General features: G+C 38.1%; 67 protein-coding genes and 1 riboswitch (1 of these 68 running past the window's edge). Of the genes, 39 read left to right on the top strand and 28 right to left on the bottom strand.

Going from position 1 to position 55,124, the window contains the following annotated elements; genetic code table 11:
* Both ACWATA_RS27635 and ACWATA_RS27630 read left to right on the top strand, forming a co-directional pair.
* Positions 1-133, top strand: the 3' portion of a protein-coding gene (locus ACWATA_RS27635) for a sodium-dependent transporter (RefSeq protein ID WP_028412627.1). The gene continues 1,382 nt to the left of window position 1, outside the view; only the last 133 of its 1,515 coding nucleotides appear in the window; the start codon falls outside the window, past its left edge; the stop codon is at positions 131-133.
* The gene (locus ACWATA_RS27630; protein ID WP_141483520.1) at positions 133-249 is read left to right on the top strand and encodes a methionine/alanine import family NSS transporter small subunit; all 117 of its coding nucleotides are present in this window, start codon (positions 133-135) and stop codon (positions 247-249) included. The genes ACWATA_RS27635 and ACWATA_RS27630 overlap by 1 nt, the downstream gene beginning before the upstream one ends.
* A gap of 30 nt (positions 250-279) precedes the next feature.
* Here the strand turns inward: ACWATA_RS27630 and ACWATA_RS27625 are convergent, their stop codons facing one another.
* Positions 280-1,281, bottom strand: a complete 1,002-nt coding sequence (locus ACWATA_RS27625) for a M23 family metallopeptidase (protein WP_028412626.1) — start codon at positions 1,279-1,281, stop codon at positions 280-282.
* 316 nt (positions 1,282-1,597) lie between these two features.
* Here ACWATA_RS27625 and lipA point away from each other — a divergent pair, with 316 nt between their 5' ends.
* Positions 1,598-2,497, top strand: a complete 900-nt coding sequence (gene lipA, locus ACWATA_RS27620; protein ID WP_013059637.1) for a lipoyl synthase — start codon at positions 1,598-1,600, stop codon at positions 2,495-2,497.
* Between the two features lie 288 nt (positions 2,498-2,785).
* Here the strand turns inward: lipA and ACWATA_RS27615 are convergent, their stop codons facing one another.
* Positions 2,786-3,427: a YhcN/YlaJ family sporulation lipoprotein gene (locus ACWATA_RS27615; protein ID WP_033580449.1), complete on the bottom strand. Its 642-nt coding sequence runs from the start codon at positions 3,425-3,427 to the stop codon at positions 2,786-2,788.
* A 196-nt stretch (positions 3,428-3,623) separates the two neighbouring features.
* Here ACWATA_RS27615 and ACWATA_RS27610 point away from each other — a divergent pair, with 196 nt between their 5' ends.
* On the top strand, positions 3,624-3,899 hold the full coding sequence (locus ACWATA_RS27610) for a YutD family protein (protein ID WP_013059635.1): 276 nt from the start codon (positions 3,624-3,626) through the stop codon (positions 3,897-3,899).
* A 48-nt stretch (positions 3,900-3,947) separates the two neighbouring features.
* Here the strand turns inward: ACWATA_RS27610 and ACWATA_RS27605 are convergent, their stop codons facing one another.
* Positions 3,948-4,214, bottom strand: a complete 267-nt coding sequence (locus ACWATA_RS27605; protein ID WP_033580450.1) for a DUF3055 domain-containing protein — start codon at positions 4,212-4,214, stop codon at positions 3,948-3,950.
* A gap of 162 nt (positions 4,215-4,376) precedes the next feature.
* Between ACWATA_RS27605 and ACWATA_RS27600 the strand changes: the two genes are divergently transcribed.
* Both ACWATA_RS27600 and ACWATA_RS27595 read left to right on the top strand, forming a co-directional pair.
* Positions 4,377-4,814, top strand: a complete 438-nt coding sequence (locus ACWATA_RS27600) for a DUF86 domain-containing protein (RefSeq protein ID WP_013085332.1) — start codon at positions 4,377-4,379, stop codon at positions 4,812-4,814.
* 74 nt (positions 4,815-4,888) lie between these two features.
* Positions 4,889-5,659, top strand: a complete 771-nt coding sequence (locus ACWATA_RS27595; RefSeq protein WP_367077591.1) for a TIGR01457 family HAD-type hydrolase — start codon at positions 4,889-4,891, stop codon at positions 5,657-5,659.
* Between the two features lie 37 nt (positions 5,660-5,696).
* On the opposite strand, the gene ACWATA_RS27590 is transcribed toward ACWATA_RS27595, so the two are convergent.
* The gene (locus ACWATA_RS27590) at positions 5,697-6,197 is read right to left on the bottom strand and encodes a phosphatidylglycerophosphatase A family protein (protein ID WP_013059631.1); all 501 of its coding nucleotides are present in this window, start codon (positions 6,195-6,197) and stop codon (positions 5,697-5,699) included.
* Between the two features lie 176 nt (positions 6,198-6,373).
* Between ACWATA_RS27590 and yutH the strand changes: the two genes are divergently transcribed.
* From yutH to thrB, 5 genes are all read left to right on the top strand, one after another.
* The gene (yutH, locus tag ACWATA_RS27585) at positions 6,374-7,375 is read left to right on the top strand and encodes a spore coat putative kinase YutH (RefSeq protein ID WP_028412623.1); all 1,002 of its coding nucleotides are present in this window, start codon (positions 6,374-6,376) and stop codon (positions 7,373-7,375) included.
* 117 nt (positions 7,376-7,492) lie between these two features.
* Complete coding sequence (locus ACWATA_RS27580; RefSeq protein ID WP_165635035.1) at positions 7,493-8,482, top strand: 2-hydroxyacid dehydrogenase; 990 nt, start codon at positions 7,493-7,495, stop codon at positions 8,480-8,482.
* Positions 8,483-8,723: 241 nt separating this feature from the next.
* The gene (locus tag ACWATA_RS27575) at positions 8,724-10,025 is read left to right on the top strand and encodes a homoserine dehydrogenase (protein WP_014457900.1); all 1,302 of its coding nucleotides are present in this window, start codon (positions 8,724-8,726) and stop codon (positions 10,023-10,025) included.
* Positions 10,025-11,086: a threonine synthase gene (gene thrC, locus ACWATA_RS27570; protein WP_025752680.1), complete on the top strand. Its 1,062-nt coding sequence runs from the start codon at positions 10,025-10,027 to the stop codon at positions 11,084-11,086. Before ACWATA_RS27575 ends, thrC begins: the two co-directional genes overlap by 1 nt.
* A complete protein-coding gene (gene thrB / locus ACWATA_RS27565; protein ID WP_033580452.1) occupies positions 11,080-11,994 on the top strand; it encodes a homoserine kinase in 915 nt (304 codons plus the stop codon). The genes thrC and thrB overlap by 7 nt, the downstream gene beginning before the upstream one ends.
* 89 nt (positions 11,995-12,083) lie before the next feature.
* Here the strand turns inward: thrB and ACWATA_RS27560 are convergent, their stop codons facing one another.
* Positions 12,084-12,314: a NifU family protein gene (locus tag ACWATA_RS27560; RefSeq protein ID WP_013059625.1), complete on the bottom strand. Its 231-nt coding sequence runs from the start codon at positions 12,312-12,314 to the stop codon at positions 12,084-12,086.
* A 193-nt stretch (positions 12,315-12,507) separates the two neighbouring features.
* Here ACWATA_RS27560 and ACWATA_RS27555 point away from each other — a divergent pair, with 193 nt between their 5' ends.
* Entirely contained in the window at positions 12,508-12,834 is a 327-nt protein-coding gene (locus ACWATA_RS27555) for a YuzD family protein (RefSeq protein WP_028412620.1), read from the top strand.
* Between the two features lie 43 nt (positions 12,835-12,877).
* On the opposite strand, the gene ACWATA_RS27550 is transcribed toward ACWATA_RS27555, so the two are convergent.
* Positions 12,878-13,942, bottom strand: a complete 1,065-nt coding sequence (locus ACWATA_RS27550; protein WP_028412619.1) for an NAD(P)/FAD-dependent oxidoreductase — start codon at positions 13,940-13,942, stop codon at positions 12,878-12,880.
* Positions 13,943-14,323: 381 nt separating this feature from the next.
* Here ACWATA_RS27550 and ACWATA_RS27545 point away from each other — a divergent pair, with 381 nt between their 5' ends.
* From ACWATA_RS27545 to ACWATA_RS27530, 4 genes are all read left to right on the top strand, one after another.
* Positions 14,324-14,563 carry a YuzB family protein gene (locus tag ACWATA_RS27545; RefSeq protein ID WP_033580454.1) on the top strand — a complete coding sequence of 80 codons (240 nt, stop codon included), beginning with the start codon at positions 14,324-14,326 and terminating at the stop codon, positions 14,561-14,563.
* 302 nt (positions 14,564-14,865) lie between these two features.
* Positions 14,866-15,720, top strand: a complete 855-nt coding sequence (gene dapF, locus ACWATA_RS27540; RefSeq protein WP_098627080.1) for a diaminopimelate epimerase — start codon at positions 14,866-14,868, stop codon at positions 15,718-15,720.
* Positions 15,721-15,794: 74 nt separating this feature from the next.
* Positions 15,795-16,160: a HesB/IscA family protein gene (locus ACWATA_RS27535; protein WP_025752687.1), complete on the top strand. Its 366-nt coding sequence runs from the start codon at positions 15,795-15,797 to the stop codon at positions 16,158-16,160.
* Between the two features lie 149 nt (positions 16,161-16,309).
* Positions 16,310-16,828 carry a hypothetical protein gene (locus ACWATA_RS27530; protein WP_033580455.1) on the top strand — a complete coding sequence of 173 codons (519 nt, stop codon included), beginning with the start codon at positions 16,310-16,312 and terminating at the stop codon, positions 16,826-16,828.
* Positions 16,829-16,855: 27 nt separating this feature from the next.
* Here ACWATA_RS27530 and ACWATA_RS27525 read toward each other — a convergent pair whose 3' ends face one another.
* Entirely contained in the window at positions 16,856-17,848 is a 993-nt protein-coding gene (locus ACWATA_RS27525; RefSeq protein WP_013059618.1) for an NAD(P)/FAD-dependent oxidoreductase, read from the bottom strand.
* A gap of 493 nt (positions 17,849-18,341) precedes the next feature.
* Here ACWATA_RS27525 and ACWATA_RS27520 point away from each other — a divergent pair, with 493 nt between their 5' ends.
* The 3 genes from ACWATA_RS27520 (at position 18,342) to spsC (ending at position 20,732) form a co-directional block, all read left to right on the top strand.
* Complete coding sequence (locus ACWATA_RS27520; RefSeq protein WP_033580456.1) at positions 18,342-19,556, top strand: NAD(P)/FAD-dependent oxidoreductase; 1,215 nt, start codon at positions 18,342-18,344, stop codon at positions 19,554-19,556.
* Between the two features lie 123 nt (positions 19,557-19,679).
* The gene (locus tag ACWATA_RS27515) at positions 19,680-20,003 is read left to right on the top strand and encodes a YuiB family protein (protein ID WP_033580457.1); all 324 of its coding nucleotides are present in this window, start codon (positions 19,680-19,682) and stop codon (positions 20,001-20,003) included.
* 81 nt (positions 20,004-20,084) lie between these two features.
* Entirely contained in the window at positions 20,085-20,732 is a 648-nt protein-coding gene (spsC, locus tag ACWATA_RS27510; protein ID WP_033580458.1) for a stationary phase survival protein SpsC, read from the top strand.
* Positions 20,733-20,774: 42 nt separating this feature from the next.
* On the opposite strand, the gene ACWATA_RS27505 is transcribed toward spsC, so the two are convergent.
* Positions 20,775-21,251, bottom strand: a complete 477-nt coding sequence (locus ACWATA_RS27505; RefSeq protein ID WP_013085319.1) for a divergent PAP2 family protein — start codon at positions 21,249-21,251, stop codon at positions 20,775-20,777.
* Between the two features lie 245 nt (positions 21,252-21,496).
* Here ACWATA_RS27505 and ACWATA_RS27500 point away from each other — a divergent pair, with 245 nt between their 5' ends.
* Positions 21,497-22,990, top strand: coding sequence for a leucyl aminopeptidase (locus ACWATA_RS27500; RefSeq protein WP_165635034.1), 1,494 nt, complete (start codon positions 21,497-21,499; stop codon positions 22,988-22,990).
* A gap of 268 nt (positions 22,991-23,258) precedes the next feature.
* Positions 23,259-24,578, top strand: a complete 1,320-nt coding sequence (locus ACWATA_RS27495; protein WP_033580460.1) for a Na+/H+ antiporter family protein — start codon at positions 23,259-23,261, stop codon at positions 24,576-24,578.
* 54 nt (positions 24,579-24,632) lie between these two features.
* Here the strand turns inward: ACWATA_RS27495 and ACWATA_RS27490 are convergent, their stop codons facing one another.
* The 3 genes from ACWATA_RS27490 to ACWATA_RS27480 form a co-directional block, all read right to left on the bottom strand.
* Entirely contained in the window at positions 24,633-24,824 is a 192-nt protein-coding gene (locus ACWATA_RS27490; RefSeq protein ID WP_033580461.1) for a hypothetical protein, read from the bottom strand.
* A 116-nt stretch (positions 24,825-24,940) separates the two neighbouring features.
* On the bottom strand, positions 24,941-25,477 hold the full coding sequence (locus tag ACWATA_RS27485) for an HD domain-containing protein (protein ID WP_013059610.1): 537 nt from the start codon (positions 25,475-25,477) through the stop codon (positions 24,941-24,943).
* Positions 25,478-25,653: 176 nt separating this feature from the next.
* The gene (locus tag ACWATA_RS27480; RefSeq protein WP_098627019.1) at positions 25,654-26,022 is read right to left on the bottom strand and encodes a YuzC family spore coat inner layer protein; all 369 of its coding nucleotides are present in this window, start codon (positions 26,020-26,022) and stop codon (positions 25,654-25,656) included.
* Positions 26,023-26,128: 106 nt separating this feature from the next.
* On the opposite strand from ACWATA_RS27480, the gene ACWATA_RS27475 reads away from it, so the two are divergent.
* Positions 26,129-26,512, top strand: coding sequence for a hotdog fold thioesterase (locus ACWATA_RS27475; RefSeq protein WP_033580463.1), 384 nt, complete (start codon positions 26,129-26,131; stop codon positions 26,510-26,512).
* Between the two features lie 345 nt (positions 26,513-26,857).
* A complete protein-coding gene (gene kapD / locus ACWATA_RS27470) occupies positions 26,858-27,472 on the top strand; it encodes a 3'-5' exonuclease KapD (protein WP_013085312.1) in 615 nt (204 codons plus the stop codon).
* A 36-nt stretch (positions 27,473-27,508) separates the two neighbouring features.
* On the opposite strand, the gene kapB is transcribed toward kapD, so the two are convergent.
* Complete coding sequence (gene kapB / locus ACWATA_RS27465) at positions 27,509-27,889, bottom strand: kinase-associated lipoprotein KapB (protein ID WP_033580464.1); 381 nt, start codon at positions 27,887-27,889, stop codon at positions 27,509-27,511.
* 85 nt (positions 27,890-27,974) lie between these two features.
* On the opposite strand from kapB, the gene ACWATA_RS27460 reads away from it, so the two are divergent.
* Positions 27,975-28,172: a hypothetical protein gene (locus ACWATA_RS27460; protein WP_033580465.1), complete on the top strand. Its 198-nt coding sequence runs from the start codon at positions 27,975-27,977 to the stop codon at positions 28,170-28,172.
* Positions 28,173-28,275: 103 nt separating this feature from the next.
* On the top strand, positions 28,276-28,800 hold the full coding sequence (locus ACWATA_RS27455) for a superoxide dismutase family protein (protein ID WP_033580466.1): 525 nt from the start codon (positions 28,276-28,278) through the stop codon (positions 28,798-28,800).
* A 35-nt stretch (positions 28,801-28,835) separates the two neighbouring features.
* On the opposite strand, the gene ACWATA_RS27450 is transcribed toward ACWATA_RS27455, so the two are convergent.
* The gene (locus tag ACWATA_RS27450; protein WP_165635032.1) at positions 28,836-30,008 is read right to left on the bottom strand and encodes a MalY/PatB family protein; all 1,173 of its coding nucleotides are present in this window, start codon (positions 30,006-30,008) and stop codon (positions 28,836-28,838) included.
* Positions 30,009-30,177: 169 nt separating this feature from the next.
* Entirely contained in the window at positions 30,178-31,026 is an 849-nt protein-coding gene (locus ACWATA_RS27445; RefSeq protein WP_165635031.1) for an alpha/beta fold hydrolase, read from the bottom strand.
* A gap of 158 nt (positions 31,027-31,184) precedes the next feature.
* On the opposite strand from ACWATA_RS27445, the gene ACWATA_RS27440 reads away from it, so the two are divergent.
* The 3 genes from ACWATA_RS27440 to yugI all read left to right on the top strand — a co-directional run bounded on the left by ACWATA_RS27440 (position 31,185) and on the right by yugI (position 33,454).
* Positions 31,185-31,685, top strand: a complete 501-nt coding sequence (locus ACWATA_RS27440) for an Lrp/AsnC family transcriptional regulator (RefSeq protein WP_013059601.1) — start codon at positions 31,185-31,187, stop codon at positions 31,683-31,685.
* On the top strand, positions 31,685-32,845 hold the full coding sequence (locus tag ACWATA_RS27435) for an aminotransferase (RefSeq protein ID WP_013059600.1): 1,161 nt from the start codon (positions 31,685-31,687) through the stop codon (positions 32,843-32,845). The genes ACWATA_RS27440 and ACWATA_RS27435 overlap by 1 nt, the downstream gene beginning before the upstream one ends.
* Positions 32,846-33,052: 207 nt before the next feature.
* Positions 33,053-33,454, top strand: a complete 402-nt coding sequence (gene yugI / locus ACWATA_RS27430) for a S1 domain-containing post-transcriptional regulator GSP13 (protein WP_013059599.1) — start codon at positions 33,053-33,055, stop codon at positions 33,452-33,454.
* Between the two features lie 42 nt (positions 33,455-33,496).
* On the opposite strand, the gene ACWATA_RS27425 is transcribed toward yugI, so the two are convergent.
* Positions 33,497-33,727, bottom strand: coding sequence for a DUF378 domain-containing protein (locus ACWATA_RS27425; RefSeq protein ID WP_013059598.1), 231 nt, complete (start codon positions 33,725-33,727; stop codon positions 33,497-33,499).
* Positions 33,728-33,947: 220 nt separating this feature from the next.
* Here ACWATA_RS27425 and ACWATA_RS27420 point away from each other — a divergent pair, with 220 nt between their 5' ends.
* Positions 33,948-35,111: an iron-containing alcohol dehydrogenase gene (locus ACWATA_RS27420; protein WP_013085305.1), complete on the top strand. Its 1,164-nt coding sequence runs from the start codon at positions 33,948-33,950 to the stop codon at positions 35,109-35,111.
* Positions 35,112-35,155: 44 nt separating this feature from the next.
* On the opposite strand, the gene mnhG is transcribed toward ACWATA_RS27420, so the two are convergent.
* The 7 genes from mnhG to ACWATA_RS27385 are packed head-to-tail and all read right to left on the bottom strand — an operon-like array spanning position 35,156 to position 40,909.
* Positions 35,156-35,518 carry a monovalent cation/H(+) antiporter subunit G gene (mnhG, locus tag ACWATA_RS27415; protein WP_013085304.1) on the bottom strand — a complete coding sequence of 121 codons (363 nt, stop codon included), beginning with the start codon at positions 35,516-35,518 and terminating at the stop codon, positions 35,156-35,158.
* Entirely contained in the window at positions 35,502-35,786 is a 285-nt protein-coding gene (locus tag ACWATA_RS27410; protein WP_013059595.1) for a Na(+)/H(+) antiporter subunit F1, read from the bottom strand. Before ACWATA_RS27410 ends, mnhG begins: the two co-directional genes overlap by 17 nt.
* Positions 35,787-36,263: a Na+/H+ antiporter subunit E gene (locus ACWATA_RS27405; RefSeq protein WP_013059594.1), complete on the bottom strand. Its 477-nt coding sequence runs from the start codon at positions 36,261-36,263 to the stop codon at positions 35,787-35,789.
* A gap of 6 nt (positions 36,264-36,269) precedes the next feature.
* Positions 36,270-37,754, bottom strand: a complete 1,485-nt coding sequence (locus tag ACWATA_RS27400; protein WP_098112216.1) for a Na+/H+ antiporter subunit D — start codon at positions 37,752-37,754, stop codon at positions 36,270-36,272.
* Entirely contained in the window at positions 37,744-38,085 is a 342-nt protein-coding gene (locus ACWATA_RS27395) for a Na(+)/H(+) antiporter subunit C (protein ID WP_013059592.1), read from the bottom strand. Before ACWATA_RS27395 ends, ACWATA_RS27400 begins: the two co-directional genes overlap by 11 nt.
* Positions 38,085-38,507 (bottom strand): Na(+)/H(+) antiporter subunit B, encoded by a 423-nt coding sequence (locus ACWATA_RS27390; RefSeq protein WP_013085301.1) that lies wholly within the window; start codon positions 38,505-38,507, stop codon positions 38,085-38,087. Before ACWATA_RS27390 ends, ACWATA_RS27395 begins: the two co-directional genes overlap by 1 nt.
* The gene (locus ACWATA_RS27385) at positions 38,504-40,909 is read right to left on the bottom strand and encodes a Na+/H+ antiporter subunit A (protein ID WP_473050476.1); all 2,406 of its coding nucleotides are present in this window, start codon (positions 40,907-40,909) and stop codon (positions 38,504-38,506) included. The genes ACWATA_RS27390 and ACWATA_RS27385 overlap by 4 nt, the downstream gene beginning before the upstream one ends.
* Before the next feature lie 214 nt (positions 40,910-41,123).
* On the opposite strand from ACWATA_RS27385, the gene ACWATA_RS27380 reads away from it, so the two are divergent.
* From ACWATA_RS27380 to ACWATA_RS27370, 3 genes are all read left to right on the top strand, one after another.
* The gene (locus tag ACWATA_RS27380) at positions 41,124-41,357 is read left to right on the top strand and encodes a hypothetical protein (protein WP_321201864.1); all 234 of its coding nucleotides are present in this window, start codon (positions 41,124-41,126) and stop codon (positions 41,355-41,357) included.
* 260 nt (positions 41,358-41,617) lie between these two features.
* Entirely contained in the window at positions 41,618-42,967 is a 1,350-nt protein-coding gene (locus ACWATA_RS27375) for a glucose-6-phosphate isomerase (RefSeq protein ID WP_013059589.1), read from the top strand.
* A 100-nt stretch (positions 42,968-43,067) separates the two neighbouring features.
* Positions 43,068-43,472, top strand: a complete 405-nt coding sequence (locus ACWATA_RS27370; RefSeq protein WP_014457925.1) for a YugN-like family protein — start codon at positions 43,068-43,070, stop codon at positions 43,470-43,472.
* Between the two features lie 9 nt (positions 43,473-43,481).
* On the opposite strand, the gene ACWATA_RS27365 is transcribed toward ACWATA_RS27370, so the two are convergent.
* From ACWATA_RS27365 to cdaS, 3 genes are all read right to left on the bottom strand, one after another.
* The gene (locus ACWATA_RS27365) at positions 43,482-44,270 is read right to left on the bottom strand and encodes a potassium channel family protein (protein ID WP_473050475.1); all 789 of its coding nucleotides are present in this window, start codon (positions 44,268-44,270) and stop codon (positions 43,482-43,484) included.
* A gap of 67 nt (positions 44,271-44,337) precedes the next feature.
* Positions 44,338-44,721: a VOC family protein gene (locus tag ACWATA_RS27360; RefSeq protein WP_033580475.1), complete on the bottom strand. Its 384-nt coding sequence runs from the start codon at positions 44,719-44,721 to the stop codon at positions 44,338-44,340.
* 97 nt (positions 44,722-44,818) lie between these two features.
* Complete coding sequence (gene cdaS, locus ACWATA_RS27355; protein ID WP_473050474.1) at positions 44,819-45,445, bottom strand: sporulation-specific diadenylate cyclase CdaS; 627 nt, start codon at positions 45,443-45,445, stop codon at positions 44,819-44,821.
* Positions 45,446-45,757: 312 nt separating this feature from the next.
* Positions 45,758-45,860, top strand: a riboswitch (SAM riboswitch).
* A 253-nt stretch (positions 45,861-46,113) separates the two neighbouring features.
* Between cdaS and ACWATA_RS27350 the strand changes: the two genes are divergently transcribed.
* From ACWATA_RS27350 to ACWATA_RS27320, 7 genes are all read left to right on the top strand, one after another.
* Positions 46,114-46,827 carry a phosphoadenylyl-sulfate reductase gene (locus ACWATA_RS27350; protein WP_028412604.1) on the top strand — a complete coding sequence of 238 codons (714 nt, stop codon included), beginning with the start codon at positions 46,114-46,116 and terminating at the stop codon, positions 46,825-46,827.
* Positions 46,828-46,846: 19 nt separating this feature from the next.
* Positions 46,847-47,926, top strand: a complete 1,080-nt coding sequence (gene cysP / locus ACWATA_RS27345; protein ID WP_080754495.1) for a sulfate permease — start codon at positions 46,847-46,849, stop codon at positions 47,924-47,926.
* Between the two features lie 52 nt (positions 47,927-47,978).
* Entirely contained in the window at positions 47,979-49,130 is a 1,152-nt protein-coding gene (gene sat / locus ACWATA_RS27340) for a sulfate adenylyltransferase (protein ID WP_367078733.1), read from the top strand.
* A gap of 12 nt (positions 49,131-49,142) precedes the next feature.
* On the top strand, positions 49,143-49,742 hold the full coding sequence (cysC, locus tag ACWATA_RS27335; protein ID WP_028412601.1) for an adenylyl-sulfate kinase: 600 nt from the start codon (positions 49,143-49,145) through the stop codon (positions 49,740-49,742).
* A gap of 91 nt (positions 49,743-49,833) precedes the next feature.
* Positions 49,834-50,613, top strand: a complete 780-nt coding sequence (gene cobA, locus ACWATA_RS27330) for a uroporphyrinogen-III C-methyltransferase (RefSeq protein WP_033580477.1) — start codon at positions 49,834-49,836, stop codon at positions 50,611-50,613.
* Positions 50,614-50,626: 13 nt separating this feature from the next.
* Positions 50,627-51,394 carry a sirohydrochlorin chelatase gene (locus tag ACWATA_RS27325; RefSeq protein WP_033580478.1) on the top strand — a complete coding sequence of 256 codons (768 nt, stop codon included), beginning with the start codon at positions 50,627-50,629 and terminating at the stop codon, positions 51,392-51,394.
* Positions 51,375-51,983 (top strand): NAD(P)-binding protein, encoded by a 609-nt coding sequence (locus ACWATA_RS27320; RefSeq protein WP_323873919.1) that lies wholly within the window; start codon positions 51,375-51,377, stop codon positions 51,981-51,983. The genes ACWATA_RS27325 and ACWATA_RS27320 overlap by 20 nt, the downstream gene beginning before the upstream one ends.
* Positions 51,984-52,010: 27 nt before the next feature.
* Here ACWATA_RS27320 and ACWATA_RS27315 read toward each other — a convergent pair whose 3' ends face one another.
* The 3 genes from ACWATA_RS27315 to ACWATA_RS27305 form a co-directional block, all read right to left on the bottom strand.
* Complete coding sequence (locus ACWATA_RS27315) at positions 52,011-52,688, bottom strand: MgtC/SapB family protein (protein WP_013059577.1); 678 nt, start codon at positions 52,686-52,688, stop codon at positions 52,011-52,013.
* Between the two features lie 119 nt (positions 52,689-52,807).
* On the bottom strand, positions 52,808-54,394 hold the full coding sequence (locus ACWATA_RS27310; RefSeq protein WP_033580479.1) for an AMP-binding protein: 1,587 nt from the start codon (positions 54,392-54,394) through the stop codon (positions 52,808-52,810).
* Between the two features lie 243 nt (positions 54,395-54,637).
* Complete coding sequence (locus tag ACWATA_RS27305; protein ID WP_033580480.1) at positions 54,638-54,832, bottom strand: hypothetical protein; 195 nt, start codon at positions 54,830-54,832, stop codon at positions 54,638-54,640.
* Positions 54,833-55,124 lie beyond the last annotated feature (292 nt).

The raw sequence follows: 55,124 nt of genomic DNA, 5'->3' as shown, positions 1-55,124 counted from the left end.
AACGACTTTTGTAGGTCCTTTTGGTTGGGGCGTGGCAGCTCTGGCTGTTATTTTAGGAATTGCTTTTTCTTTTGCACGATGGAAAGATGGGGCGACTCGTTTGTCAGTTAAAGAGAAGGGGGTTTCTAAATAATGGATGGAAGTTCAATTACAATGATGGTTGTAGGGATGGTCATCATATGGGGCGGCTTGGCCGCGAGTATTGCTCATGCTGTGAAAAAAGCAAAAGAAAGTAAACCATCAGGATAAAAAAACAGGAAGCATTAGCTTCCTGTTTTTTTATTTTTTCTTTAGTTCTAAACGATCATTTCTTTCCCACGTTCTTAACTGAGGATATGGGTCAAACGACCACTCATTTTTGCCGTTATCTTTATACATTCCGTAATGCAAGTGAGGAGGGAATTTCCCAGAAGTTCCAGGAGGTCCATAACCTGAACTTCCTACTCCGCCAATAAGTGTTCCTGGTTCTACAATTTGTCCTACTTTTAAATTTTTTGCAAATCCGCTTAAATGAGCTAAATAGTGATAGTTATTATGAAGGTCACGAATACCGATTCGCCAGCCTCCATATTTATTCCATCCTTTAAGCTCAATAATGCCATAGCAAGGGGATTTTACTGGAACTCCATAATCTGCAAAAATGTCTGTTCCTTCATGGATTCGTTTTCCACCCCAGCCGCGCGCATCTCCCCATGTACTGCGATAACTGTAGTTCGCACGGAGAGGGACAGGAAATGAAGAACCTTTTAAATCAATACGACCGTAATGGCGAAAAATTTTAGCATTCCCTAAAATAATATCAACCGCTTTAGCCCGGTGATAATAGTTCCAAAGCGCAATTTTAATATAGTCTTCGGACACCCCGAACGTCCGAATATAATCTGCCATGGTAAAAAGCATATCTTCATCATTAAATTGGTCTGCTTTTTTGTCTCCGTTCCCATCTTTACCCATTCCCCCGAGAAGAGAAATAGTAAGTGGGTTTGTATCTTCCAAATTTGGATTTAAAGAACCTGACCATTTTTCTGGAGGATAATAAATGGCGATCGCACCTTTTTCTCTTGGAATATCTTTATGAGAGCGTCGAATATTTCGTTCATACTGGTCAATCCCAGCAAAGTAATACCAAGGAATTGTAGTAGCGGCTTCCATTTGGTTATACAGCTCTAATCTCTTTTGAATAAGCATTTTTTCTTGATCTGCTGAAGATTCAGCTGTTACGTGGTGCCATCCTGTGAATATAGACATGAACATAAAAAGTAAGATAATCGTTTTGCGCATCGTGTTTCCCCCTTTCTAAAAATAGTGTGTAACACTAGTTTGCAGCGAGAAAAAAGATTTCATAAATATTAATTAATGGAAATCGCTTCAAAACTTTTTAAAAGAATTTTATTCAGAAGATAAATGGAAATTATATGGAGGATGAAAACGCACACATTTGGATGGAAAATAGAAGAAAACTGAGGAAAATAAAGAGCAGACAACTTGTCGAATCTCACTTTTTTATGATAAAGTGACATATAGTTATGTTTTTAATATGTAGTTAAAATTAAGCATATAGGTTATAGACATTTTCTAGATTGGTGGAGTTGATAATATGGCAACAAAAGAAGAGCATGTCCGCAAACCCGAGTGGCTGAAGATTAAGCTAAACACAAACGAAAATTACACAGGCTTAAAGAAAATGATGCGTGAGAAAAACCTTCATACAGTTTGTGAAGAAGCAAGATGTCCGAATATTCATGAGTGTTGGGCTGTTCGTCGTACGGCAACTTTTATGATTTTAGGAGAAGTATGTACACGTGCCTGTCGTTTTTGCGCGGTTAAGACAGGTTTACCAACAGAATTAGATTTAGAAGAGCCAGAACGCGTAGCAGATTCTGTTCAGCTAATGAACTTAAAACATGCGGTTATCACAGTAGTAGCTCGCGATGATTTAAAAGACGGAGGAGCAAGCGTATTAGCTGAAACAATTCGTGCGATTCGTCGTAAAAATCCATTCACAACAATTGAAGTATTGCCTTCTGATATGGGCGGTGTGGAAGAGAACTTACGTATTGTAATGGACGCACGTCCTGATATTTTAAACCATAATATTGAAACAGTACGCAGCCTTACGCCTCGTGTTCGTGCTCGTGCTAAATATGAGCGTTCTCTTGAGTTCCTTCGCCGTGCAAAAGAAATGCAGCCGGATATCCCTACAAAATCAAGTATCATGCTTGGTCTAGGAGAAACAAAAGAAGAAATTATTGAAACGATGGATGATTTGCGTGCGAACAATGTAGATATTATGACGCTAGGCCAATATCTACAGCCAACTAAAAAGCACATAAAAGTTCAGAAATATTACCATCCAAATGAGTTTGAAGAGCTAAAAGAAATTGCATTATCAAAAGGATTCAGCCATGTCGAAGCAGGTCCTCTTGTACGTTCTTCTTACCATGCAGATGAGCAAGTTAACGCTGCTGCCAAAAATAAAGCACAAGAAAGCAAATAAGGTAAAAAGAGGCTGGGACGAAAGTAGTTTAGCCGAAGTGAAAAACGAACCATTAATCAAATTGTTTGATTAGTGGTTCGTTTTTTTGTTACGGTTAACGTAAAATTTATCAGTTTTGTTCCTTCTAGCAGTTGATTGGAGCGCAAGCGACGAGGAGGCTCAGCGGCCGCCCGCGGAAAGCGAAGCCTTGCACGGAAATCAACTGCGGTGTCACAAGCGGTTCAGCTCATGTGTCTCATTTCTTCGTCTTTCGATTACATTCTTTTAGTTACGTCTCAACTTTTTTGTCTATTCCACCATATCTTTGTCCGTCATCGGTTCATTCAATTCGTTTTTCTCTCTTCCATTTGCATCTTCTCCGCCGTTCATTTTACGCCCTTGGGGAGATTTTAGCATTTGTTGAATAACAGCATCGATTCGTTTTCTAGCATCATTTGTTTGTGTATTCATTTCACTGATATTTTCGATTTGGTCCATCTGTTTCGGATTATCTGAGACGTATACATGATAATAACGAGGGACTACAGACATAGCTGTACGTTTTACCTGATCGGCTGCGTTATTCCTGTTTTTAGCATCTGTTTTATAAGCAACAAGCACATCTTTATCCGTTACTAGCGTAGCGGCTTGTTTAATATTTGGGATAGCGGTGCTCAGTTTACTAATATTGTCGGCTGCTTCCTCTCGGTTAAATGTTCCTACTTGGTTCATATTGGAACTTTGTTCATTTGTGTTTTTAGTGTATCGGACATATCCATAATTTGTGCCGCTATTATTATTTGGATTATAATAATGATTAGGCTCGTTTACATTAATGGCATCTGGGTTGTTTGGTGATAAATTTTCATTTTCAGCTGTGTTTTTATTTTGACAGCCAATGGTTAAAATACTTGTTATTAAAGCGATTCCAAGAATAGATTTCTTCACCATTTCCACCTCCTGTAGTTAAATATCGTACGCCAGGTAAACCGGCGAACCTTCATGTGGAGCATAAAAGATCAGTAGGTATACCGATAAAACTCCTACAGGATTAGAGTGCTGCTTATACGTGAAAAATTTCATGTTAATTGATGGTTTCATCATCATAATTATGGTATGGTAAATTTTAAGAGAAGAGGTGTGAGCAATGGTCTGTATCAATAATATTTGTTATGAAGTATTAAAAGATGAGCGCGAGGCATTTAATGAAGAGGCGTTTAGAGGTCGCTTTATCGACGTGCTGAGCCGCTATGACTATATTGTGGGAGATTGGGGATACAATCAGCTTCGACTGCGAGGCTTTTTTGATGATCGTAACCAGAAGGCAACGTATGATACGAAGATTAGTACGCTTCAAGATTATTTACATGAATATTGTAATTTTGGCTGTGCGTATTTTGTCTTAAAAAAAGTCCATAAGTAAAAAAAGGCAAGCCGAAGACACTAATTGTCCTTCACGCTGCCTTTTTTTTTAGATGATTTCATATAAAAATTCGCGAAGTTCCTGACCATCTTCGCTGTTTAGTTTAAATACTTCTTCAAGATAGTGGGGTTCTTCAAGGTCATCTTGTCCAATAATGGCAAAGCGTCCTCCTTGAATATCAAGAACAACTTGTTTGCCATAATAACGGTCGGTTTGGATAATAGCTAAATCAAATCGTTGATTTTCGCCCATAAAGCTGACAAACCGGGTCTTTGTAGAGACGACATCGTCATATAGATAAAAGCGTTCGCTCATAGGTATACTCCTTTCATAGGTTGTATTTGTATCATATCAAATAAGGTCAAAAACAAAAATGAATTTATCAAATGGATAATGGGTCATGATAAAATAGAACAGGAACCCCGTTTGTTTATGAAAGAAGATTTATACAGAGCTGACAACTAGGGAGGAAATAATATGTACTTTGTAGATCGTGAAAAAATAGAAGCCACGCTTGTTTTTTTTGATGAACACGTTCGTTTGTTTGCTGAGCATTCGAGCTGGAACACAGAAATAGAGAAAAAGGCATTAGAGAGAATTGTACATCTTTTAATTGAAAACGTTTTAGATGTAGGAAATGCAATGATTGATGGTTTTATTATGAGAGACCCAGGCAGTTACGATGATATCATTGACATTTTAGTTGATGAGAAAGTGGTTAAAAAAGAGGAAGAAACACCATTAAAAGAGATTGTTCAATTGCGTAAAAGCCTTGTTCAAGAATATGTGGATGTTAATCATCAGGATATTTATCAAAAAGTGATGCAGCATAAAGACGTACTGGCGGCATTTTCAGAGCGCGTAAGGACATATCTAGAGACAGAGTTAGGACCTGTGTCTGCTTTTCGTAACTAAAGGCAAGCAATTTGTAGTTGTATAAAAAATAAGCTATGATTTCAAGTATGAGACTTGAAAGGAGATCACACAACATGAAGGAATATAAAGGATATTTGATTGATTTAGATGGAACCATGTACAAAGGAACAGAGCTAATTGCCGAGGCGCGTGATTTTGTTATTAAATTAAAGGAAAAAGGAATTCCTTATTTATTTGTAACAAACAACTCAACAAAAACGCCCGATAAAGTAGCTGAAAAGCTAGAGGCATTTGGCATTCCTGTAACAGAAGAGCAAGTTTTTACAACAAGCCAGGCAACAGCTAATTATTTGCATGAACGCAAAGCAAACGCTTCAGCTTATGTAATTGGTGGAGAAGGAATCCGACATGCGTTGCTTGAAAAAGGATTTACCATTGAAGAGGAAGATACGGATTTCGTAGTTGTTGGTTTGGATCAGGAAATTACATATGAAAAATTAGCAAAAGCATGTTTAAACGTTCGAAACGGCGCCTTTTTTGTTTCGACGAACGGAGATATTGCGATTCCTACTGAAAGAGGCTTACTGCCTGGTAATGGATCTATCACGTCCGTTATTACGGTTTCTACTCAAACAAATCCAGTATTTATTGGTAAACCAGAAAGTATTATTATGGAGCAAGCCCTTGAAGTCATCGGTACGCCAAAAGAAGAAACAATCATGATTGGTGATTACTATGATACAGATATTTTAGCAGGGATGAATGCAGGCTTAGATACATTATTAGTCCATACAGGGGTAACAACAAGAGAGTTACTAGAAGGATATGAGAAAAAGCCAACTTATACGGTAGATTCACTAAAAGAGTGGATGGAGCGAATTTAAAAAGCTGTCAATTGACAGCTTTTTTTGTTTTTAAAACCTATTCTTGACTGGCAGCCCGATGCGCTAACCGGCTAGAAGCAGCGGCAGCAATTGCGCCTACTAAATCATCTAAGAAAGTGTGGCACTCTCCAGTAGATTTATCGTTTAATCTTTCTAAAATACCCGGCTTTTGTTTATCAATATACCCGTAATTGGTAAAGCCGATTGATCCGTACACATTTACAATCGATAATGCTAAAATTTCGTCGATACCGTATAAACCTTCATCTTTCTCAAGAATATCCAACAGAGGCGGCTCAATCACTTTTTTTTCCGTGAGGACATCTAGTTGAATACCCGTTAAAATAGCATTTTGAACTTCTCGTTTAGAAATGACGCGCTCAACGTTATATAAACAGTCTTCGATTGTTAAGTTTGGGTGATACTTTTTTTGCAAGTAATAGACCAGTTCAGCAATGTCTGTAAGAGCCACGCCGCGTTCTATTAACCATTCTCTTGCTTTTTTTTCTAATTCACTTTGTGTATGTTTTTTCTCCAAGTATCATCACCTGTTTTCTATATATTTTTAAGTCTAAAGTTGTTTCATACTACTAACCCGGAGTAAATAACTATAAATGGTGTATTTCTAATCTATTCATTCCTCCGTAAATATTATGACAAGTAATGTTGTTTTCCATCATATAATTTCTTGAATGAATGAAGAGAGGGATTAAAATGATACAAACCATTTATGAGCATTACGGATTACGTCCAAATGAATTTATGCCCGTTGGTAAATTTGAAGGTTTTCAGTATCGAGATATTTTATATACAATCATTAATGTAAAGCAAATGGAACAAGACGAGTTAAATGAACTATATCAAATGAGTCAATTTCTGATGGGCCAAGGTGATCGCCATGTGGCAACATTTATGCCTAATTTAAATGGAGAAATGATTACAGAAACTGAAACTGAAAAATTTATCATTTGCCGCTGTCTTGCGGAAGAGAAAAACCCCAATTTTTCACCTGGGCACGAGCTAGCTGTTTTTCATCAAAAAGGGAGGCTGTTTCCTTATGAAGTGGAAAAAGCAAACCGGCTAGGGCAATGGAAGTCCATGTGGGAGAAGCGTCTCGACCAGATGGAGCAATTTTGGTATGGAAGATTACGTGCTTTACCTAATCAAGAGATGGAAAAACGTTTTTTAGAAACTTTTCCTTATTACCTAGGATTAACGGAAAATGCTATTCAATACCTAGTAGACACGGAAATTGACGATTTGCCCCGGTCAGTTGACGCTGCGACGATTTGTCATCATCGGTTCGGCCAAAAAACATGGGGGGAAGACCACGTTTACAAGCTCCCGGCAGACTGGGTTTTCGATCACCCTAGCAGAGATATAGCTGAATATATAAGGGAACAATATTTATTAACATACGCTGTCGATGAAAGGCACATGCATCAGTTTTTAAGTGAATACGAAAAGGTAAATCCACTTTCTTCTTTTTCATGGAGACTGTTATATGCTAGACTTCTTTTTCCCGTTCATTATTTTGAGGTCATTGAAGGATACTACAGTGTACAAGATGAGCGGGAAAAACAAAAGTATTATGAGAAGCTTGAAGGAGTATTAGCTCATTCTTCTCACTACGAAGCTTTTCTGAAGCGCTTTTACCAGTCGGTAGGCATTTCAACGTCTCGTTATCACATTCCTGAATTAACATGGATTCATTAAAAAGCGATTACTATAGAATATGATAAAATAGAAAAATAGGTGTTGGATAATCCAAACCCGTTTTTCTATTTTGTTTTTGTGCATGCAGTTTAAAAAGGATAAAGAGGTGGCGTACATATGGACAAGCCGTTTGTATTTATTACGAGAAAAATACCGAATGAATTAATTGAACCTTTAAAGGCAGTAGCGAATGTGGAAATGTGGGATAAAGAAGATGAGGCAGTCCCTCATGAGCTGCTTTGTGAAAAAGCTAAGCACGCACATGCTCTATTAACAATGCTTTCAGACCGTATTGACAGTGAATTGCTTACGCAAGCTCCTCATTTAAAGCTTGTAGCTAACTTAGCGGTCGGATTCGATAATATTGACATAGAAGCGGCAACTGAACGCGGAGTTATCGTTTCTAATACACCCGATGTTTTATCTGATACAACAGCGGATTTAACGTTTGGTTTGTTAATGAGTGTAGCTAGACGTTTAGTAGAAGCTGCTGAATACGTAAAAGAAAATCAGTGGAAAAGCTGGAGCCCATTTTTGTTAGCGGGTAGAGATGTTCACCATAAAACATTAGGTATTGTTGGAATGGGGAAAATTGGAGAGACGCTTGCGAAACGTGCTACAGGTTTTGATATGGAAATCTTGTATCACAATCGGAGCCGCAACCTCCAAGCAGAACAAAAGCTCGATGCAGTTTACTGTGAGTTAAATGAGCTGCTTGAGCGATCTGATTTTATTGTTTGTTTGACACCGTTAACGGACGAAACCAAACATTTATTTAATGCTGAAGCATTTAAACAGATGAAAACAACAGCGATTTTTATTAATGCTTCAAGAGGAGCAGTGGTTGATGAGCAAGCACTGTTACATGCAATTCAATCAGGTGAAATTGCCGGAGCTGGCTTGGATGTATTCGATCAAGAGCCTATTTCTGCTTCTCACCCTCTTCTTCAATTGCCTAATGTTGTAGCGCTTCCTCACATCGGCAGTGCGAGTATCGAAACGCGCACGGAAATGATTTCTTTATGCGTAAAAAACATTAAAGCAGTGCTCACAAAAGAGTCTCCTATTACAATTGTAAATAAAGAAGCGTTTGCGAAAAAATCATAATGGAAAAAGGCAATTTCATTTCGGTGAAATTGTCTTTTTTTTATTAAAAAACAGTGGTAGCCATGTTATGATAATAAAATGAAATATTTTAAAAATTTACATTTATCTTTATATACCAATTTTTTTAACAAGTTTACGAGAAAAGATGTCCAGTAAACCTTGTAAAAAAGAAAAATAAGGTCTATAATGTCCTCTATAAGAGAACAAATGTATACGTAGAAAGAACACAGAGGTGAGGAATATGACAAAAAGTATTTCAGTAGGATTATTAGGATTAGGAACGGTAGGAAGCGGAGTAGTCAAAATTATTGAAAATCATCAGGACAAATTAAGTCATCAAGTCGGGTGCCCAGTAGAAGTTAAAAAAGTAGTAGTTAAAGATATTGATAAGAAGCGTGACGTAGAAATTAGTGAAGATAGATTAACAACGAATGTTGAAGACGTTTTACATAACGCGGAGATTGACGTTGTCATTGAAGTAATGGGTGGAGTTGAAGAAACAAGGGATTATATCTTAACAGCCCTTCGTAATAAAAAGCATGTGGTAACGGCAAACAAAGATTTAATGGCAGTTTACGGCTCAGAATTGTTAACGGTAGCTTCTGAAAACAACTGTGATTTATTTTATGAAGCAAGTGTAGCAGGCGGTATTCCAATTCTTCGTGGATTAGCAGATGGGTTAGCATCTGATCGTATTACCAAAATGATGGGAATTGTCAATGGAACAACAAACTTCATTTTAACGAAAATGACAAAAGAAGGAAGCGCTTATGATGAAGTGTTAAAAGAAGCGCAGGATTTAGGATATGCTGAAGCTGATCCAACTTCTGACGTAGGTGGTTTAGATGCTGCTCGCAAAATGGCAATCTTGGCTACACTAGGGTTTTCAATGAAAATTGACTTGGACGATGTTCGTGTTCAAGGTATTACAGAAGTAACGGAAGAAGACTTGCAATATAGTAAACAATTAGGCTATACGATGAAACTGATTGGATATGCACATCGTGACGGCGACAATGTAGAAGTTAGTGTTCAGCCAACTCTTTTAGCAGATACACATCCCCTTGCTTCCGTAAGCGATGAGTACAATGCTGTGTATGTATACGGAGAAGCTGTTGGAGAAACGATGTTCTACGGACCGGGGGCAGGAAGCCTGCCAACTGCCACTGCTGTCGTATCCGATTTAGTAGGCGTTATGAAAAACATGCGTTTAGGTGTGAATGGTAAAAGTGCGGTAACACCTCAGTATCCAAAACAGTTAAAAGCAGAAGATGAAATGTTCTCAAAGCATTTCTTACGTATTCATGTTAAAGATCAAGTTGGCGCATTTGCAAAATTAACAACACTATTTTCAGAGCGTGGCGTGAGCTTCGAAAAAATTATCCAACTTCCTGTGAAAGGAAGCGAATTAGCTGAGATTGTTGTTGTTACACACAAAACATCTCAAAAAGATTATGAGGAAATCCTTCAGCAGCTTCGGGATTTACCAATTGTAGAAAATGTAAAAAGCAGTTACCGCGTAGAGGGAGTTGGCACAGTATGATGTGGAAAGGTCTATTAGCTGAATATAAAGAATTTTTACCTGTAACAGAGAAAACACCTATGCTTACGCTACATGAAGGAAATACGCCTTTAATTCATCTTGCTCATTTATCAAAAGAGCTAGGCATTGACTTACATGTAAAAGTAGAAGGGCTAAATCCAACGGGGTCATTTAAAGACCGCGGAATGGTAATGGCTGTAGCCAAAGCAAAAGAAGAAGGAAGCAATACGGTTATTTGTGCATCTACAGGTAACACATCCGCAGCTGCAGCAGCTTATGCATCACGCGCTGGCATGCGCTGTATCGTTGTTATTCCAAATGGAAAAATTGCGATGGGGAAATTAGCTCAAGCTGTTATGTATGGTGCAGAAATTGTAGCAATTGAAGGAAACTTTGACCAAGCGCTTTCTATGGTTCGTAAGCTAAGTGAAACATCACCTGTTGCACTTGTAAACTCTGTAAACCCATACCGTATTGAAGGGCAAAAAACAGCTTCTTTCGAAATTTGTGAACAGCTTGGAAAAGCGCCTGATGTTTTAGCTATTCCGGTAGGGAACGCAGGGAACATTACAGCTTACTGGAAAGGATTCAAAGAATACAGTGAGCGTCACCAAACGTCTCTTCCTCACATGCATGGTTTTGAAGCAGAGGGTGCAGCGGCGATCGTGCGTAATCAAGTTATCGAAAATCCAGAAACAATTGCAACGGCTATTCGAATCGGAAATCCAGCAAGCTGGGATTATGCTGTAAACGCAGCAAAAGAATCAAACGGAAAAATTGATGAAGTGACAGATGAACAAATCTTAGAAGCATATCGTACAATTGCACGCAAAGAAGGCGTATTTGCAGAGCCAGGTTCTTGCGCTTCAATTGCTGGTGTGTTTAAAGATGTAGCTTCTGGTAAAATTGCAAAAGGTTCAACGGTTGTAGCTGTACTAACAGGTAATGGATTAAAAGATCCAAATGTAGCAATCGATGCTCATAACGTAAAGCCAGTGGTTTTACCAAATGATGAAGAAAAGGTATTTGAGTATATCCAAGGTGTCGTTGCTTCATGCTAGAAAATGAGCGTTTTGTCATTACGGTCCCAGCTAGCTCTGCTAATTTAGGGCCAGGATTTGATTCCATTGGAGTGGCTTTATCCCGCTACTTAAGATTAACAGTAGAGCGTCATGACGAATGGGTTTTTATCCCTGAAACGAAAGAAGTGCAAAGTATTCCTACAGGTACAGATAACTTAATGTATGAAGTGGCACAAGACGTGGCTCGTCAATTTAACATTGATCTTCCAAGTGCGAAGGTCAATGTTTGGAGCAATATTCCGTTAGCAAGGGGACTTGGAAGCAGTGCATCGGCTATCGTAGCTGGAATCGAGCTGGCCAATGTACTGTGTGACTTGCGTTTATCAAAAAGAGAAAAGCTTCGCATCAGCAGCTTAATGGAAGGACATCCCGATAACGTCAGCCCGTCTATTTACGGCGGCATCGTTGTTGGTTACCATCATGAAAAGGAAACATATATTGCTCAAATACCTGAATTTGATGTCGATATTGTGATGGCTATTCCAGAATATGAATTAAAAACAACGGATGCCCGTGATGTGCTGCCTTCCGATATTAATTATCGCCATGCAGTAGAAGCTGGAGCAATAGGCAACATGCTAGTAGCAGCTCTGTTAAATAAAGATTTACCTCTGGTAGGCGAATTTATGGAGAAAGATTTATATCACGAACCTTATCGTATGAGACTCGTGCCAGAGCTTTCTCTTGTGCGAAAAGAAGCAAAAGCTCTCGGCGCATACGGTGTGTCACTAAGCGGAGCCGGTCCGAGTGTATTATGTTTAGCACCAAAAGGAAAAGGAAAAGCGATTGCTGAACATATGTATGCTTTACTGCCGAACTGTGAAATAGATGTTTTACAAATTGACCGCAAAGGTGTATTTGTAGAAGCTGAAGTCACAACGAGCTAATAAAAAAATCCTCATTCATTTGAATGAGGATTTTTCATTTGCAAGCCCCAATAAAATGGGAGGTTGCTTTTATAATAAAATCAAAGAGATTAGAATACTTGTTCTACTTCAACTACACCAGGTACTTCTTCTAAAAGGGCACGTTCGATACCAGCTTTTAGCGTAATTGTTGAACTTGGGCAGCTTCCGCAAGCGCCTAAAAGACGTAATTTTACAATACCATCCTCTACGTCTACTAGCTCACAGTCTCCACCGTCGCGAAGTAAAAACGGACGAAGTTTTTCTAATACTTCTTGAACTTGCTCGTGCATTTCTGACATAACTATCGACTCCTTTCTTCTACTCTTATTATAAACGGTCTTTCATGAAAAATCTATTGGAGTATACATCGTAATGTTACCTTAAAAGAAAAAGATGTGCAATGAATCAGTTTTGTGTAAAATAGTATTCATAATGAAGTAAAAGTGTGAATAATCGTACAGTTTATATGTAAAGATTCAAGGGGGATGTGCTATGCAGTCAACTGAGGTAGAAGTGTGTATTTATGGAGCTGAAATTGTTTGTGCAAGCTGTGTTAACCTGCCGTCTTCAAAAGACACCTATGATTGGCTAGAGGCAGCTATTTCTCGTAAATATCCGAACCAACCGTTTGCTATCACGTATGTAGATATAAACGAGCCGCATACGGATCCGGAAAAAGCAGCTTTTGCCAAGCGTGTGATTGAAGAAGATTTATTCTATCCTGTAGTGGTCATTAATGGAGAAATTGTTGGGGAAGGTAATCCGAAATTAAAGCGCGTATTTGAGGAAATGGAGAAGTATGGTTTCCGCGCATCATAACGAAAAAAGCCGTTAGATTGTCAGTCATCTAACGGCTTTTGTTTTATCCACTGTGGTGTTTATACATCCAAAGAATACCTGATTTCAATAATCGAGCTACGCGTCCTGTAATCGGACGTTCGGCAACTAAGCCAAACCCATGCTTTTTGCCTAATGAACCAAGTATGCCTTTTAATTTAATAGTTGGCAATTCATCAGGAAGCGCTTCGCCTTTCCAGCGGTGAAGAAGCACTTGCACAATTTGTTCAGCCTGACCTTCTGCAAGCTGAGCACTTGGGGCGTGCGGTAGGCTTGCACAGTCACCCAAAATGTAGACATTTTCATCGTCAGGCAAGTTATGGTATTTTGTCAATACGACGCGTCCTTGAGGATCTTTTTCCACGTCTAAATCGCGTACCACTTTATTTGGCTGAATGCCTGCTGTCCACACGATTGCATCGCTTTGAACGGGCTCATCATGATTATAAAGAATGTTCGGTTCTACTTTTGTAATATTAGCACTATTTACAATTTCGACACCGTTTGAAGTAAACCAAGTTTGAACGTAATTGCTTAAACGTTCTGGGAAAGCAGATAAAATTAATTTACCGCGGTCAAATAAGATGATTTTTAAATCCGGGCGGCTTTCTCTTAGCTCACTTGCCAGTTCTACGCCGCTTAATCCAGCTCCGACAATTGAAACAGTAGCGTGGGCCGGTAAGTTGTTTAATGTCTGATAAGTTGCTCGTGAAGCATCAATGGATTGAATGCTGTATGTATGCTCAAGAGCTCCGGGAACTCCATGATATTTATCTTCGCATCCGAGTCCTACAATCAGGTCATCGTAAGCGATCATTTGATCATCCACATAGACGCATTTCTCTTTCAGGTCTATTCGTTTTACACAGCCGTAGCGGATTTTTAAGCGAGGGTGTTCAGGAAAAGCAACACGGACATGTTGATCAGAGATTGTTCCAGCTGCAAGTGCATAGAATTCAGTTTTTAGTGAGTGATAAGGTGCTTTGTCAATAAGCGTTACTTCTACATCGTTAGGCAATTGATTCGGAAAAAGGCGCTGCAAAATGCGCATACCACCGTATCCGCCGCCCAGTATGACAAGGTTCTTCATGTGAATTTCCCCTTTAGCTTCATGCATTTTTGTTTTCTCTCTATTATTCTTGCTTTTAAGAATAGGAGGGTACAAATTACCGTTAATAAGGATGGTTGCCAAAAAGATATGAAAGGCTATATAAGATAACATATTTTACTTAAATAATAATTTAATATAACCTCGTTTGGTTTTCTATACATAAAAGTATAACTAAATTAATAAAAAACCACAATATGTTTCAACATAATTTCAAGCTATCCACGTAATAAAGCTTATTTATGCGTTTTTGAAAAAAGTCTATAAATCTAAAAAGCGCGCGCGAAATGAACGTGAATTTCTAAAGTTGACGTTGAAAATGAAAGGAGATAGGATAAACTAATAGCAGAGAGGTGAAAAAACGTGATACAGCCAATTATTGAATTTTGCGTTAGCAATTTAGCCAGCGGTTCTCAAGCAGCTTTAGAAAAGCTTGAAAAAGATCCAAATCTAGATATTATTGAATACGGATGTTTAGGTTATTGCGGGAAATGTTCACAATCTTTATTTGCCTTGGTAAATGGAGAGATTGTTACGGCGGAAACACCTGAACAGTTAGTAGATAATATCTACATTCATTTAGAAGAAAACCCAATGTTTTAAACTACCCCCGCTGTCGTATCTCTTTTTAGCAGGAGAGGGACATGAGGCTAATAGAATAGATGATGTAAGCACGGCTAGTCTTGCCGTGCTTTTTTATGCGTTTTTGCGCAAATATATGCGCTTTAACCATCCTCTTTGTAATCATAAAGCTTCTTTTGTTTTTTAATACTCTAAAGGAGGACAAAATAAAAAACCCCTTAATCTTTATGATTAAGGAGCTAAAAAAACGGGGGATGATATTATTGTGTACAAAAGAGAATCACTTTATACTAGAGCTACATAAAAAAATAATGGGTGATAATATGAAAAAATTTCAGTTTACAAAAATGCATGCACTTGGCAACAACTATATCTACGTAAATATGTTTGAAGAACATATAGAAGAGCAAGAGTTAGCACCGCTTGCTGTAAAAGTCTCAAATGTTTATACGGGAATCGGATCGGATGGAATGATTCTTATTTGTCCATCTGAACGCGCAGATGTGAAAATGCGCGTATTTAATAATGACGGCTCGGAAGCAAAAAACTGCGGAAACGGTTTAAGATGTGTAGCTAAATATGCATACGAACATAATTTAGTAACAAGCGAAAGATTTTTTATCGAAACGCTTTCTGGAGTTGTAGAAGCAACGGTGCATCCGCAGGGAAATGAAGTTCCAGAAGTAACAATCGATATGGGAGAGCCTATTTTAGCTAGAGAACAAATTCCAATGACGGGAGCAAGCCAATACCAAGTTGTTGATGAAGAGATGGAATTTGGAAAAGAACGGTTAAAAGGGACGGCTGTATCAATGGGAAATCCTCACGTCGTCTTTTATGTAAATGATATTGAACAAGCGCCTCTTACTACACTAGGTCCGGTAGTTGAAAAAGATGCGCGTTTTCCAGAAGGAGTAAACGTTGAATTTGTCGAGGTAGTGAACGAAAGAGAGCTGAACTTTCGCGTATGGGAAAGAGGTTCGGGTATCACTCAAGCATGCGGGACAGGAGCATGCGCTGCTGTTGTTTCTTCTGTGTTAAATGAGAAGACGAAAAAAGATGTGCCTACTGTTGTACACCTCGCTGGAGGAGATTTAACGATTGTTTGGCAAAATAAAGGCAATGTGTTAATGACAGGTCCAGCCAATGTGATTTGCGACGGCACGTATTATTATTAAAAATGAAGAAGCAGACGATTTGTCGTCACAGACATTTCGTCGTATACTAAACAAAAAAGGAGGTCTGTTTAAAAATGAGTCAAGATATCCTAACAATTACAGAAGCTGCAAGCTTTCAAATAAAAGATATGATGAAAGAACATGAAGAAGAAAATGCTTATTTACGTGTTACTGTAAATGGAGGAGGCTGCTCAGGTCTTTCTTATGGCATGGGTTTTGCACACGAAGTAAATGAAAACGATACGCTGTTTGAACAACATGGCATTAAGATTCTTGTAGATAGCGAAAGTGCTCCAATTTTAAAAGATGTAAAAATTGATTACAAGCAATCTATGCTAGGCGGAGGGTTTACAATTGATAACCCGAACGCCATTGCAGCATGCGGCTGCGGCTCTTCTTTCCGTACAGCAAGCAACGCAGGTGCTCCTGAAGAGTGCTAAGTATATTTTTATAAAAAAGCTTTCTTCACCTCATCTGGTGAAGAAAGCTTTTTTAGTGAGAAATTTTTGTATGTTACATCATCTACCAAACTTATTGACCGAATAATCAGTCTTTTTTATACTCAATAAAAAAGAGGAGATGAACGGATTTGATAGATGCGACTCGTTACGACGCGGAACAAGTAGGAGGTTATGGAAGTTTTCGTAAAAAAAATACCCTGCCTATTCTATGGAAGGGGTTTATAAACTGGTTAAAACTTGAAAATAGGAAAATGGAGTCTAAGGATGCAAAAAGTATTCACTTCAGTGAATCGCATTTATTTGTTCAACATTTGCCTTTTTCCTCAGGTGAAGTCTGTCATCAAAACTCGTCCTCTGCGCCTCTTAACCATTCTGAACCTTACATTCGCTATTATGAAAATGCTAATGCATCTCTGGCCGAAAGCTATGGAGCAGTGGAAGGAGAGCATATTCTGCTGATTGAACGTATTGTCGGTCAATCAGAGGTAGTAAAATATTTAAGCAAGCTCGAAGGCTTGAAGGCCTACAGAATGAGCGTAACTAGTCAAGAAGGAAACCATTCCTTTTATGAAATCTGTTTAATAAGCAGTGATGCAGAAATGATGAGTGAAATCATTCATCGAATGGTTACACCAATCCAGCAATGAAAAAAAGCAGGCGAGAGCCTGCTTTTTTTATGAGAACATTGACGTACTGTGCATAGGCTGTAAGCGAGCCTTTGGGTCAATGTATGCTTTAGCGTTATTAACGGCAGTCGGACCTTCGCCAAATCCTGCCACGATGAGTTTTACTTTTCCATCATATGTGCAGACATCACCTGCTGCATAGATGCCAGGAATATTTGTTTCTTGCTTTGAATTAACAACAATTGCATTTTTCTCTAAATCTAAGTCCCATTCTTTAATTGGACCTAGAGAAGAAACAAATCCAAAGTTTACAATAACATCATCTACGTCTACTACTGTCTTTTCTTCACCTTTTGTATTTTCTAACACAACTTGTGTAATACGGTCATCTCCAATAAATTCAACCGGTACATATGGTGTTTTAATATCAACTGATGAATTATGCAAGTTTTCTACGCTATGTTCATGAGCGCGGAACTTGTCTCGTCGATGCGTTAACGTTACTTTTTCTGCGATCGGCTCTAACATAAGAGACCAGTCTACAGCAGAATCCCCACCCCCGCATACTAATACTTTGCGGCCTTTGAATTTATTCATATCATCCACAAAATAATGAAGGTTCGTTTGCTCGAATTGTTCTGCGTTTTCTAGCTCAATTTTACGGGGCTTAAATGCACCGTTTCCAGCCGTAATAATAATTGTTTTTGAATAGTGGACTTCAGAATTAGTAGTTAATCGGAATACACCGTCCGCTTGTTTTTCTACCTTTTCTACTGCTTGCTCTAGTGCAACTGCAGGTTTAAATTGATCCATTTGCTCTTTTAGGTTATTGACTAATTCTTGAGCACGTACTTTTGGAAACCCAGCTACGTCATAAATATATTTTTCAGGATATAAAGCAGAAAGCTGTCCACCGAGCTGTGGTAAGCTTTCAATAATTTTTACGCTCGCCTGACGCATACCGCCATAAAATGCTGTAAATAAGCCTGTAGGGCCGCCTCCGATGATGGTAATATCGTATACTTGTTTATCTTCTTTCATTTATAATCACCTCTAGATTGTTCTGTGCCAATGCATATTCTACTTTATGATAGCATAGTAAATTATAAAATATCATTAAAACACGCTGGAATGTTTGAGAAACTTTCTCAACTTAAAGATCAGTATTTGCAATCATTAACATAACCACACGTTTTGGTCAAATATAAAACTGGGTATACAGGAAAGTAATTGAAAATTTAAAAGCTTGTAAATACAAAGTGAAGGGTTGAAAAACCGATGAAAAAAGCATAAGATGTTGGTGTAAATCAAGCTAGGACTTATGCTTACATTTTTTTGAAAAAGAAAAAATGTATTTTTTTAAAAAAGAACGTGAAGTGATTCACATTATTTTTCGTATATGAATAATAAATGGATAGCGATGATCGTTCTTGCTCAAACTAACATAAAAAAGCAAACCAAATAAAATTGCTCTTATCATTATATTTGTAAGACATACTTGTGACTATAACTAAAAAAGGTGGATGACATTCCTATGAAAAAGCCTAAAATCGTCATTTTGGGTGCCGGGTATGGCGGCATTATGACAATTGTTAATTTACAAAAGAAACTGGGTGCTAGTGATGCGGAAATTGTTTTGGTAAATAAAAACGATTACCATTACGAAACGACATGGCTTCATGAAGTATCGGCAGGTACAATTCATCAAGATCGCTCTCGTGTTCCTGTTAAAAATTTAATTAACACGAATAAGGTTACATTTATTAAAGACACGGTCGTAGATATTAAGTTAGATGAAAAGCGTGTTCTTCTTGAAAACAGTGAGCTAACGTACGATTATTTAGTTGTTGCTTTAGGGTACGAAGCAGAAACTTTCGGAATTAAAGGTTTAAAAGAACATGCATTTACCATTACGAGCATTAATGCAGCACGTCAAATTCGTGAGCATATTGATTATGTGTTTGCGACGTACAACAATGAAGTGGAAAAAAGAGACGAACTTCTGACAATCATTGTTGGAGGTGCTGGCTTTACCGGCATTGAATTTGTGGGAGAATTAGCAAATCGAGTCCCTCAGCTTTGCAAAGAGTTTGATATCCCGCGTGAAAAAGTACGCGTTATTTGTGTAGAAGCAGCGCCTACGGCCTTGCCAGGTTTTGATCCGGAACTTGTAGAATATGCGGTAACACAGCTAGAACGAAAAGGAATCGAGTTCAAGATCGGAACAGCGATTAAAGAGTGTACAGAAGAAGGAATTATTGTATCAAAAGATGACCAAGTGGAAGAAATCAAATCAGCAACAGTTGTATGGGCTGCAGGTGTTCGAGGCAGTCATTTAATTGAAAAAGCTGGATTTGAGAACATGCGCGGACGTGTAAAAGTAAGCAATAGCTTGCTGGCACCAGGGCATGAAGATGTGTTTGTTATTGGAGATTGTTCACTAATGATTAACCCAGAAACAGAACGTCCTTATCCGCCAACAGCTCAAATCGCTATGCAACAAGGCGGTACCTGCGCTGAAAATATTAGCCGTTTGATGAAAGGGCAAAAAGAATTAAGCGAGTTCAAACCAGATATTAAAGGAACGGTATGTTCGTTAGGGCATGATGACGCAATTGGCGTTGTATACGGTCGAAAACTATTTGGTTCAAGCGCATCTTTTATGAAAAAAGTTGTTGATAATCGCTCGCTTTTCCTTCAAGGCGGAGCAGGTCTTGTATTGAAAAAGGGAAAATTTAATTTCTTTTAAAACAAAAAGCAAAAGGTCTTCAAACCTTTTGCTTTTTTTGGTATTAACTTACTTTTCTGTGATTGACGCCTTGATTACTCTTAAGTAAACTGAGAGTATAAAGAGTAACGGAGGCGAAAAGCAATGGAAATGAGTGTGCCTGTCCTAATTATCTCCATCTTGTTGTTTTTTGTGTTGTTTTTTGGAATCGGTTTCTTGTTGAATATGCTGCTTCGCATGTCTTGGATTATGGCCATTATTTATCCCGTAATTTTTATTCTTATTATTGATGATGTAAGAGCGGTTGATTACATTCAACATCCCGCTCACTCCTTTCAGCAGCTAGGTACAAAAGTGCTATCTTTAGCCACAGCTGACATTGCGATTTTAATGGCTGGTTTTATAGGTGCACTAGCTTCAGGTATTACCATTAAATCTTTACGAACAAGAGGGTACCAAATGTTTTGAATGTAAATTCTTCTCGCGAACGAATAATTTGTTTTTATGTTGGAAACAAATAGATTCGTGAGAGGAGTTGTGGAAATCTCAATGATTGGAAAAATAGCAAAGCGATTCATTATGTGCCTACTACTGGTCGGAGCGCTGTTTACAACATATGAAGCAATTACTGGCGTCCCAATAAACACGGTCATCAAATATATGCCTTTTATAAACAGTACAGGGCATCCTCTAATGAATGAAAGGCTCTTACCATCATTTCTAAAACCACTAAGAGTTGAAGCAGCTAGCAATGACAGAGAGCGTCTGACAATTGAAGAAGCATTTGATTGGTCGCGTTATCCAACTAAGAATGTATTGGCTACGGGTTACACAGCTGGTTACGAATCAACTGGGAAAAATCCCAATCATCCAGGGTATGGTATTACATATTCGGGCGTTAAAGTAAAACGTGACTTGTATTCAACCATCGCTGCTGATTTAACCATATTTCCAATCGGCACGATCTTGTTCATTCCGGGCTATGGGTACGGAGTGGTAGCAGATAAAGGTGGGGCTATTAAAGGCAATCATCTTGATTTATACTTTGAAACTGTTTCTGATGTGTATAACATATGGGGTAAGAAAGAATTAAACGTCTATGTAGTCAAATCAGGAGACGGCCGTTTAACTGAAGAAGAGTTAACAATGCTGAATGAAAAGAAATCGATGCAAGTTTTTCGTCAGCAGGTGAAATAAACGAGAAACACATGAAGCATTCTTCATGTGTTTTCTTATGTTTTATGGCCATACATAATACGTTACAAAAGCAACTGCTATTCCTGTTAAGGCTCCAAAGAAAACTTCAATAGGCTTATGCCCAAGCAGTTCTTTTAGCTTCACTTGTTTTTCGTCCTCTTCATTGGTCGTCCACAGCTTTGCCTCTTTTACTGCGCGCTGAAAGTCTTCAACCAAACGATTTAAAACTGTTGCTTGCTCTCCTGCGTGTCTTCTTACTCCTTTAGCATCAAACATGACAATGATGGCAAAAATAGCGGATAGAGCAAAAATAGGGGATTTAAGACCTTCTGCTAGCCCAATGGCAGTTGCTAAGGAAGTTACGGCTGCGGAGTGAGAGCTTGGCATGCCCCCCGTACTAAAAAATAAGCTGCCGTCTATTTTTTTAGTAGCTACAAAAGAAAGGGGAATCTTAATAAATTGAGCAAAGAAAATAGCGATTAATGAACTCCAAAGTGGAAAATTTGAGAATAACTCCATTGAGATGTCCTCCCTCAACTTAAAATGTCTAAAAAGATAAATCCGTATGATGAAAACAGTGGTAGATGAAAGTATATGTGTGAAACTAAGGTTTTTGAACTGTGATTAAAAATTGTATTTCTGCTATCATATGTATATAGATGAAAACAGTGGTGAATATGATATATATTCCACTTGCTGAATAGATTAAACAAAGCAGATGATAAATAAAAATAAAATATCTATACGTAAAAGGGAGGAATTTTATGTTTTCGCACGTAGAAACATATGGTGTTGATCATCAAACAGAAGCGCTCGTAATCGGGTTATTTAATCAAAACCAACAGTTTGAAGGCTTTCTAAAAGAAATTGATGATGCTTTAGGTGGACAGCTCATTCATTTGATTAAGGAAGGAGATATTCGCGTACAGGAAAAGCGTATATCAACGATTCATACACTAGGAAAATTAGGAGCAAAACGTCTTTATTTTGTAGGGCTCGGACGAAAGCAAGCGTTAACTAAAAATGGGCTCAAAGAAAGCTTTGGCCTTTTATTTAAAAAGTTAAAAGAAGCAAAAATTTCAAACGCATCGGTCGTCCTTCCTACATTTGATACAGGAGAGTGGTCAGAGCAAGAAACTGCAGCTTTACTAGGAGAAGCTCAACAGCTTGCTATGTATGAGTTTGAAAACTACAAAAAGAAATCAAATGAGCCTGACAAGCAGCTTGAGAAAATTGAACTGTTTTCTTGTTATAAAGACGTTTTACAATCTGCGTTGGTTGGATATACGTACGGGAAAGCAACAAACTCAGCCCGCACCCTCGTTAACTTACCAAGCAATATGCTAACGGCTACAGATTTAGCTAATTATGCAGTAGAAATGGCACATACATATGGTTTTGAATATGAAATTTTAGAAAAAGAAGAGATGGAAACGCTAGGAATGGGCGCGTTGCTCGCAGTCAATCAAGGTTCCGCAGAGCCTCCTAAAATGATTGTGCTGAAATATCAAGGTAAAGAAAAATGGGAAGACGTTATTGGGTTGGTAGGAAAAGGGATTACCTTTGACACAGGTGGTTACTCTATCAAATCTAAAGACGGGATTGTAGGCATGAAAACAGATATGGGTGGAGCTGCATCTGTTCTTGGTGCAATGGAAGCGATTGGAGAATTAAAACCTCATCAAAACGTAGTAGCGGTCATTCCATCAACTGACAACGTTATTAGCGCGCGTGCCTTTAAACCAGATGATGTTATTACAGCAATGAATGGAAAGACAATAGAAGTGCTGAACACAGATGCTGAAGGGCGTTTAGCACTAGCTGATGGTATTTCATATGCCAAGCATCATGGAGCAAATTATTTAGTAGACGTGGCGACATTAACGGGTGGTGTAATTGTAGCTCTTGGTACACACACAACTGGGGCAATGACGAATGATTCTGCTTTATTGCAGCGAATAGCGAAAGCGAGCATTGAGACAGGCGAACCGATTTGGGAGCTGCCTATTACAGAACGAGACAAAAAGCGTGTTCGGGGAAGTAAAGTAGCAGATTTAAATAACTCTCCTGGACGGGAGGGGCACGCAATTATGGCAGGAACCTTTATTGGTGAGTTTGCAGAGCAAACACCATGGGTTCACTTGGATATTGCTGGAACTGCAACATCCGCTGCTTCTCATGAGTTAGGACCTTCAGGTGCAACAGGCGTGATGGTGCGAACCCTAGCTGCGATGGTTTGTTTATTTGAAGCCAATTAATAAAAAGAACATAGCAGTGATAGAAAGAAACGTAAAAAGAAGCATCGAAGATGCTTCTTTTTTAATATGTTTACATAACATTTTTTTCTTTTTAGGAAGAAAAGATTGTTTAAAAAAATCCTTATATTGTTAAGGATGTAGAGAAGTTAAACAAACGTTTATTTAGTAAGATGATTGACTTTTTTTCTATACCTAATATAATGAACATGTTGTTTATCTCTCTAATGTTTTAATGAGATAAAGTAAAAAGAAAAATGGAGGTTTCAAAATGAATGCAGTATTAATAGCTGTGCTCGTGATGCTGATTTTGAGCTTATTGCGTATCAACGTTGTCTTTTCTTTAGCGGTCGGAGCGCTAATTGGAGGACTTGTTGGCGGTATCAGCCTCACAGATACAGTAAGTATATACACAGATGGTCTTGGAAACAGTGCTTCTGTTGCATTAAGCTATGCTTTGCTTGGAGGATTTGCAATGGCTGTTTCGCGGACAGGGCTGCCTGATGCCGTTGTTCAGCTAGCGTTGAAAATAGTAGGAAAAGAAGGAGAAACGAAAAAGAAGTCACTGTCAAAAGTACTAATTTTATTGATCATCCTTATTATTTCGTGTTTTTCTCAAAATGTTATTCCGGTTCACATTGCATTTATTCCGCTTTTAATTCCACCGCTATTAAAAGTATTTAATCAGTTGAAAATAGATCGCCGATTAGTCGCAACAGTTATTACATTTGGATTGGTTACACCTTATATGTATTTGCCGGCAGGATTCGGTAAGATTTATCACGACATTTTATTTACTAACATCAAAGAAAGTGGATTAACGATTGATAAAGGAGATATTACCACGGCGATGGCTCTTCCAGCTTTAGGAATGGTAGCGGGCTTATTGTTTGCTGTGTTTATTTCGTACCGTAAGCCGCGCAGTTATAAAGACATTGACATTGATCAAGGCGCAGAGGAGCGTACAGGTTACACAACAAGAGGGATTATAGTAGCGTTACTTGCGATTGTAGCGGCTTTAACTGTGCAGCTCTTAGTAGATTCTATGATTTTCGGAGCGCTTGCAGGAATTGTGGTCGTTTATTTCAGCGGGGCTTTGAAGTGGAATGAAGCAGATCCAGTATTAACGAACGGAATGAGAATGATGGCTTTCATCGGATTTGTTATGCTGTCAGCCTCTGGTTTTGCAAAAGTTCTTCAAGAAACTGGAGATGTAGAAGCACTTGTAAAAGGCTCTGTTGCTCTTATTGGCGGAAACCAAATGCTGGGTGCATTTCTTATGCTTGTCATCGGGCTTTTAGTCACAATGGGCATTGGTTCTTCTTTCTCTACCATTCCAATTATCGCGACGATTTTTGTTCCTCTTTGCTTAGAACTTGGTATGAGTCCAATGGCAACGATTTGTATTGTTGGTACAGCGGGAGCGCTTGGAGACGCTGGTTCACCAGCTTCAGACAGTACGCTTGGACCAACATCTGGACTAGCAGTCGATCGTCAACATGATCATATCTGGGATACGTGTGTACCAACTTTTCTTCACTATAACATTCCACTCATTATTTTTGGGTGGGTTGCCTCAGTTATCTTGTAAATAGAGGGTCTCTAATGAAAAAAAAGCAGCCGATTAAAACCGGCTGCTTTTTTTTCATGCTTGAGAAAGAGTAGAAGCAGTGCTGTCACAAGCTCCTAATGCTTGCTCTACAGCCTGAAGAGATTGTTCAATATGTTCGCGATTTGAATCTTTCTCTACTGTTTGAAGAGCTTGTTCAAGGCTTGCTTTTGCCTGATTTAATGACGTACAAGAATCCTGCACGTAACCTCTAGCGTTTTTAGACATTCTTCTTCCTCCTAACTAACCAAAAATGAGAATCAATAAGTAGTATGAGTAATTTGCAGGGAATTATGAGGAGAAATAATAAAAAGGATTAACTCTTATGAAAGGAGTTAATCCTGTCAGCCTAACTGTTTAAATTGGTTGGAATGTAGAAGTTCAAGCACTTTCTTATCAAGCTCCTTAATTTTCTTTACAGCCAAATTGTATTCCATTTCACGGTAATGATGTTTGCCGCCTGGCTCTTCATCAGCTTCATCAGCTAGTTTGACTACTTTTTGAAGAGGGCGTTGCTGAATGGTTCCTTCAGGCAAATAGGAGTCTGTGTGTAGTAAAATAGCTAAGGCAATTTCTTTTGCCGCCTGAGGTTCCTCGCCTAAACGAATGAGTAATTTATGTGCACGTTCAGCACCTTTAATAGCGTGAATATCATTTTGACGATACTTCTCATAGTCCCACTGACCATTTGTGTACCATTCGTAGTGGCCAATATCATGAAGCAGCGCTGCTTTTGTAGCTAAATCAGGGTTTACATTATGCTGTACAGATAGACGAAACGCATGATAGGCGACCGATACAGCATGCGCAACGCCAGATCGTGTTAAATATTTTTGAGCGATAGGATGCGTGAAAATTTCTACTAGCGTAACATGTCTCATCATGTCATCCCTCCTAAAGAAAAAATATATTTCCAAATACAATATCATATTTATTTCCTAAATACAATTATCATGTAATTTGTTTTTACATCCAAAAACGGCATATATTATAATATTCGAAACAAAACAACATGTACATCTTTTTCAAAAGAAAATAAGACTTTTTTCCTTGTGTTTTACCATTTAATATTTAACGAAACGTGACAGCAGTCAAATTGGTTATCGGGATGAATAAACGTAATTTTAATATAGTCTGGCGTATAAAAAACATCAATTTTGGCCTTAACGCCTGTTGAAAGAATGAGTCTTTTTACTTCACTCACTTTAGATTCTTGAGCAGCAGCTTTTATTTTTTTTATTAAAGCTGGCGAAGCGTTAGCTCTTTGGATAAATATGGTAGCGCTTTGCATGGTAGAGGGAATCACTTTAAGAGATTGCTGGAAAGTCGCTATGTCCGCCTCAGGTAAGCTAGGTACCCTGTATGTATAAGGGTGAGGCATGTAGTACGATGGCCAGTAGTAAGACAAGGGAGCAAATGGTTTCATATAAGAATCCTCCTAAAAAACGGATTTTTATTATGTATATGTAGAGGGTTCGTATATGTTGTAGCAAAACCGTTATTGTATACTAGATACAAAGGGAGGTATGTATATGAAAACAAAAGATACGCTGTTAGAAGCATTAGGAATTGAGATTATTAGCGCAAGTGAACAAAGAGTGGAAGCGACGATGCCTGTTGATGAGCGAACGCGTCAGCCATTCGGGCTTTTGCACGGAGGAGCATCGGTGGCGTTAGCCGAAACTGTGGCTAGTCTAGGTGCTATTAAAAGTGTAGATATTGAAAAAGAAATCTGCGTGGGTTTAGAGATTAATGCTAATCATATCAAAGGGAAAAAAGATGGAACAGTTACAGCTATAGGCGTTCCTTTACATAAAGGAAAAAAAACAGCGGTTTGGGAAGTGAAAATTCAAGATGAAGAAGAGAATTTAATCTGTATATCCCGGTGCACGCTTGCTATTCTGCCTAAAGCTTAAATATAAGAAAGGCTTAGTCTAAAAGGTGTGAGGTATGCTTTTGAAGTCAGCAGGAGCACCTCACACACTGATGTGAGAGCTTAAAGAGAATTTGGAAGAGCGGATACATAAAAAAGTGAAAAAATAGGTAAAAAAAAGAAGCGAAATTATGTCTATTCGTGACAGTTACCCTGCGCATAGAGACATGCTCTAGAATATAGTAGTAGTAAAGTATTCTTTTTATTCAGCAACTAGAATATTCATAATATTAAAAATAAGAACAGAAAATAGACCTTCCGATTGTTCAATCGTGCTATAATAGCATTAATATAGTAGGGCGGTTTATTTTACAAAGGGGTGATAATATTGGATAAGAACTCTCAGTATTTATTCATTGATTTTGAATTTACAATGCCAGAGTATAAAGGTTTTCCAAAAGGCTTTTTTCCGGAAATCATTGAAGTTGGTTTGGTGTTTGTTAAAAATCAAGAAATCATTGATCGTTTCTCCTCTTACGTACAGCCTACACACTTTACAAAATTAACTGAGCGCTGTAAATCATTTCTCCATATCGAACAAAATCAAGTAAATGAAGGAATTACGCTAGAGCAGCTTGTACAGCGACTGGGCATGTATAAAAACAGCACGATTATTACATGGGGAAACATGGATATGAAAGTATTAAGGCAGTGCTGTCAAAAAAATAAGGTGCCGTTTCCTTTTACAGGTAAAGAAATTGATCTTTCGATGGAGTATAAGCGCTTTTTTGGAGATCAAAATCAAACCGGCCTTTGGAAAGCTGTGCAAGAGTATGGTAAAGAAGGAACTGGAAAGCACCACTGCGCGCTTGATGATGCGATGACGACACTCAACATCTTTAAGCTTGTAGAAAAAGATAAGCGGTACCTTCAAAAGCCGGAGCCGACGACCATAGGAGATCGAATCGATTTTTCAAAAGTATTAAATAAATTTGCATTATAAAAGCCAAATCACTTCTATGTGAATTTGGCTTTTTGCTTAATGAATACCGTACTCTTTTTTTAACTCTTCTAAACAGTCAATACTTGCTTGAGCAAAAGCGCTATCTTTGGCTTGTTGTTCAGCTATCTTTAATTCAAGGGCTTTTTTTAGTGAATGCTTATAATCAGGAACGCTGTCTTCATAGAGATGAACCATTTTTTGAGGAATGTTGGCCTGCTCTCGAAACGCAAGTGCTTTTCGCTCGTGAAAAAAAGGTACGTCCACTTGTCCAGGATTATGTAAGTCACCTTGTTCTGGATGCTTCAACACAGCTTGAATTCGTACAACATAATGCAGATCTCGAACTTGTGTAATTTCACCGATGTATTTCCCGGTTTTATAAAGTGCTGTAACGGTTTGACCAATTGTAAATGTCATATTGCCAGATCTCCTTTAAGTAAAGTGTTTGTTATAAACAGTATAAATCAAAACCTACTACCGTTTCTATGAAAGGATGTTGTACATGATGTATTTAATGTTTTTGCTTTATTTTCCGGAAGATAAAACAGAATATATTCCTGCTTTTGCTACAATGGCGATTTTTGTACTAGCAGCAGTTGCAGTCTGGCGGTTCATCATCAAGGTGTCTAAAAAAGAAGAAGAAAAAACGAAGGAATTAGAAGCAAAGTTGAAAGAACAAGAAAATAAGAAGTCACTCTAATGAAATGCAAATAAAATGTAAGCGTTTAAAATGATATGTTGCTGGACAATCTATGGAAAGACATCTAAAACTTTCGCTAGTGCGTATGCGATTGGAGGGCAACATGAAAAAACTACTACTCATTGGAACCGTGCCTTTTTTCTTGTTAACGGGGTGTATGGAAAAAGAAATATCCAATAAAGAAGTCAAAGTCTATAACGCAGATGGAGATAGCATCGGTACAGTCAAATTGAAAGAGCAGGCTGATGGAATTGAGTTTACGTACGATTTAAGCGGACTTCCACCTGGCGAACACGGCGTACATATTCATGAAATGGGGATTTGCAAAGCTCCTAACTTTAAAAGTGCAGGAAATCACCTTGATCCTGATAAAAAGAAACACGGACTGTTAAATCCAAAAGGACCACATTTAGGCGATATGAAAAATATTGTGGTAGAAGACGATCAGACGTATAAAGGAACGGATATGGTTCCTCAAGTCACGTTAAAAGAAGGAAAGACGTCTCTCGTTAAGCGTATGGATGGTTCCTCTCTTGTAATTACTGAACAAGGTGATGATGGAATGACAGAGCCATCAGGTAATTCTGGCAAGCGAATCGCGTGCGGAGTTATTTCAAAAAAACATTAAAAACAGCGTTCTTTCGTGAGAAAGAACGCTGTTTTTTACGTTAAAGCTATTTTTAAGCGATTTAATCCTTCTTGAAGTTGTTCATGTGAACAGCCAATGTTCAAGCGAATAAAACCTTTTCCATATGTGGAACTGTATTTTTCGCCTTTTTCTACGGCGATTTTGCCTTTTTCTAATAAACGTTCATGTAATTCTTCTTCTGATAAGTGCAGCTTGTTGCAGTCAATCCATAGTAGATAAGTTCCTTCCGGCTGAATGACTCGCAGTTCAGGTAAGTGTTCACTTATAAACCCTGTCACGAGATCTACATTTTTCTTCAGATACACAAGCAGTGCTTCTAGCCATTCGCCACCTTCGCTGTAAGCTGCTTCTAAACCAATGATTCCAAATGTATTTAGATTAGAGAAACCTTGTTTTTGCTGCTGCTGAACATACTGTGTGCGCAGCTTCTCATTTGGAATAATAATAGCTGAAGCTTGAAGTCCTGGTATATTGAATGTTTTGCTAGGGGCCATACACGTAATGGTTCGATTGGCTGCATCTTCACTCACCATGCTGATGGGAATGTGTTTATAAGGATGGTAAATTAGATCAGAATGAATTTCATCTGAAACAATTAATACATTGTATTTTTGACAAAGATCGGCAAGCTTCTTCAGTTCTTCTTTTGTCCACACGCGTCCTACTGGATTATGAGGACTGCAAAGAATCATTAATTTTACGCCTTCTGCAAATTTTTTCTCTAAATCTGCAAAATCAATTTCGTATTTATCGCCCGCAAGTTTTAACGGATTTTCAACAACTTCTCGATCATTTACCTCTATCATGTTGAAAAACGGAGTATAAACTGGAGGTTGAATTAAAATTGAATCTCCAGGTTCCGTAAATGCTTGAATAGCCATACTCAGGGCAAATACAACTCCTGGACTGTATGTAATCCATTCATGATCAATGGTCCACTGATGCTTGTTTTTTACCCAAGATGATAAAGCATTTGCCGTAGATTCTGTAGGGGAAGTGTAGCCGAAAATACCGTGTTTGACACGCTCATTAATGGTTTGAAGAACATTAGGCGGCGCTTGGAAATCCATATCAGCTACCCAAAAAGGCAGAACATCTTTTGCTCCAAAAACGAGATCCGTTTTGTCCCACTTTACGGACTGCGTACCTGTACGATTAATTAATTGATCAAAAGAATAAGTAGACAATAAAAGTACCCCCTTTTTTAATATAATAGTTTGCTTATTTTTAATACGTTTGTCAACGAAGTTAACTTGTGAAGTCAATAAAGAAAGTGGGGAAATTGGCTGAAGCACCACTAATAAATTTTTTATTAAAGTTAGCGCCTCGTGTGAAATATATGAACTCGCTCCGTCATTATTGAGACAGGGCTTTTTCACCGTACAAGAAATCGACCATATGAGACTGCACAATGTCGGGACACTCTTCTGGTAAAAGATGTCCAATTTCCTTTAACGAGATAAAGGTAGAGTCTGTCAAATCATCTTTTAATTTACGTCCGAGATGTAAAGGGACAACTCGGTCTTCTTCTCCCCAAATGAGTAAACTTGGTTTTTTTATGTGCTGCAAATCCTTTGAGGAGAGGTCTCCTTCTCGATCACGAATCATTCTTGTTAAAGCCATAAACGTACGGTCATCCAAAAAGGGTTCAGTATAGCCATCAATCATTTCTTCGTCGATTAACTGATGATCAAATACGACATTTTGCAAGTTACCTAATACACCTTTGCGAGACAGCCACGTTTTTACCCACAGATAAAAGAAGGGAACATAAGAAGACATGACCAACCCATAATGTGAAGGGCCTAAATAAGCTGAGCTGCACAGAAGAACGAGTTTTGATACACAAGAAGGCTTTAATTTTGCTACGTTTAAACAAACCTGTCCTCCCATTGAGTGTCCCGATAGTACAACATCTTTCAATTTTAAGTATTCAATCAACTCGATGACAATTTTGGCTAAGTTTTTATACGAGTATTGAAAGGTTAACGATTTTTCACTTCGCCCAAATGGCGGAAGGTCCAGCGTAATGACAGAAAACGTATCTTCAAATAAAGGAATTAAACGCCGAAAGCTAAAACTGGATGATAAAAAGCCGTGAATAAATACAATAGCTGGTTTATCAGGGTGATAGTTATGGCATTCGTAGTAAACATTGACGCCATTAAAAGTACGCTGGTGGCAAGTAATTTTAGAGTCAGTCAATTTGTTTCACTCCATCTTTTTCTTTCTAGTCTGTCCTAATTTCCAGCAATCTATAAAATGAAACTCAATTACCGGTATAGATTTCACATTAAAGATGTGTTTAAATTTGATATAATGGAAAAAGTGAAAAAATTTAATCGGTGTAGGAGGGGAACGCGGTGTTCTTAGAAGAAAAAGAGTTAGAAATTTTAGAAATTCTAGAAAAAAATAGCCGTATTTCAATAGATAGTATTTCAAAAATGGTGGATTTAACGTTTGAAGAAACCTCTAATATTGTTAAAAAGTTAGAGAGAGAAAAAGTAATTGTGCAATATTCAGCTGATATTAACTGGAGACGAGTAGATGGACATGAGGGCGTTACAGCTATGATAGATGTAAAAGTTGCACCAAAGCGAGGAGTAGGCTTTGACGAGATTGCGGAGCGCATCTATCGTTTTCAAGAAGTAAAATCCGTGTACCTAATGTCAGGAGCATATGATTTGTCTGTTATTATTGAAGAAAAATCAATGTCTGAAGTAGCATTTTTCGTTTCTGAAAAGCTTTCTACGCTAGACTCTGTTTTATCTACAACGACTCACTTTATTATGAAAAAATACAAGCACGATGGTACCATCTACGATCAAGGCGATGAAGATCGCAGAATCGTGGTGTCTCCGTAATGAAAGAGCGCTTGTCAACAACTGTACAACAGCTGAAACCTTCAGGTATTCGCCGCTTTTTTGATTTAGCAGCAAGTATGGATAACGTCATCTCTCTTGGAGTAGGTGAACCTGATTTTGTCACATCTTGGGCTGTTCGAGAAGCGAGTATTTTATCGTTGGAAAGAGGATATACCTCTTATACAGCAAATGCGGGGCTTTTAGAGCTCCGCTTTGAAATTATGAAGTATATGAAAAGAAATTTTAACGTCTCGTATGATTATAAAGATGATATTATTGTGACCGTTGGAGGAAGTCAGGCTTTAGACATTACAATGCGAGCTTTGATTAACCCTGAAGATGAGATTATTGTCGTGGAGCCAAACTTTGTGTCTTACAGTCCGTTAATTTCTCTAGCAGGAGGAGTTCCTGTGGCAATTGAAACAACGGCAGAAACGGAGTTTAAACTACAGCCTAGACAGATTGAAGAAGTCATTACAAGCAACACGAAAGCCCTTCTTTTATGTTCTCCTAATAATCCAACAGGAAGTTCGCTATCTAAAGAAGAGTTGCAGGCTATTGCGGATATTGTAATCAAGCATGACTTGCTTGTTATCACGGATGAAATATATGCAGAATTAACATATGATGAAGAATTTACATCTATTGCTTCTTTAGAAGGAATGAAAGAACGAACTATTATTATTTCAGGCTTTTCTAAAGGGTTTGCTATGACTGGATGGCGTCTTGGGTACATATGTGCACCAACTGAGATTGCTAAAGCAATGCTGAAAATTCATCAGTATACAATGATGTGCGCGCCTACCATGGCCCAGTATGGAGCAATTGAAGCACTACAAAACGGGCAGCATGACGTAGAAGAGATGAGAAAAAGCTATCGCAGAAGACGGAACTATATGGTGAAGTCATTAAATCAAATTGGTCTGGAATGCCATTCTCCCGGAGGAGCGTTTTATGTATTCCCGTCTATCAAGAAAACGGGATTGTCATCGGAAGAATTCGCTGAGCAGCTTTTGCTTGAAGAACGAGTAGCCGTCGTGCCAGGCAATGTATTTGGAAAAGGCGGAGAGGGACATATTCGCTGTTCATACGCCTCTTCAATGGAATCATTAGAAGAATCCATAAAACGGATTAGCCGTTTTGTTGAAAATAAGTTATAATAAAAATAAGATATTATGTCATATCGTATAGACGGTTTGATATAATATCTTTTTTGCTATGATGAAATGTAGTGTTAGTTTATATTTGTGACGAAATTGGTAAATAATAAATATAGTATAACTACTTTTTGATTCAATCTATGAACTGTGCTATAATTTTAAATTGGCTATAATGGTGAAAATAATAAGGTATCTAGGAGTGTTTATATGTCAAAATTTGAAATCGGTACTGTTACAAAAGGTAAAGTAACAGGAATTCAACCATACGGTGCATTCGTTGCATTAAATGAAGAAACTCAAGGATTAGTTCATATCTCAGAAGTAAAACATGGCTTCGTTAAAGATATTAACGAACATTTATCAGTAGGAGACGAAGTAAACGTTAAAGTTTTATCTGTTGATGAGTCAACTGGTAAAATTGGTTTATCTATTCGTGCAACTGAGCCAGCTCCAGAAAAAACTGAAGCTTCTGCACCTAAAAAACCTGCTAAAAAGCGTCAAGGTCAAGCAACAGTTCATACTGAATCTACTCAAGGATTCAACACATTAAAAGAAAAATTAGAAGAGTGGATTGAGCAATCAAACCGCGAAGATCTAATTAAGAAATAAGAAATAAGAAAAAAAGAAGGATAGCTTAGCTATCCTTCTTTTTTAATGTTCCGTTCTAGGTTCTGTACGCTCTACTTCAGCAGAAGGTTTAAATAATAGACCTAGGTTAATCAGTCCTGCGATTCCAACCAATCCATAAATAATGCGGGAGAAAGCAGATGTTTGACCGCCGAAGATTGCTGCTACTAAATCAAATTGAAAAAAGCCAATAAGTCCCCAGTTAATTGCTCCAATAATCGTTAATACGAGCGCAATACGTTGAATACCACTCATGATGAACCCTCCTTGTTTTGTAGTTCACTTATTAGCCTGCTTTTTTTAGAGGGAAATATGCATATTTGCTTTTGGAAGATACAGACAAATAAACGTTCATTTGGATGGGGTGAGCATCTAGCCAACAGGGAATAATCTTTAGGAAGTCAATTTTCTTTACAATCAAAAAGTTGTTCTTCATAATGATGCATGTAATCAAGCTCGTAAGGAGGAGTTTATAGTGAACAATTTTACATTTTATAATCCTACAAAATTAATTTTTGGTAAAGGTCAATTAGAGCAATTAAAAACAGAAGCAAGTCGCTTTGGTAAAAAGATATTATTAGTATACGGCGGAGGAAGTGTAAAACGCAGCGGTTTATACGATCAAGTAATGGATGTACTGAATGACATGAATGCAGAAGTACATGAGTTAGCGGGAGTAGAACCGAATCCTCGTCTGACAACTGTTCGCAAAGGAATCGATATTTGTAAAGAAAACGGTATTGAATTTTTACTTGCAGTAGGTGGAGGAAGCGTAATCGATTGTACAAAAGCAATCGCAGCTGGCGCAAAATATGATGGCGACGTATGGGACATCATTAACCGCGACGTATTCGCAGCTGAAGCTCTTCCATTTGGAACAGTGCTAACATTAGCAGCAACAGGTTCAGAAATGAATGCTGGTTCTGTTATTACAAATTGGGAAACACAAGAAAAATACGGCTGGGGCAGTCCGGCAACATTCCCTCAATTCTCTATTTTAGATCCGGTTAATACATTTACTGTACCAAAAAATCAAACAGTTTATGGCATGGTTGACATGATGAGCCACGTATTTGAACAATATTTCCATGCTGCAACAAATACGCCGCTTCAAGATCGTATGTGTGAAGGTGTGCTACAAACGGTTATTGAAACGGGACCAAAATTATTAAACGACTTAGAAAACTACGAGTTACGTGAAACGATTTTATATAATGGTACCATCGCATTAAACGGTATGTTACAAATGGGACACCAAGGCGATTGGGCTACTCATAATATTGAGCATGCGGTATCAGCTGTATATGATATTCCACATGCGGGTGGACTCGCAATTTTATTCCCGAACTGGATGAAACACGTAATGGATGAGAACGTAGATCGCTTCAAGCAAGTAGCTGTACGCGTATTTAACGTAGATACGGAAGGTAAGACAGATAAAGAAGTAGCACTTGAAGGTGTGGATAAGCTTCGTGAATTCTGGTCAAGCCTAGGTGCACCAACTCGCTTAGCTGATTATGATATTGGGGAAGACAAATTAGATCTTATGGCTGATCGTGCGATGGCCAAAGGTGAATTTGGTAAATTTAAAAAATTAAACAAAGAAGATGTACTAGCAATCCTACGCGCTTCTTTATAAGATTCTCGATAAAAAACGCCGTGCAAACCGCACGGCGTTTTTTTTTATTCATGATGGGTAAGCTTTTTCTGCTGTTTGGTTTTCAAATCATCCCGAACGGTTTTATCAGAAAGAGGAACTCCGCTGTAATAAGCTGCTCTTCCTAGTAAATGCCCAGCAATAGGAGAGGTGATAAACACAAAGACAATCGCTAAAATTAACCGTGCACTAATATGGCCAGTGTCAATCCAAAAGTAGAGTAAGCAGCCCACTAATATAAACAGGACGCCTAAGGTAGCACTTTTGGAGGCAGCATGACTTCTTGTGTACGTATCAGGCAAACGAATAAGCCCAATCATGGTCACAACTGTCAGAAGAGACCCTATGAGTACCAAAGCTCCTACAATGATTTCACTGATCACGTTCATATTCAATCACTTCTCCTTTCTCTAAAAACTTAGAAAAAGCAACGGTACCTACAAAGGCTATGATGCCTAGCAGTAAAATGACTTCGAAAAAAGCCTGAGTTCGAAAAATAATCGAGATGATGGCCGTGATAGCAATGATGTTAATTCCAATAGCATCAAGGGCCATTGCTCGGTCAGCAGTTGACGGACCTTTTACCACTCGGTAAACAAACCCAATAGTTGAAGCAGAAATGAGAATGAGCGAAACGTTTAGAAAAATATCGAGCATTTAACGACTCACCTCCATAATAGCTTTTTCGAATGTTTGCTGAATATCTGTAATAATGTCATCAATATCGTCGGTATTGATTGCATGAATATAGATAGTAGAATTGTCATCTGACACATCCATTACCAGTGTGCCTGGCGTTAGCGTAATTAAAAGAGAAAGAATGGTAATTTCCCATTCACTCTCCAGACGGGTTGGCATTGCAAAGATGGCTGGCTGAATATTTAATTTAGGGCGCAATACGTCTTTCGTCACTGCAATATTGGCTTTGAATAATTCTCGTATGAAAATAAACAGCAGCTTAATGATCGCATACACTTTATGCAGGTAAAAACGTCTGTGAAAAAAACGGCGGAAAACAAACAGCAGTACCGCTCCCCAGAAAAATCCTATAATAAAGGAAGGTAGTGTCCAAATCCCTCTCAAAAACATCCATGTGAATGCAATGATTACGTTTAATAATAGTTGAAATGACATGCAGATCTACTCCTTTAACACCGATTGGATATAAATTGAAGGATCCATAAGCGTTTGAGCGGCTGTCGACACATAAGGAATAACAGCTTCTGCACCTAGTCCTAAAAAGACAGAAACAGCAAGTAAGATAGCGGATGGGTATAGAATACCTTTAAGGGATACTTTTTCATGCTCAGAAGAAAGCGTAGGTTCACCCCAGAAGCAGCTCATGAAAATCTTAATGGCAGAATATAAAACGAGCAGGCTTGAAACGAGTAAAACTCCTACAAACGTGTAGCTCTCTGATTCTAAACCGCCTTGAACTAAAAGGAATTTTCCAATAAAGCCGCTTAGGGGAGGAATTCCTGCCAACGAAATAGTAGCGATAAAAAACATCCAGCCAAGCAGCGGATAGTCTTTAATTAACCCACCCATTTTCTTTAATTTTGTTGTTCCAGTTATTCGAATGATGCTTCCAGCAAGAAGGAAGAGAGCTGCTTTAATAATCATGTCGTGAATTAAATAATAAATGGCTCCTTCAAAACCTGCTTTTGTTGTTAAAGTTACACCGTAGACAATGACTCCCACAGCAATAATAATATTATAAATTAAAATTTTATTCACATCCGAATAAGCAATGGCGCCTACTGCACCAACAACGATAGTCAAAAGCGCAACGTAGCCGATAATTTGATGAGTGAATTCAGGATGATGGTAAAACAGTAAAGTGAAAGTCCTGAAAATCGAATAAACGCCTACTTTTGTGAGCAACGCACCAAACAATCCGATAATAACGGGTGGAGGCGCACTGTACGAACCTGGAAGCCAAAAATACATTGGGAATAAAGCTGCTTTTAATGCAAATACAATAAATAAAAGCATGCCAATGGTTGTTAAAATTCCCGGCTGATTAGCCTCTGCAATTCGCTGCGAAAGGTCTGCCATGTTGAGAGTTCCTGTTACGGCGTACAAATAAGCAACAGCAATTACAAACAAAGCAGATGAAATGACATTGACTAAAATATACTTAAGAGACTCTCGAAGCTGTTCTTTTGTACCGCCAATTACAATAAGAGCGTACGAAGACATAAGCATGACTTCAAAAAAGACAAATAAGTTAAAGATATCACCTGTCAAGAAAGCGCCAAATACGCCTACTAATAAAAACTGTACAAACGAATAAAAGTAAAAGCGTTCACGTCTTTCGCCAATTGTATGAAAAGCAAAAAGAACGCAGCATAGTGTTACGATACTAGCAGTAAGTACGAGAAGGGAAGCGAACATGTCCGCTACTAGAATAATTCCAAAAGGAGGTTTCCAGTTCCCAAGCTCATGAGTTAAAACACCTTTTGATTGAACCAACTGTACCAAATATGCAGCAAAAGCAGTGGTGGTGATTAATGATAAAACACTGATTATCCTTTGAAGTTTAATATTGTCTTTGAAAAAAATGAGCACAACACCTACAACAAACGGGATAAGCAGTGGGATGATTACAAAATTACTCGTCATGTTCATTTCCCCTTAACTTGTCCATATCGTCTGTTCCGAGTTCTTGATAAGCCCTGTAAGCTAGTACAAGGAAAAAAGAAGTGACACCAAAGCTTATGACAATGGCAGTTAAAATAAGGGCTTGAGGTAAAGGATCTGTATAAGAAGAAGCCTTTTCTCCCAAAAGGGGAACACTCCCCCCTTTTAATCCGCCCATCGTTAAAATCAACAGGTGAACACCGTGGCTTAATAAGCCTGTTCCAATAATAATTCGCAGTAAACTGCGGGATAACATGAGATATACAGCGGCAGTGAATAGAATCCCTGCCACTATGGACATTAATATTTCCACTATTCACTCTCTCCAATCGTTTGAATAATGGTCATCGTAACACCAACAACTACTAGATATACGCCTAAATCAAACAGCACAACGGTAGCTAAAGATGTTTTCCCGAGAAGGGGAAGGTTAAAGTAGCTATATGTGTGAGTCAGAAATGGGACTTTGAAAATAAATGACCCAAGCCCCGTTAAAATAGCTAGCAGCAGTCCAGAGGCCGCCACCTTCTTATAGTCAAATGGGATGACTTTCGATACCGTTTTTATATCGAAAGCCAGCAGTAGTAATACAAGGGCTGCTGAGGTAGTAAGTCCCCCAACAAACCCTCCCCCGGGTGTATAATGACCTGCAAAGAAAAGATGAATGGCAAAAATGATAATAATGAACGTGACTACTTTCGTTGTGGTTTGTAGTATCAAATCATTTTTTTTCATTCTTCTTCCTCCTTTGTTAACCGAAGACGAATCATGCCATAGATAGCAAGAGCTGCTATACAAAGTACAGTAATTTCAAATAATGTATCAAATCCGCGGAAATCAACAAGAATAACGTTCACCATGTTTTCGCCGCCTGCTTTTTCATAACTGTTTTCAATAAAGTAATGTGAAATGGATTCAAATAGTTTTGTACTGTTTGCTGATATGCCAAGCAATGTAACGGTCGTTCCTACAAGAAGGGCAACCAGTAAATTTGGCAGTTGAAACTTCACCCTTACTTTTCGCTTCCGAAACTCCGGCAAGTAGTAGAAACATAGTAAAAACAGTGATACGGATACAGTCTCAATAACTAATTGAGTCAAAGCTAAGTCAGGAGCGCGGAATAATACGAAAAATAAAGAAAGTGTATAGCCGACAACTCCCAGCGAAATAATGGCTGTGAGGCGTGATTTTGCCAATAAAGTTGTAATAGTAGCCGCAACCATTACAACTGCTAGTATGGCTTCATAAACGCCGATAGAAGCAGTATCTTTTAGATCAATCGCAAAGGCATTCTGAGAAAAGAGCGTTACGAGAAGTAAAATGCCTATGAAAGTAAAAATGATTAAAAGATAGTCTCTAATAAATCCTGTCATTAATGTTTTCATGATGCGCGTTGAGCCTTTTTCCATCCCTTTAATGCCATAATTATATCCGTTGTTAAGCGTTAAAGAAGAAGGAAATCGTGTATAAATTTTTGACCACTTTTGAAGTGTCATAAACAACAAAATACCAAATGTAATGACCCCTAGCGTCATAAATAATTCTGGCGTAAAGCCGTGCCAAAATTTAATATGCACTTGATATTCTTTACCTGCCTCTAGCAGGCTAGGTGCGATAGAGGCCATTGTTGGCTCAATAAGAGTTGATTCTAATAAATTAGGAGCAAAGCCAAAAATAACAACCAGCGATGCTAAAATAACAGGTGAAATAAGCATGCCTACTGGTGCTTCATGCGGCTTCTTCTCCAACTTTTCGGGCTGGTATTTGCCTGTAAAGGTTTTAAAGACAAGAATCATACTATAGACGAAAGTGAAAATACTTCCCACCCAAGCGATGATAGGCAGCAAAATTCCCCACGTCTGCATGCTATACATATCCATTTTTGTCACGTTTACCATGCCTGTAAAAAACATCTCTTTACTTAAAAATCCGTTAAAGGGAGGGAGACCTGCCATTGAAAATCCCCCGATGATAGCAATGGTAAATGTCACAGGCATGAAGCTCATTAACCCGCCTAACTTTCTAATGTCACGCGTGCCTGTTTCATGATCGACAATGCCTACTACCATAAACAAGCTGCCTTTGAAGGTAGCGTGGTTAATCAAATGGAAAACTGCTGCAGTAAGAGCCACTAAGTAGATATTATCGTCTAAAAAATCATAGTGAATAGCTGCGCTACCTACTCCTATAAGTGACATAATCATCCCAAGCTGACTAATTGTTGAAAAAGCTAAAATCCCTTTCAAGTCTTGTTGCTTTACTGCTGAAAACGAGCCCCAAAACAGTGTAATTAGTCCTGTGATTGAAATAACAAAAAACCAAGTGGCGCTTATAGCAAAAACAGGGCTTAGTCTTGCTAAAAGATAAATTCCTGCTTTTACCATTGTAGCTGAATGAAGGTATGCACTCACTGGGGTTGGAGCTTCCATTGCATCTGGCAGCCAAATATGAAAAGGAAACTGAGCAGATTTTGTAAAGGCCCCTAATAAAATGAGGACTAGAGCTGGAATAAATAGATGACTTGATGTAACCACATCTACGTTTGAGATAATTTCGCGTATGCTGAAAGTACCTGTCATGACATATAAAAGTACAATTCCTGCTAATAGGGAAAGTCCTCCGAATACGGTAATGAGCATAGATTTTAAGGCTCCGTATTGAGATTTCTCTCGTTTGTACCAATAACCAATCAATAAAAAAGATGAAAGGCTTGTTAATTCCCAAAAGCTGTAAAGACTCATTAAGTTGTCTGATAATACAACTCCTAGCATAGACCCCATAAAAAGAAGCAAATAGACATAAAACGAATGCAGCGCTTCTTTTGTCTTAGAAAGATAATAAATGGAGTAAAGAATAACAAGTGTCCCAATTCCGGTGATTAACAGAGAAAATAGAAGACCGAGTCCATCCACATAAGCATCAAAGTTAATGCCCAGACTAGGTATCCATTTCATTGAATGTAGATATGTTTCCCCCTTAGAAACACCACTGATATATTGTGTGAAATAAATGAACAACACAAGTGGAAGAGGTAAAACGAACCACCCTGTATGAATACGCTGGAATTTCTTATACAGAAGCGGGACAAAAAAGGCTAATAAAAAAGGCGATAAAATCACCAAGTGCAACCACGACAAAAGACAAACCTCCTTGTGATATTCAATTCTGTAACCGATTATATAATAATTTAATTATGCATGCATCCATGCTAATTCTTAGTATCAGCGGATTTTTCAAACCTTATTAAATAAATAGAAACTCGTCACAAAATCCATAAAAAAAACATAAAAAAATTTTTTTAGACGTATAAAAATCAGGTGAAATTGTCACTCTAAGAGTGAGGTGATGGAAATGTATAGGAAACAAGTAACCATCAGTTTTCTCATTTTTAGCGCATTATGTATGAGCGGATTTGTACTGAATAATCACTTAGAAATGAAAGAAGAAAACAGGATGCTGCTCACTTCTAAAAACGAAGCTGAAAATTCTATATCAATAGACTCTTCCCTGTTAAAAGCCTCTTATAAACCGAGACAATATGTAAAGATAGGTGAAATGAACTATATTGCACCATCCGGTAAGTAAATGAAAAACGATTGAAGACCACTCTTTAGTCGTTTTTTATTTGCTTATTATTTGCGTAATCGTGCATGAATTACGTTTTTTAATCAAAGAACATTAGTTGACTTCATAACTGAATTTATCGTTAAATAAAAGGGTACATACAATGATTGCAGTTTCAACAAACTATAATGATTGTGTCAAATTGTAAGTGGATTCCCTTGAATTCAGCTAACAGTTTCGATAAAGTGGAAAATAAAGATATTTTAATGGAGGAACAGACTATGACACATGTTCGTTTTGATTATTCAAACGCGTTATCATTTTTTGGTGAACATGAACTTACATACTTACGTGATGCCGTGAAAGTAGCTCACCATTCAATTCATGAAAAAACAGGTGCTGGGAACGACTTTTTAGGATGGGTAGACCTTCCTACGGAGTATGACAAAGAAGAATTTGCACGCATTCAAAAAAGTGCAGAAAAAATTAAATCGGATTCAGATGTATTGATTGTTATTGGTATTGGAGGATCTTACTTAGGTGCTCGTGCTGCTATTGAAATGCTTCAGCATTCATTCTATAACACATTATCAAAAGAACAGCGTAAAACTCCGCAAGTTATTTTTGCTGGTAACAACATCAGCTCAACATACATGAAAGACCTAATGGATGTTTTACAAGATAAAGATTTCTCTATTAATGTTATTTCAAAATCTGGTACAACAACAGAACCGGCGATTGCTTTCCGTATCTTCCGTAAATTATTAGAAGAGAAATACGGGAAAGAAGAAGCACGCAAGCGTATTTATGCAACAACAGATAAAGCGCGCGGCGCATTAAAAACATTAGCGGACGAAGAAGGCTATGAAACATTTGTTATTCCAGATGATGTAGGCGGCCGTTATTCTGTATTAACAGCGGTTGGCTTATTACCAATCGCCGCTGCAGGTCTTGATATCGAACAAATGATGAAAGGGGCAGCTGATGCTCAAGAAGCATTTTCATCATCAGAGCTAGAAGAGAACCCAGCTTATCAATATGCTGTAGCTCGTAATGTTCTTTATAATAAAGGAAAAACAATTGAAATGCTGATTAACTATGAGCCAGCTCTTCAGTACTTTGCTGAGTGGTGGAAACAGTTATTTGGTGAAAGTGAAGGAAAAGACCAAAAAGGTATTTACCCTTCATCTGCTAACTTCTCAACGGATCTTCATTCTTTAGGTCAATATGTACAAGAAGGTCGTCGCGATATTTTTGAAACAATTGTACAAGTTCAAGATTCTCGTCATGAGCTAACAATTGAAGAAGATGCAGCGGACTTAGATGGACTAAATTACTTAGCTGGTGAAACAGTTGACTTTGTAAATAAAAAAGCGTTCCAAGGTACAATGCTTGCTCACACAGACGGAGGCGTTCCAAACTTAGTTGTGAACATTCCAGCGCTAGATGAGTATACATTTGGATATGTTGTATATTTCTTCGAAAAAGCATGCGCAATCAGCGGCTATTTATTAGGCGTAAACCCATTTGATCAGCCGGGAGTAGAAGCATACAAAGTAAATATGTTTGCTCTTCTTGGAAAACCTGGTTTTGAAGAGAAGAAAGCAGAATTAGAAAAGCGTTTGAAATAAATAAAAAGTTCACCTTCTTGTTAGAAGGTGAACTTTTTTGCTTTTGAGATAAAGGATAAAAAGCTGGAAAAAGGACATGTTAAAACAGAGGAGGGATAAGATGATTGAATTATCTTCAAGATTAGACGGCACATTATTCAAGCTTTATGAATTAGAAAAAACGCTTAAGCCGCTTGGGTATAACATTGGAGGAAATTGGGATTATGATCATGGTTCATTCGACTATAAGATGAATGATGAAGTCGGCTATCAGTTTTTACGTATCCCGTTTACAGCTACGAATGGAGAACTGGATTCTAAAGGAACAACCGTACAGATTGGTACGCCATTTTTACTTTCACATAAGTATCAAATTGGCCTAGATGACAATGTTCACAATGGAAACGTGGGTGCTTCATTTAATCAGTTTGCAGAACCCCAAGACGCAGACGCTTCATTTCCAGAAAAGTATATCAGCTTAGGAGAAGAGCTAATTAGAGAGGCAGAAGAGGCGCTGCTTCGGTAATTGAAGGGACTATTCTTTTCTTAAACTCTCTAATTTTTTTACAAAAATATGTTCGTACATGACCTGACTAATCAACTCGTTTGTTTTAATCATTTCATTTACCCCCAAATTTTGCGCATTTTGAATATGCTTTTTTGTTAACAGTTCAACGATGCTGTAAATAGAAGGGTTCAGTCCTTGCAGAGCGACTAGTGTAACAATAGTATTCATGTCTGCATATTCTTCTGTCTTATGCTGATCCGCAGTAATCAGCACTTTTTTTGCGTACCGAGCATTAGCAAGTTCTAATACCTCATAGTGAGAGGGACTTCCTTTAATAAAATGAACGCGATCACAAATCATGGGGTTTTTAGTCAGAGAGTCGTCGATAAGAACAATGTCTTCTTTATGAAATGCGTCGCGATAAGACTCTAGCACGAGTTTGGCGCGCTCATTCCACCCCACAACGATGAAGTGATCTTTTCCATAAAACTTTAAATTCCCTTCCAAATAAGCGCTCTCAGCGGAAACAGCAATTTTAGAAAGCGTGACAAAATAAGTAGTAATAAATCCCGTTCCAACCAGGACTAAAATAATTGCAGCTAACCTTCCAATCGTAGTGGTGGGAGCAAAATCACCGTACCCTATAGTAGAGATTGTAATAATAACCCACCAAATTCCTTCAAACACATTCCCAAACGTTTGCGGCTCTAGGAAATGTATAAGCATGCCGAAAAGTAAAACAAGGCAGCCGATAATAAAAAGAAGCCGCACTAAAATAGAACGACGAAAAAGTCGGAATAATAGCCATTCCATCATAAAAAAACCTCCAGTGATTAGTCATAGCCACAGTATGACCATTTTTCACTGAAGGTATAAGATATCTTTATCTTTTTACTTCGTAATATTCAATCCATTCTTTGTCTGGACCGTAGAAAAATAAGTATCTTGCTCCATTTGGCAAAGTTACAATGTTTTCTTCCACAAATGAAACGCCTGCTGATTTTAAACGCTCAAACTCCTCTTCAATTCCATCTACTGCCAGCGCAAAATGATGAACTTTACCTTCACTAGGTAAGCTTGAGTTATACCCTTGAATTAACTCTACGATTACATTGCCTTCTAAACCTAGAAAAGCTAGCTTCAAAGACGGATCGGTATGTGGTAGTGTTTCGATGAGCTCCAATCCCACTTTTTGTGTATAGAACTCAATAGATTCTTCTATATCCTTTACTTGAACGCCTACATGTTCAAATTTTAAAATTGCCATATGCATCACCCGTATCTATAGTATGTAAAAACTATGAAATATATTAAAGAGAAAGGATAGATAAGTCAAGATAGGGCTGCTTATCAGGAAAGGGCTCTTAAATCATATTTTTGCTGGAGTGAATAGGGTAGAGGCTTCCATCAAGCGCAAACGAAATTTTGCCTGTTTCTTCAGATACAACTAAAATTAATGCATCCGATTTTTCTGACATTCCAATGGCTGCACGGTGACGTGTTCCCAACTTTTTGTTCGTTGAAATAATAGACGAGAGAGGTAAAACATTAGCAGCTGAAATAAGCTGACTATTTCTAATTAGGACGGCTCCGTCATGTAAGGGTGTCCCTGGATAGAACAGTGTCTCAACTAGCGTAGCGCTGACAGGAGCTTGAATAGGCATTCCTTTTTGAATAAGAGGATCAACATTTTGTTCCCGTTCAATGACAATTAAAGCGCCGTGACGTTTCTCAGAGAGGTTATGAATAGCTAGGGATAGAGCAGCGTATTCAAATGTATAAGGCGATAAGTAATGGCGCAAGTAATAAGAGGCGGCCGTAGCTTGAACATCTTGAAATAACCTTCTCATCTCCTCAAAATCACATAAAATACAATGATCACTCGTGTCTAAATGTTTAATTAAATTAGAGGCTTCAGTTGAAATCTGCTGTAAATATGTTCGCACATTATTTTTAATTGTATCGTCTAATTGAAAGGGTTGTCTCTCCATCTTATATAGCTCCTATCTGTCAGTCAGTGTTATCTGTAATGTGTGCTAATGTGGGTGAATTATCCGTAAAGCTCATAAATCTGTTATTAATTTTATAGAGAGATTTTGTATTTTATTTAGCAAGAGAACATAAAAAGTCGAAAAAAAAGAAAGCGTTTTATAAACTGATATATTCACATTTGGGTTAAATTTACATATGTTGTTTTAAATAAAAGTATAGATATTTCTGTGAATTTAAAGTATAGTTTTCTTATCGGATATATAATTTTTAATGTTGACAAATATTCTAAATATGCTAAAATTTTTAAAAAATGCTTATCAAGAGTGGTGGAGGGATCTGGCCCGCTGAACCCCGGCAACCTGCTTAGCAAGGTGCTAATTCCAGCAAAGTGTGTATCATTTTGAAAGATAAGGTGAAAATTATTGCCTACCCAGTCTTTCAATACGGAAGACTTTTTATTTTGATATAGCGCAAGAGATATTTTGAGGAGGGACAACGATGACTGTAAACCCCGACTTAAAACAAACCTTTGAACACGCCGAAGCAAAGTAAGAATTAAATAGTTTCGCTGACTAGACACACTAGAGGCGGTTTTATCCAATTCTAGTGGGTAAAACCGTCTTTTTTTATTGGATAACGCGGATAACTAAGAATTGGAGTGGAGAAAATGGCAGACTTATATACGTACGAAAACTGGAGCGATACATTTCCAGAGTTCGACAGTAAAGATGAAACAAAAGGAGCCCTTTCAGCATTGCAGTGGGCGTATGATACCTACGGAGATTCAATTATTTATGCGTCAAGCTTTGGGATCGAAGGAATCGTGTTAATTGATTTAATTTCAAAAGTGAAAAAAGATGCTGAAATTGTCTTTTTAGATACAGGGGTTCATTTTAAAGAAACATATGAAGTGATTGATGCAATTAAAGAACGCTTCCCTGATTTACGTATTCATATGAAAAAGCCGGATTTAACTCTTGCAGAACAAGCTGAAAAACATGGAGATGAGCTTTGGAAGAGTCAGCCTAACCTATGCTGTCAAATTCGAAAAATCATTCCGCTAAGAGAATCCCTTGCTCCTTATGATGCGTGGATTTCTGGTTTAAGACGCGAGCAGTCTGAGTCTCGTGCCAACACGAATTATTTTAATAAAGATGAGAAATTCAAGAAGGTGAAAGTTTGTCCGTTAATTCATTGGTCATGGAAAGAAATTTGGCGTTATGTGTATAAGCATGATTTGCCATACAACAAACTTCATGATCAAGGCTACCCAAGTATCGGCTGTGAGCCCTGTACCGCACCTGCCTATAATGTAGACGATTTACGTTCAGGAAGATGGGCAGGTACACAAAAAGTGGAGTGCGGATTACACGAATCTTAAATACGAAAGAGCTGAATAAATGATGCTTTTATATGTTGCCTTTATCATTGCGCTTTTTTTTGCAATGAATATTGGGGCAAGCGGTGCAGCAGCTGCTATGGGCGTTTCATACGGCTCCGGTGCAATTAAAAAGCGAAGAGTGGCCCTGTTCATCTGTGCTGTAGGAATTGTGCTCGGAGCTGTTACCGGAGGCGGTGAGGTGGTAAAAACCATCAGTTCAGGTATCATACCTGAAAAACTGCTGTCAGTAGAATTAGTTATTATCATTCTGGCTGCTGCAACGCTGTCACTCTTTTTCGCGAATTTGATTGGTATCCCTCTATCAACAAGTGAAGTAACAGTTGGCTCAGTTGTTGGAGTAGGGGTAGCTTATCAATCTCTGTATGTAGAAAAACTTTTAATTGTGATGTCTTTTTGGATTATTGTTCCGCTAGTTTCATTTGTTATTGCTTTTTTGATTGGGAAAGTGATAAAGCGCAGAGCGCATAAAAAAGAAGCAGAGGGAAAGTGGAAAAGAGTTTTAACGATTTTAGTTATTGCAACGGGATTCTTTGAAGCCTTCTCAGCTGGAATGAACAATGTGGCAAATGCTGTCGGTCCTCTAGTAGGAGCTGGATTAATGGATGCTACAACGGGTGTCATAGCAGGAGGATTGGCGGTGGCGCTCGGAGCTCTTTTACTAGGAGGCCGAGTTATTGAAACAAACGGAAAAAAAATTACTCGCTATTCTGTAGGAGAAGGCTGCATTATCTCGGGTACTGGTGCTTCTCTTGTTACAGTCGCTTCACTGTTTGGTTTGCCAGTACCGCTTACACAGGTCACTACGTCTTCTATTATTGGAATAGGCGCAGCGAAAACGGGATTTACGAAAGAACAGCGCGAAGTGGTCATTCAAATGTTAAAGGTTTGGGTGGTATCCCCTGTATTTTCACTCGTAATCTCATATGTTCTTGTGAAATTAGTACTTGAAAGCGACTTATATTCATTTGTGGTGCTAGCTAGTGGATGTATTGCTACAGGAGGTATTCTAAGCTTAGCTAGAACGACTAGAAGAAAAAGAGCAAGCCTGCAGTCGGAAAAAGAAAAAATGACTGCGTGATTCAAGTACTTTTTATTATATTGTGTTAATTACTTAAGGAGGATTTTACAAAATGGCAACAATTCAAGCACACGGTGGAGAATTAATTAATTTATATCAACCAACATATGACTACACGTCACTAACAAAAGAAATTGAAGTAGACAACATGGCTCTAAGCGATTTAGAACTAATTGGAATTGGTGCTTATAGCCCAATTACGGGGTTTTTAGGAGAAAAAGATTATCAATCAGTTGTTGAAAATATGCGTCTAGCAGATGGAACTGTATGGAGTATTCCTATTACTCTTCCCGTAACAGAAGAGCAGGCTAAAGAATTAAACATTGGCGACAAAGTAAAACTAGTTCAAAGCGGTGTGACATATGGTGTTTTAGAAGTTTCTGAAGTATATACGCCAAATAAAGAAAAAGAAGCGGAAAATGTGTACCGCACAGCAGAACTGGCCCACCCTGGTGTGAAGAAAATGATGGAACGCCCAAATGTATATGTAGCAGGTCCAATCGTACTTGTAGAACGTACACCTAAAACGCGTTTTGAAAAGTATTACCTAGATCCAACTGAAACAAGAGCAGCATTTGAAGAGCGCGGTTGGAAAACGGTTGTTGGATTCCAAACTCGTAACCCTGTTCACCGTGCGCATGAGTATATTCAAAAAACAGCATTAGAAATTGTAGACGGCCTGTTTTTAAATCCACTTGTAGGAGAAACAAAGTCAGATGATATCCCAGCAGATATCCGTATGGAAAGTTATGAAGTACTTTTAGAGAACTATTATCCTAGCGATCGTGTAGCTTTGGCAGTTTTCCCTGCTGCAATGCGCTATGCTGGACCTAGAGAAGCTATTTTCCATGCAATGGTTCGAAAAAACTTTGGATGCACGCATTTCATTGTAGGCCGTGACCACGCTGGTGTTGGTGACTACTACGGAACATATGATGCACAAAAAATCTTCAGTAACTTTACGGCAGATGAATTAGGAATTACACCTTTATTTTTTGAACACAGCTTCTACTGCAAGAAGTGTGAAGCGATGGCATCAACGAAAACATGCCCTCACAGCAAGGAAGATCATATGATTCTATCTGGTACCAAGGTACGTGAAATGCTTCGTAACGGAGAAGTGCCACCAAGCACATTCAGCCGTAAAGAAGTAATTGAAGTGTTAATTAAGGGATTAGCAAAACAAAAAGTATCTTCAAAATAAGGAGCGGTTGAAGTGAGTAAATCAACAAACATTACGTGGCATGATGCTGGAATTACAAAACAGGAAAGACGCGAGCAAAATAATCATCACAGTTTTGTATTATGGTTTACGGGCCTTTCGGGTTCAGGTAAATCTACCGTAGCAAACGCAGTGGCAAAAGCGCTTTTTGATAAAAATATTCGCAATTATGTATTAGATGGTGACAATGTTCGTTTTGGCTTAAACAAGAATTTAGGGTTTTCTGCTGAAGATCGTACAGAAAATATTCGCCGTATCGGTGAGGTTTCTAAGCTGTTCGTAGACAGCGGTCAAGTGGTACTAACAGCATTTATCTCTCCATTCCAAGAAGATCGCGCTCAAGTGCGTGAGATCTTAGAGGGGAATGAATTTTTGGAAGTATACGTAGAGTGTCCGTTAGAAGAATGTGAAAAAAGAGATCCAAAAGGCCTTTACAAAAAAGCAAGAAGCGGAGAAATCCGTGATTTTACAGGAATTGATTCTCCCTATGAGTCACCTGCTAATCCTGAAGTAACAATTAATACAAGCACACAGTCTGTAGAAGAATGTGTACAAACTGTTATTGAATATTTATCTAACCGAAAATTCATCTAAATGACAGCGGACTTTGTCCGCTGTTCTAATTCAAATTAAAATTTGGGAGCGCTGCGGAGACGTGGAAATGATGGAAGGGTGAAAGGCATTCATGGGGAAAGTATATCTAGTCGGTGCAGGACCAGGAGATCCAGATTTAATTACATTAAAAGGGTTGAAAGCAATTCAGCAAGCAGATGTTATCTTATATGATCGTTTAGTGAATAAGGACCTGCTGGAGTATGCTAAAAGTGATGCTGATATTATTTACTGCGGAAAGCTTCCAAACTACCATACCCTCAAGCAAGAAACAATCAATAACTTTTTAGTGAAATTCGCTAAAAAGGGGAAAATTGTAACGCGCTTAAAAGGCGGAGATCCATTTGTTTTCGGACGCGGAGGGGAAGAAGCAGAAGCTCTCGTGCAACAGGGCATTTCATTTGAAATTGTTCCAGGAATTACATCAGGTATCGCAGCTGCTGCTTATGCAGGAATCCCTGTCACTCACCGGGAATACAGCGCAAGCTTTGCTTTTGTAGCAGGACACCGTAAAGACAGCGAGCATGATGCAATCAAATGGGATAGCCTAGCCAAAGGTGTAGATACTCTTGCCATTTATATGGGAGTGAGGAACTTACCGTACATTTGCCAACAGTTAATGGAACATGGAAAAACCTCAGCTACGCCAATTGCATTGATTCACTGGGGCACATGTGCGGACCAGCGCACTGTAACTGGAACTCTTGGTACAATTGTTGATATTGTTAAAGAAGAACAAATTGAAAATCCCAGTATGATTATCGTTGGTGAAGTTGTAAATTTTCATGACCGATTGAATTGGTTTGAGAAGACTGGACAGCATTACTATTCGTATGCACAAGAAGCTTACTAAAGAGGTTGATTATATGGATGCAGTTTTATATGTTTGCCATGGCAGCCGCGTAAAAGAAGGCGCTGATCAGGCAGTTGCTTTTATTGAAAGATGTAAAAAAAATCTAGATGTACCGATTCAAGAAGTTTGTTTCCTAGAGCTAGCTTACCCTACTATTGAACAAGGATTTGAAGCGTGTATTGAACAAGGTGCTACTCGTATTGCCATTGTGCCGCTGCTGTTATTAACAGCTGCCCATGCAAAACATGATATACCTGAAGAAATACACAAAGTATATGAACGCTATCCACAAGTAGAAGTACTGTACGGAGAACCGTTCGGCGTAGACGAACGAATTGTTGATATCTTAGTAGAGAGAATCAATGAAACCAATGTGGATAAGCATGAAGATTCGATGGTATTGCTGGTCGGCAGAGGAAGCAGTGATCCTGCTGTAAAAAAAGATTTTAACGAAATAGCTCAACTGCTAAAAGGTAAAGGAGCTTTTAAAGAAGTGAGCACATGCTATTTAGCTGCCGCTGCCCCTAATTTAAAAGAAGGCCTGCACCTTGCTAAACAAACTTCGTATAAGCAAGTATTCGTTCTCCCGTACCTTTTGTTTACCGGTATTTTAATGAACGAAATTAAGGAAGAGTTGGAGCAGTTATCAACAGATGACCAGCAGTTTATCTTAGCAAACTACCTAGGTTATCATGATGGACTTGCACACATTTTAAGTCATCAAGTAAAAACGTTATTATCGAGTAGAGGAAATCAATACGATGTATACCGTTATGCTTGATTTAAAGGGTCGTTCGGTCTTAGTAGTTGGAGGCGGAACAATCGCAACTCGTAGAATTAAAGGTTTTTTACAAGAAGGAGCAGCCATTACAGTGGTTGCTCCAACTGTTTCAGCTGAAATAAATGAGTGGGAAGCTAAGAATCAGCTGTGTGTAAAAAGAAAAAAAGTAGGAGAAGAAGACTTACTTAATGTTTTTTTTATTGTTGTAGCTACAAATGATAAAGCTGTGAATAAGTTCGTTAAGCAGCATATTAAAAATGATCAGTTGGTTAATATGGCCAGCGGTTTTTCCGATGGAAATATTCAAATTCCTGCACAGTTTTCTAGAGGGAGATTATCGCTAGCAATATCCACAGATGGCGCTAGTCCTTTGTTGACAAAACGAATAAAAGAAGAATTATCTTCGAATTATGATGAGAGTTACACACAGTATACACAGTTTTTGTACGAATGCAGAGTTCTTATCCACAGATTGAATGTGTCAAAGAGCCGTAAACATGAGTTGTTAACAGAAATTATCGATGATCAATACCGGCTGTCTCTAGTAAAACAGAGGGAATTTTTACAACAGATTGAAAAATATAAATAAAAAAACGGCCAATTGGCCGTTTTTCATTTATACATTTTCAACTTCAATGCTACGAATACCGCTGATTTTTTGAATCTCGTAATACACTTCTGTAGTAGGACGCTGATTATTAACTGACACTTTCATACGTATATATAATTCATTGGTGTCTAAATCTTTGATTCGAATATTTTTTATTGTAATATTCTTTTCTCTAATGCTGTTAGTTGTATCAAAAATATTGTGCTTATCAGCCAGCTTAAGTTGAAGAATAAGCTCTTTCTCGCGCAGTTGCCTAGGCCCTAGAATAGTAATAAGGAAAGGGAGAAGTTCAACGCTGATGATGAGCAGTACAACTCCGGTAATAGCTTCGGGATAAAACCCTGCACCTACAGCAATACCTATACCTGCTGCCCCCCAGATAATAGCGGCTGTTGTAAGCCCAGAGATGCTGTCATTTTCTTTTCGTAAAATAACACCCGCTCCTAAAAAACCAATTCCAGAAACAATTTGAGCAGCCAGACGAAGCGGGTCCATTGTGATATGATCACCTTTATTAAAAATTTGAGAAGACTCAATCGAAACAATCGTGAGTAAACAGCTAATAATGGAAATTACGAGAGATGTTTTTAAACCAACAGGCTTTCGTTTTAGTTCCCTTTCAATTCCAATAATAAGACCAAGTACAGCAGAAATACCTAATTTGAGCAACATTTCATTTTCCATTATTTTCACCTATTTCAATAGACATTGTTGTTTATATCTGTATGAAAGAAGAAAAACAGATATGTATCAGTATAGTAAACTTTTCTTCATAATGACAGGTGAAATTCGAAAAAATCTGATTATTTATAAAGCGCTACGATCGTTTCTTTTAATTTATATTTTTGAATCTTGCCGGATGCCGTCATGGGAAAGTCGTCTATAAAATAAATATGTTCGGGAATTTTGAAATGAGCAAGCTTACCTTTGCAAAAGTCTTTGATTTCTTGAGCGGTAAGAAAAGAATCTTGCTTGAGTTTAATGCATGCAGCAACTCGTTCTCCATACTTTGGATCAGGAATACCGACAATTTGCACATCTTCTACCTCGGGTAATCTATATAAAAACTCTTCAATTTCTCTTGGGTAAATGTTTTCTCCACCTCTAATAATCATATCTTTTAGACGTCCTGTAATTTTTACATAGCCATCTTTATCGATGGTAGCTAAATCTCCTGTATGTAGCCAGCCCTCTACAATTGTTTTTTCTGTTTCTTCCGGCATTTTGTAATATCCTTTCATTGTTAAATATCCTTTTGCACAAAGTTCTCCTTGTTCTCCAAAAGAAGCTTGTTTACCTGTAATTGGATTAATAATTTGAATCTGTACATGATCATGTACTTTGCCAACCGTTTGTACTCGCCGCTCGATAGAATCAGTTGGGGTTGTTTGGGTGATTACAGGAGATGTTTCGGTTTGACCATAGGCGATGGTAATTTCGCTGATACCCATGTCATTTATGACTCGTTTCATTACTTCTGCTGGACAATTAGAACCAGCCATGATTCCTGTGCGAAGAGTAGATAAGTCATATTGATTAAACTCAAGTGCATTTAATTCCGCAATAAACATAGTTGGTACACCGTGAAGCGCTGTACATTTTTCTTTCTCTACGGTGCGTAAAACAGAGGAAGGCTGAAATTCAATAATCGGTAGCATAGTAGCACCTACGGATACGCATGCTAGAACGCCCAGTACACATCCAAAACAATGAAAGAAAGGAACTGGGATGCATAAGCGGTCTTCGTTAGTCAGTTTCATAGACTGAGCAACTAAAAAGCCGTTATTTACTATATTATGGTGACTTAGCATAACTCCTTTTGGAAAACCTGTTGTTCCGGAAGTGTATTGCATATTGATAACTTCATGGATATGTAGGGATTGCTCATACTTATCGAGCACCTCATCCGATACCATTGAGCTACTCATTAAGAACTCGTTCCAAGAAGTATGTTCGCTTGATTCACTTAAGTTTATAAGATGTTTTAGATTGGGAAGATTATGTTCAATACCGGTGATAATAGACGTATAAGAAGTGCTTTTAAATTCATCAATGAAAAATAGCGCTGCTGTATCAGAATGCCTCAATACATACTCTAATTCAGAGGATTGGTAGCTTGTATTAAGGGTAACCAAAACAGCGCCTATTCTAGCTGCTGCGAATTGCAGAAGTAACCATTCCGGCACATTTGTAGCCCAGATAGCGATATGATCGCCTTTTTTGAGACCGGTGGCTAGAAGTGCCTTTGCAACTCGAGAGGTTTCTTGATAAAACTCTGCGTACGTATAGCGAATATTTTGTTCAGAGTAGATAACCGCTTCTTGATGCCCAAACTTTTTTGTACTTTCTTTTAAAAGTTCTCCAACCGTTACTTCAAGCAATGGTTTCATTTGGTTTCCTCCTTGAATAATGTTAAAGTATATATGAAAGCGTTTTCTAAAAGTAGTTTATCAAATTTAAAGAAAGTGTTCCAAAAAATCATTCGACAAATTCCTTCACTGTCCATCGCACGTATGAAGAAGGGGGGAGCTGAGTTTATCGTATTGATTTCAATAAGTAAGTATACCGAATGCGAATATTGTAATAAAATAAAGAAATGTCTCCTTATTATAAGAAGACAACGTAACATCATGTTAATAAAGAATGGTATAAAAATATGAAGTAAACAAACAAAAAATTATGCTGAATGTTGAAAGTGAAATAAATGAAAGGCCGTTGACTTTGCCTTCTTTATTAGACATTTGAATTGATTCCCAATAAGCAAGTGAAATTAAGAGAATAGACATACAAAAGGACAAATAGAGTGCAGCTGCAATTAAGGTATCCAAGTGAACGCCTCCTTGGCGGATAATGATTTAATAGACATTATGCTAGCTTAGGTCTAGATATGCTAGTATCTATTAATTGGCTAACGTTTCGTGTACAAGAAAATAGTTTTTAAAAATATATCGAAAAACTATTGCACAATAAAAGAAGGCATGGTATATTATTAAATGTCGCTAAGATGAACTGCTAAAGCAAACATCGAAGTGATAAACAAATAAAAAACTTGTTGACAACTAGATTGCAACTTGTTATGATAGTAAAGTCGCTTAAGAGCGGCGGTTGAACTTTGAAAAT

Source organism: Priestia sp. USM5 (genome assembly GCF_058323215.1).
The sequence above is the reverse complement of the archived record's forward strand: the minus strand, read 5'-3'. Positions and strand labels throughout refer to the sequence as shown.

Excerpts from the sequence above, each read along its gene's own strand:
- ACWATA_RS27610 (WP_013059635.1), top strand. The coding sequence starts at position 3,624 with ATGGTCTGTATCAATAATATTTGTTATGAAGTATTAAAAGATGAGCGC.
- ACWATA_RS27550 (WP_028412619.1), bottom strand. The coding sequence starts at position 13,942 with ATGAAGAACCTTGTCATACTGGGCGGCGGATACGGTGGTATGCGCATT.
- sat (WP_367078733.1), top strand. The coding sequence starts at position 47,979 with ATGGCAACAATTCAAGCACACGGTGGAGAATTAATTAATTTATATCAA.
- ACWATA_RS27535 (WP_025752687.1), top strand. The coding sequence starts at position 15,795 with ATGAGTCAAGATATCCTAACAATTACAGAAGCTGCAAGCTTTCAAATA.
- ACWATA_RS27315 (WP_013059577.1), bottom strand. The coding sequence starts at position 52,688 with ATGGAAAATGAAATGTTGCTCAAATTAGGTATTTCTGCTGTACTTGGT.
- ACWATA_RS27615 (WP_033580449.1), bottom strand. The coding sequence starts at position 3,427 with ATGGTGAAGAAATCTATTCTTGGAATCGCTTTAATAACAAGTATTTTA.
- ACWATA_RS27575 (WP_014457900.1), top strand. The coding sequence starts at position 8,724 with ATGACAAAAAGTATTTCAGTAGGATTATTAGGATTAGGAACGGTAGGA.
- yutH (WP_028412623.1), top strand. The coding sequence starts at position 6,374 with ATGATACAAACCATTTATGAGCATTACGGATTACGTCCAAATGAATTT.
- ACWATA_RS27425 (WP_013059598.1), bottom strand. The coding sequence starts at position 33,727 with ATGAGTGGTATTCAACGTATTGCGCTCGTATTAACGATTATTGGAGCA.
- cdaS (WP_473050474.1), bottom strand. The coding sequence starts at position 45,445 with ATGGAGAGACAACCCTTTCAATTAGACGATACAATTAAAAATAATGTG.
- cysP (WP_080754495.1), top strand. The coding sequence starts at position 46,847 with ATGATGCTTTTATATGTTGCCTTTATCATTGCGCTTTTTTTTGCAATG.
- ACWATA_RS27320 (WP_323873919.1), top strand. The coding sequence starts at position 51,375 with ATGTATACCGTTATGCTTGATTTAAAGGGTCGTTCGGTCTTAGTAGTT.
- dapF (WP_098627080.1), top strand. The coding sequence starts at position 14,866 with ATGAAAAAATTTCAGTTTACAAAAATGCATGCACTTGGCAACAACTAT.
- ACWATA_RS27455 (WP_033580466.1), top strand. The coding sequence starts at position 28,276 with ATGAAAAAACTACTACTCATTGGAACCGTGCCTTTTTTCTTGTTAACG.
- ACWATA_RS27370 (WP_014457925.1), top strand. The coding sequence starts at position 43,068 with ATGATTGAATTATCTTCAAGATTAGACGGCACATTATTCAAGCTTTAT.
- ACWATA_RS27495 (WP_033580460.1), top strand. The coding sequence starts at position 23,259 with ATGAATGCAGTATTAATAGCTGTGCTCGTGATGCTGATTTTGAGCTTA.
- kapB (WP_033580464.1), bottom strand. The coding sequence starts at position 27,889 with ATGACATTTACAATTGGTCAAACCGTTACAGCACTTTATAAAACCGGG.
- ACWATA_RS27400 (WP_098112216.1), bottom strand. The coding sequence starts at position 37,754 with ATGACGAGTAATTTTGTAATCATCCCACTGCTTATCCCGTTTGTTGTA.
- ACWATA_RS27365 (WP_473050475.1), bottom strand. The coding sequence starts at position 44,270 with ATGATGGAATGGCTATTATTCCGACTTTTTCGTCGTTCTATTTTAGTG.
- ACWATA_RS27600 (WP_013085332.1), top strand. The coding sequence starts at position 4,377 with ATGTACTTTGTAGATCGTGAAAAAATAGAAGCCACGCTTGTTTTTTTT.
- ACWATA_RS27475 (WP_033580463.1), top strand. The coding sequence starts at position 26,129 with ATGAAAACAAAAGATACGCTGTTAGAAGCATTAGGAATTGAGATTATT.
- ACWATA_RS27375 (WP_013059589.1), top strand. The coding sequence starts at position 41,618 with ATGACACATGTTCGTTTTGATTATTCAAACGCGTTATCATTTTTTGGT.
- ACWATA_RS27405 (WP_013059594.1), bottom strand. The coding sequence starts at position 36,263 with ATGTCATTTCAACTATTATTAAACGTAATCATTGCATTCACATGGATG.
- ACWATA_RS27560 (WP_013059625.1), bottom strand. The coding sequence starts at position 12,314 with ATGTCAGAAATGCACGAGCAAGTTCAAGAAGTATTAGAAAAACTTCGT.
- ACWATA_RS27390 (WP_013085301.1), bottom strand. The coding sequence starts at position 38,507 with ATGAAAAAAAATGATTTGATACTACAAACCACAACGAAAGTAGTCACG.
- ACWATA_RS27515 (WP_033580457.1), top strand. The coding sequence starts at position 19,680 with ATGGAAATGAGTGTGCCTGTCCTAATTATCTCCATCTTGTTGTTTTTT.
- ACWATA_RS27630 (WP_141483520.1), top strand. The coding sequence starts at position 133 with ATGGATGGAAGTTCAATTACAATGATGGTTGTAGGGATGGTCATCATA.
- ACWATA_RS27485 (WP_013059610.1), bottom strand. The coding sequence starts at position 25,477 with ATGAGACATGTTACGCTAGTAGAAATTTTCACGCATCCTATCGCTCAA.
- ACWATA_RS27525 (WP_013059618.1), bottom strand. The coding sequence starts at position 17,848 with ATGAAAGAAGATAAACAAGTATACGATATTACCATCATCGGAGGCGGC.
- ACWATA_RS27500 (WP_165635034.1), top strand. The coding sequence starts at position 21,497 with ATGTTTTCGCACGTAGAAACATATGGTGTTGATCATCAAACAGAAGCG.
- ACWATA_RS27490 (WP_033580461.1), bottom strand. The coding sequence starts at position 24,824 with ATGTCTAAAAACGCTAGAGGTTACGTGCAGGATTCTTGTACGTCATTA.
- thrB (WP_033580452.1), top strand. The coding sequence starts at position 11,080 with ATGCTAGAAAATGAGCGTTTTGTCATTACGGTCCCAGCTAGCTCTGCT.
- cobA (WP_033580477.1), top strand. The coding sequence starts at position 49,834 with ATGGGGAAAGTATATCTAGTCGGTGCAGGACCAGGAGATCCAGATTTA.
- thrC (WP_025752680.1), top strand. The coding sequence starts at position 10,025 with ATGTGGAAAGGTCTATTAGCTGAATATAAAGAATTTTTACCTGTAACA.
- ACWATA_RS27350 (WP_028412604.1), top strand. The coding sequence starts at position 46,114 with ATGGCAGACTTATATACGTACGAAAACTGGAGCGATACATTTCCAGAG.
- ACWATA_RS27505 (WP_013085319.1), bottom strand. The coding sequence starts at position 21,251 with ATGGAGTTATTCTCAAATTTTCCACTTTGGAGTTCATTAATCGCTATT.
- ACWATA_RS27310 (WP_033580479.1), bottom strand. The coding sequence starts at position 54,394 with ATGAAACCATTGCTTGAAGTAACGGTTGGAGAACTTTTAAAAGAAAGT.
- ACWATA_RS27520 (WP_033580456.1), top strand. The coding sequence starts at position 18,342 with ATGAAAAAGCCTAAAATCGTCATTTTGGGTGCCGGGTATGGCGGCATT.
- ACWATA_RS27410 (WP_013059595.1), bottom strand. The coding sequence starts at position 35,786 with ATGCTCGATATTTTTCTAAACGTTTCGCTCATTCTCATTTCTGCTTCA.
- ACWATA_RS27435 (WP_013059600.1), top strand. The coding sequence starts at position 31,685 with ATGAAAGAGCGCTTGTCAACAACTGTACAACAGCTGAAACCTTCAGGT.
- spsC (WP_033580458.1), top strand. The coding sequence starts at position 20,085 with ATGATTGGAAAAATAGCAAAGCGATTCATTATGTGCCTACTACTGGTC.
- ACWATA_RS27595 (WP_367077591.1), top strand. The coding sequence starts at position 4,889 with ATGAAGGAATATAAAGGATATTTGATTGATTTAGATGGAACCATGTAC.
- lipA (WP_013059637.1), top strand. The coding sequence starts at position 1,598 with ATGGCAACAAAAGAAGAGCATGTCCGCAAACCCGAGTGGCTGAAGATT.
- ACWATA_RS27325 (WP_033580478.1), top strand. The coding sequence starts at position 50,627 with ATGGATGCAGTTTTATATGTTTGCCATGGCAGCCGCGTAAAAGAAGGC.
- yugI (WP_013059599.1), top strand. The coding sequence starts at position 33,053 with ATGTCAAAATTTGAAATCGGTACTGTTACAAAAGGTAAAGTAACAGGA.
- ACWATA_RS27580 (WP_165635035.1), top strand. The coding sequence starts at position 7,493 with ATGGACAAGCCGTTTGTATTTATTACGAGAAAAATACCGAATGAATTA.
- ACWATA_RS27555 (WP_028412620.1), top strand. The coding sequence starts at position 12,508 with ATGCAGTCAACTGAGGTAGAAGTGTGTATTTATGGAGCTGAAATTGTT.
- ACWATA_RS27360 (WP_033580475.1), bottom strand. The coding sequence starts at position 44,721 with ATGGCAATTTTAAAATTTGAACATGTAGGCGTTCAAGTAAAGGATATA.
- ACWATA_RS27460 (WP_033580465.1), top strand. The coding sequence starts at position 27,975 with ATGATGTATTTAATGTTTTTGCTTTATTTTCCGGAAGATAAAACAGAA.
- ACWATA_RS27480 (WP_098627019.1), bottom strand. The coding sequence starts at position 26,022 with ATGAAACCATTTGCTCCCTTGTCTTACTACTGGCCATCGTACTACATG.
- mnhG (WP_013085304.1), bottom strand. The coding sequence starts at position 35,518 with ATGAACGTGATCAGTGAAATCATTGTAGGAGCTTTGGTACTCATAGGG.
- ACWATA_RS27380 (WP_321201864.1), top strand. The coding sequence starts at position 41,124 with ATGTATAGGAAACAAGTAACCATCAGTTTTCTCATTTTTAGCGCATTA.
- ACWATA_RS27605 (WP_033580450.1), bottom strand. The coding sequence starts at position 4,214 with ATGAGCGAACGCTTTTATCTATATGACGATGTCGTCTCTACAAAGACC.
- ACWATA_RS27625 (WP_028412626.1), bottom strand. The coding sequence starts at position 1,281 with ATGCGCAAAACGATTATCTTACTTTTTATGTTCATGTCTATATTCACA.